The organism is Psychrobacter sp. JCM 18902 (genome assembly GCF_904846615.1).
Lineage (GTDB): Bacteria > Pseudomonadota > Gammaproteobacteria > Pseudomonadales > Moraxellaceae > Psychrobacter.
Genome location: NZ_CAJHBK010000001.1, coordinates 922,743 through 980,413 on the forward strand (window position 1 = coordinate 922,743; position 57,671 = coordinate 980,413).

51 protein-coding genes and 2 pseudogenes (2 of these 53 cut by a window edge) are annotated in these 57,671 nt (G+C 42.8%); 26 read left to right on the forward strand and 27 right to left on the reverse strand.

The window, feature by feature from the left end:
- The 9 genes from mutL to radA form a co-directional block, all read left to right on the forward strand.
- A protein-coding gene (mutL, locus tag JMY05_RS03805; protein ID WP_227678096.1) for a DNA mismatch repair endonuclease MutL crosses the window boundary here: on the forward strand, positions 1-1,297 show its 3' portion. The gene continues 548 nt to the left of window position 1, outside the view; the window shows 1,297 of its 1,845 coding nt (coding positions 549-1,845); its start codon lies beyond the left edge, outside the window; the stop codon is at positions 1,295-1,297.
- Positions 1,298-1,389: 92 nt separating this feature from the next.
- Complete coding sequence (miaA, locus tag JMY05_RS03810; RefSeq protein ID WP_201614201.1) at positions 1,390-2,538, forward strand: tRNA (adenosine(37)-N6)-dimethylallyltransferase MiaA; 1,149 nt, start codon at positions 1,390-1,392, stop codon at positions 2,536-2,538.
- A gap of 607 nt (positions 2,539-3,145) precedes the next feature.
- Positions 3,146-3,676, forward strand: coding sequence for an RNA chaperone Hfq (hfq, locus tag JMY05_RS03815; protein WP_045446400.1), 531 nt, complete (start codon positions 3,146-3,148; stop codon positions 3,674-3,676).
- 215 nt (positions 3,677-3,891) lie between these two features.
- On the forward strand, positions 3,892-4,884 hold the full coding sequence (locus tag JMY05_RS03820; protein ID WP_201614202.1) for a KpsF/GutQ family sugar-phosphate isomerase: 993 nt from the start codon (positions 3,892-3,894) through the stop codon (positions 4,882-4,884).
- A 99-nt stretch (positions 4,885-4,983) separates the two neighbouring features.
- On the forward strand, positions 4,984-5,550 hold the full coding sequence (locus JMY05_RS03825) for a KdsC family phosphatase (RefSeq protein WP_045446402.1): 567 nt from the start codon (positions 4,984-4,986) through the stop codon (positions 5,548-5,550).
- Entirely contained in the window at positions 5,547-6,131 is a 585-nt protein-coding gene (gene lptC, locus JMY05_RS03830) for an LPS export ABC transporter periplasmic protein LptC (RefSeq protein WP_045446404.1), read from the forward strand. The genes JMY05_RS03825 and lptC overlap by 4 nt, the downstream gene beginning before the upstream one ends.
- A gap of 90 nt (positions 6,132-6,221) precedes the next feature.
- Positions 6,222-6,800 carry a lipopolysaccharide transport periplasmic protein LptA gene (gene lptA / locus JMY05_RS03835; protein WP_045446406.1) on the forward strand — a complete coding sequence of 193 codons (579 nt, stop codon included), beginning with the start codon at positions 6,222-6,224 and terminating at the stop codon, positions 6,798-6,800.
- An 86-nt stretch (positions 6,801-6,886) separates the two neighbouring features.
- Positions 6,887-7,666, forward strand: a complete 780-nt coding sequence (gene lptB / locus JMY05_RS03840; RefSeq protein ID WP_045446408.1) for an LPS export ABC transporter ATP-binding protein — start codon at positions 6,887-6,889, stop codon at positions 7,664-7,666.
- A 356-nt stretch (positions 7,667-8,022) separates the two neighbouring features.
- Positions 8,023-9,462, forward strand: coding sequence for a DNA repair protein RadA (gene radA / locus JMY05_RS03845; RefSeq protein ID WP_045446411.1), 1,440 nt, complete (start codon positions 8,023-8,025; stop codon positions 9,460-9,462).
- 171 nt (positions 9,463-9,633) lie between these two features.
- Here the strand turns inward: radA and JMY05_RS14050 are convergent.
- Positions 9,634-9,975: pseudogene (locus JMY05_RS14050) on the reverse strand (septal ring lytic transglycosylase RlpA family protein); the annotation flags it as partial.
- A 1,193-nt stretch (positions 9,976-11,168) separates the two neighbouring features.
- Positions 11,169-12,311, reverse strand: a complete 1,143-nt coding sequence (gene rodA / locus JMY05_RS03855; protein ID WP_201614203.1) for a rod shape-determining protein RodA — start codon at positions 12,309-12,311, stop codon at positions 11,169-11,171.
- Positions 12,312-12,574: 263 nt separating this feature from the next.
- On the opposite strand from rodA, the gene JMY05_RS03860 reads away from it, so the two are divergent.
- A complete protein-coding gene (locus tag JMY05_RS03860) occupies positions 12,575-13,516 on the forward strand; it encodes a D-Ala-D-Ala carboxypeptidase family metallohydrolase (protein WP_201614204.1) in 942 nt (313 codons plus the stop codon).
- Positions 13,517-13,699: 183 nt separating this feature from the next.
- Positions 13,700-14,275, forward strand: a complete 576-nt coding sequence (locus JMY05_RS03865) for a hypothetical protein (RefSeq protein ID WP_201614205.1) — start codon at positions 13,700-13,702, stop codon at positions 14,273-14,275.
- Between the two features lie 154 nt (positions 14,276-14,429).
- On the opposite strand, the gene JMY05_RS03870 is transcribed toward JMY05_RS03865, so the two are convergent.
- The 3 genes from JMY05_RS03870 to JMY05_RS03880 all read right to left on the reverse strand — a co-directional run bounded on the left by JMY05_RS03870 (position 14,430) and on the right by JMY05_RS03880 (position 17,807).
- Entirely contained in the window at positions 14,430-15,977 is a 1,548-nt protein-coding gene (locus tag JMY05_RS03870; RefSeq protein WP_201614207.1) for a M16 family metallopeptidase, read from the reverse strand.
- Between the two features lie 69 nt (positions 15,978-16,046).
- Positions 16,047-17,558 (reverse strand): M16 family metallopeptidase, encoded by a 1,512-nt coding sequence (locus JMY05_RS03875; RefSeq protein WP_201614209.1) that lies wholly within the window; start codon positions 17,556-17,558, stop codon positions 16,047-16,049.
- Between the two features lie 84 nt (positions 17,559-17,642).
- Entirely contained in the window at positions 17,643-17,807 is a 165-nt protein-coding gene (locus tag JMY05_RS03880; RefSeq protein WP_201614211.1) for a hypothetical protein, read from the reverse strand.
- Positions 17,808-18,680: 873 nt separating this feature from the next.
- On the opposite strand from JMY05_RS03880, the gene ftsY reads away from it, so the two are divergent.
- Both ftsY and JMY05_RS03890 read left to right on the forward strand, forming a co-directional pair.
- The gene (gene ftsY, locus JMY05_RS13950) at positions 18,681-19,592 is read left to right on the forward strand and encodes a signal recognition particle-docking protein FtsY (RefSeq protein ID WP_226914676.1); all 912 of its coding nucleotides are present in this window, start codon (positions 18,681-18,683) and stop codon (positions 19,590-19,592) included.
- Between the two features lie 78 nt (positions 19,593-19,670).
- On the forward strand, positions 19,671-20,243 hold the full coding sequence (locus JMY05_RS03890) for a methylated-DNA--[protein]-cysteine S-methyltransferase (protein ID WP_201614213.1): 573 nt from the start codon (positions 19,671-19,673) through the stop codon (positions 20,241-20,243).
- A 101-nt stretch (positions 20,244-20,344) separates the two neighbouring features.
- On the opposite strand, the gene JMY05_RS03895 is transcribed toward JMY05_RS03890, so the two are convergent.
- Positions 20,345-21,094 (reverse strand): YebC/PmpR family DNA-binding transcriptional regulator, encoded by a 750-nt coding sequence (locus JMY05_RS03895; RefSeq protein WP_045446423.1) that lies wholly within the window; start codon positions 21,092-21,094, stop codon positions 20,345-20,347.
- Positions 21,095-21,494: 400 nt separating this feature from the next.
- Here JMY05_RS03895 and JMY05_RS03900 point away from each other — a divergent pair, with 400 nt between their 5' ends.
- A complete protein-coding gene (locus JMY05_RS03900) occupies positions 21,495-22,325 on the forward strand; it encodes an ion transporter (protein WP_045446426.1) in 831 nt (276 codons plus the stop codon).
- Positions 22,326-22,373: 48 nt separating this feature from the next.
- On the opposite strand, the gene JMY05_RS03905 is transcribed toward JMY05_RS03900, so the two are convergent.
- Positions 22,374-23,675: an ABC1 kinase family protein gene (locus tag JMY05_RS03905; RefSeq protein ID WP_045446429.1), complete on the reverse strand. Its 1,302-nt coding sequence runs from the start codon at positions 23,673-23,675 to the stop codon at positions 22,374-22,376.
- A gap of 134 nt (positions 23,676-23,809) precedes the next feature.
- Complete coding sequence (gene aroQ, locus JMY05_RS03910; protein ID WP_045446432.1) at positions 23,810-24,346, reverse strand: type II 3-dehydroquinate dehydratase; 537 nt, start codon at positions 24,344-24,346, stop codon at positions 23,810-23,812.
- 477 nt (positions 24,347-24,823) lie between these two features.
- On the opposite strand from aroQ, the gene JMY05_RS03915 reads away from it, so the two are divergent.
- Entirely contained in the window at positions 24,824-25,039 is a 216-nt protein-coding gene (locus JMY05_RS03915; RefSeq protein ID WP_011513806.1) for a cold-shock protein, read from the forward strand.
- Between the two features lie 290 nt (positions 25,040-25,329).
- On the forward strand, positions 25,330-26,484 hold the full coding sequence (locus tag JMY05_RS03920) for a DEAD/DEAH box helicase (protein WP_045446437.1): 1,155 nt from the start codon (positions 25,330-25,332) through the stop codon (positions 26,482-26,484).
- 149 nt (positions 26,485-26,633) lie between these two features.
- On the opposite strand, the gene JMY05_RS03925 is transcribed toward JMY05_RS03920, so the two are convergent.
- From JMY05_RS03925 to ilvA, 9 genes and pseudogenes are all read right to left on the reverse strand, one after another.
- A complete protein-coding gene (locus JMY05_RS03925) occupies positions 26,634-27,536 on the reverse strand; it encodes a sulfite exporter TauE/SafE family protein (RefSeq protein ID WP_201614214.1) in 903 nt (300 codons plus the stop codon).
- A gap of 208 nt (positions 27,537-27,744) precedes the next feature.
- Positions 27,745-28,041 carry a cbb3-type cytochrome oxidase assembly protein CcoS gene (gene ccoS / locus JMY05_RS03930; RefSeq protein ID WP_201614215.1) on the reverse strand — a complete coding sequence of 99 codons (297 nt, stop codon included), beginning with the start codon at positions 28,039-28,041 and terminating at the stop codon, positions 27,745-27,747.
- Between the two features lie 125 nt (positions 28,042-28,166).
- Positions 28,167-28,940: a YdcF family protein gene (locus JMY05_RS03935; RefSeq protein WP_045446443.1), complete on the reverse strand. Its 774-nt coding sequence runs from the start codon at positions 28,938-28,940 to the stop codon at positions 28,167-28,169.
- The gene (gene murB, locus JMY05_RS03940) at positions 28,930-30,036 is read right to left on the reverse strand and encodes a UDP-N-acetylmuramate dehydrogenase (RefSeq protein ID WP_045446500.1); all 1,107 of its coding nucleotides are present in this window, start codon (positions 30,034-30,036) and stop codon (positions 28,930-28,932) included. The genes JMY05_RS03935 and murB overlap by 11 nt, the downstream gene beginning before the upstream one ends.
- 134 nt (positions 30,037-30,170) lie before the next feature.
- Positions 30,171-30,668: a low molecular weight protein-tyrosine-phosphatase gene (locus JMY05_RS03945; RefSeq protein ID WP_201614216.1), complete on the reverse strand. Its 498-nt coding sequence runs from the start codon at positions 30,666-30,668 to the stop codon at positions 30,171-30,173.
- Positions 30,669-30,874: 206 nt separating this feature from the next.
- Positions 30,875-31,315, reverse strand: coding sequence for an RNA-binding S4 domain-containing protein (locus tag JMY05_RS03950; protein WP_045446503.1), 441 nt, complete (start codon positions 31,313-31,315; stop codon positions 30,875-30,877).
- Between the two features lie 125 nt (positions 31,316-31,440).
- The gene (locus JMY05_RS03955) at positions 31,441-32,139 is read right to left on the reverse strand and encodes an FMN-binding negative transcriptional regulator (RefSeq protein WP_045446446.1); all 699 of its coding nucleotides are present in this window, start codon (positions 32,137-32,139) and stop codon (positions 31,441-31,443) included.
- 29 nt (positions 32,140-32,168) lie between these two features.
- Positions 32,169-32,309, reverse strand: a pseudogene (locus JMY05_RS13820) (excalibur calcium-binding domain-containing protein); the annotation flags it as partial.
- A gap of 374 nt (positions 32,310-32,683) precedes the next feature.
- On the reverse strand, positions 32,684-34,237 hold the full coding sequence (gene ilvA, locus JMY05_RS03965; RefSeq protein ID WP_045446449.1) for a threonine ammonia-lyase, biosynthetic: 1,554 nt from the start codon (positions 34,235-34,237) through the stop codon (positions 32,684-32,686).
- Between the two features lie 193 nt (positions 34,238-34,430).
- On the opposite strand from ilvA, the gene JMY05_RS03970 reads away from it, so the two are divergent.
- The 5 genes from JMY05_RS03970 to rpiA all read left to right on the forward strand — a co-directional run bounded on the left by JMY05_RS03970 (position 34,431) and on the right by rpiA (position 38,262).
- A complete protein-coding gene (locus JMY05_RS03970; protein ID WP_045446452.1) occupies positions 34,431-34,805 on the forward strand; it encodes an ArsR/SmtB family transcription factor in 375 nt (124 codons plus the stop codon).
- A gap of 125 nt (positions 34,806-34,930) precedes the next feature.
- Positions 34,931-35,335: an arsenate reductase (glutaredoxin) gene (gene arsC, locus JMY05_RS03975; protein ID WP_045446455.1), complete on the forward strand. Its 405-nt coding sequence runs from the start codon at positions 34,931-34,933 to the stop codon at positions 35,333-35,335.
- Complete coding sequence (gene arsH / locus JMY05_RS03980) at positions 35,325-36,071, forward strand: arsenical resistance protein ArsH (RefSeq protein WP_045446458.1); 747 nt, start codon at positions 35,325-35,327, stop codon at positions 36,069-36,071. The genes arsC and arsH overlap by 11 nt, the downstream gene beginning before the upstream one ends.
- A gap of 81 nt (positions 36,072-36,152) precedes the next feature.
- Positions 36,153-37,463, forward strand: a complete 1,311-nt coding sequence (locus tag JMY05_RS03985; RefSeq protein WP_201614217.1) for an arsenic transporter — start codon at positions 36,153-36,155, stop codon at positions 37,461-37,463.
- 139 nt (positions 37,464-37,602) lie between these two features.
- Positions 37,603-38,262, forward strand: coding sequence for a ribose-5-phosphate isomerase RpiA (rpiA, locus tag JMY05_RS03990; protein ID WP_198329851.1), 660 nt, complete (start codon positions 37,603-37,605; stop codon positions 38,260-38,262).
- Between the two features lie 132 nt (positions 38,263-38,394).
- On the opposite strand, the gene argF is transcribed toward rpiA, so the two are convergent.
- The 3 genes from argF to dnaB form a co-directional block, all read right to left on the reverse strand.
- On the reverse strand, positions 38,395-39,312 hold the full coding sequence (gene argF, locus JMY05_RS03995; protein WP_055124903.1) for an ornithine carbamoyltransferase: 918 nt from the start codon (positions 39,310-39,312) through the stop codon (positions 38,395-38,397).
- 189 nt (positions 39,313-39,501) lie between these two features.
- Positions 39,502-40,608 (reverse strand): alanine racemase, encoded by a 1,107-nt coding sequence (gene alr, locus JMY05_RS04000; protein WP_045446461.1) that lies wholly within the window; start codon positions 40,606-40,608, stop codon positions 39,502-39,504.
- 164 nt (positions 40,609-40,772) lie between these two features.
- A complete protein-coding gene (dnaB, locus tag JMY05_RS04005; RefSeq protein ID WP_201614218.1) occupies positions 40,773-42,176 on the reverse strand; it encodes a replicative DNA helicase in 1,404 nt (467 codons plus the stop codon).
- 347 nt (positions 42,177-42,523) lie between these two features.
- Between dnaB and pdxA the strand changes: the two genes are divergently transcribed.
- Complete coding sequence (gene pdxA, locus JMY05_RS04010; RefSeq protein ID WP_201615337.1) at positions 42,524-43,615, forward strand: 4-hydroxythreonine-4-phosphate dehydrogenase PdxA; 1,092 nt, start codon at positions 42,524-42,526, stop codon at positions 43,613-43,615.
- 72 nt (positions 43,616-43,687) lie between these two features.
- Here pdxA and JMY05_RS04015 read toward each other — a convergent pair whose 3' ends face one another.
- Complete coding sequence (locus tag JMY05_RS04015) at positions 43,688-44,071, reverse strand: transposase family protein (protein ID WP_095849362.1); 384 nt, start codon at positions 44,069-44,071, stop codon at positions 43,688-43,690.
- A gap of 8 nt (positions 44,072-44,079) precedes the next feature.
- Positions 44,080-44,520 carry a transposase family protein gene (locus JMY05_RS04020; protein ID WP_045448343.1) on the reverse strand — a complete coding sequence of 147 codons (441 nt, stop codon included), beginning with the start codon at positions 44,518-44,520 and terminating at the stop codon, positions 44,080-44,082.
- Between the two features lie 473 nt (positions 44,521-44,993).
- Between JMY05_RS04020 and JMY05_RS04025 the strand changes: the two genes are divergently transcribed.
- The 4 genes from JMY05_RS04025 (at position 44,994) to JMY05_RS04040 (ending at position 47,849) form a co-directional block, all read left to right on the forward strand.
- On the forward strand, positions 44,994-45,434 hold the full coding sequence (locus JMY05_RS04025; protein WP_045448343.1) for a transposase family protein: 441 nt from the start codon (positions 44,994-44,996) through the stop codon (positions 45,432-45,434).
- A gap of 8 nt (positions 45,435-45,442) precedes the next feature.
- A complete protein-coding gene (locus JMY05_RS04030; RefSeq protein WP_095849362.1) occupies positions 45,443-45,826 on the forward strand; it encodes a transposase family protein in 384 nt (127 codons plus the stop codon).
- 220 nt (positions 45,827-46,046) lie between these two features.
- Positions 46,047-46,910: a 16S rRNA (adenine(1518)-N(6)/adenine(1519)-N(6))-dimethyltransferase RsmA gene (gene rsmA, locus JMY05_RS04035; protein WP_060491043.1), complete on the forward strand. Its 864-nt coding sequence runs from the start codon at positions 46,047-46,049 to the stop codon at positions 46,908-46,910.
- A gap of 96 nt (positions 46,911-47,006) precedes the next feature.
- On the forward strand, positions 47,007-47,849 hold the full coding sequence (locus JMY05_RS04040; RefSeq protein WP_045447354.1) for a symmetrical bis(5'-nucleosyl)-tetraphosphatase: 843 nt from the start codon (positions 47,007-47,009) through the stop codon (positions 47,847-47,849).
- A 102-nt stretch (positions 47,850-47,951) separates the two neighbouring features.
- Here JMY05_RS04040 and JMY05_RS04045 read toward each other — a convergent pair whose 3' ends face one another.
- From JMY05_RS04045 to JMY05_RS04065, 5 genes are all read right to left on the reverse strand, one after another.
- On the reverse strand, positions 47,952-50,432 hold the full coding sequence (locus tag JMY05_RS04045; RefSeq protein ID WP_201614219.1) for a site-specific recombinase: 2,481 nt from the start codon (positions 50,430-50,432) through the stop codon (positions 47,952-47,954).
- Between the two features lie 405 nt (positions 50,433-50,837).
- The gene (locus tag JMY05_RS04050) at positions 50,838-52,622 is read right to left on the reverse strand and encodes an acyl-CoA dehydrogenase C-terminal domain-containing protein (RefSeq protein ID WP_201614220.1); all 1,785 of its coding nucleotides are present in this window, start codon (positions 52,620-52,622) and stop codon (positions 50,838-50,840) included.
- Between the two features lie 297 nt (positions 52,623-52,919).
- Positions 52,920-54,713: an acyl-CoA dehydrogenase C-terminal domain-containing protein gene (locus JMY05_RS04055; RefSeq protein WP_201614221.1), complete on the reverse strand. Its 1,794-nt coding sequence runs from the start codon at positions 54,711-54,713 to the stop codon at positions 52,920-52,922.
- A 393-nt stretch (positions 54,714-55,106) separates the two neighbouring features.
- The gene (locus JMY05_RS04060) at positions 55,107-56,819 is read right to left on the reverse strand and encodes a putative bifunctional diguanylate cyclase/phosphodiesterase (protein WP_201614223.1); all 1,713 of its coding nucleotides are present in this window, start codon (positions 56,817-56,819) and stop codon (positions 55,107-55,109) included.
- A 54-nt stretch (positions 56,820-56,873) separates the two neighbouring features.
- Positions 56,874-57,671: the 3' portion of a 16S rRNA (uracil(1498)-N(3))-methyltransferase gene (locus JMY05_RS04065; protein WP_201614225.1), read on the reverse strand. 96 nt of this gene lie beyond the right edge of the window; the window shows 798 of its 894 coding nt (coding positions 97-894); its start codon lies off the right edge, out of view; it ends in the stop codon at positions 56,874-56,876.

Consider the following 57,671-nt stretch of genomic DNA (forward strand, 5'->3'; position numbering starts at 1 on the left):
AACGATTGTACGCGAAGTGGCTTTGGCGCGAGCAGATGTGGCACTGGCGCTCTTTCATGACCATAAAAAACGGTTGTCACTTTCTTCAAATGCGATGTCTTTAAGTACGATGTCTTCAACTACAAGGCTTTCGAATTCAAAGTCTTTAAGTGCCGTTTCTACAAATGCTAATGGCAATAATAATGTCAATCCTTTGCCATTGGCACGTCTTGAGCAAGCGACTGGGTTGTCGTTAACCAAAAAGGCGTTAGAGATAGCGATAGACCTCACCAGTTTAATGCAGCCATCTAGAGAGTATGTTAATAATAGCTTTGGCGATCAAGCAAGCGTTAATGGTTGGTTATGGCCTATCATTGATTCGCAGGATACCTTACCAAAGTTAATCTATGTGAATGGCAGACTGGTCAAAGAAGCATTGATAAGCAATCAGCTACGCCAACTTGCCCAAACTGCTCAGTTGGTAGGAATTGGCTATGCGCTTTATTTTGATTTGCCCACTCAGTGGCTCAATATCAATGTGCATCCATCTAAACAGCGTATTAAAATAAGTCCGCTGAATAATATTATGGCGCATGTAAGCCATGCGATTCGGGCAAAACTTAAGACAGTAGTGACTACAGAGACGATCAGATCTACCAATGCTAATGATACTATTCAAATACTAGGTAATAGTCAGATAGTAGATAGTAATTTGTCTATCGATAATGCATTCGCGACTGTAATGCCAAACACATCAACGACCATTCATTCAAGCAAAAGCCATCAGGTAAAATCGCCCAAACAACCCTATCAGTTGTCAGACAATAGGTATTCGCCTCAAACCTTAAACGTACCAAGTGTTTCTGAGAAAATAAGTCAAAACACCAGAGGTATCGCTAACGATGTCGCAATACATTCGGTATCTTTGCCTTATTGCCTAGATGTTGTTACTCATTTAAATGAGGCATTAACCAAATCTGTTGGCACGACATATATTGAGAATAAAGCACTGCCTTGGTTATTGTTTTATCATCAAAGCCAATGTGTACTGATCGATGCAGAGAATTGGCAATCAAAGATGTGCTCGTTATTTGAGTCAAGTTTACTTAGCAATAGGGCAGGTAAAAAAGATCAATGGTTCCACAGTGCAAATGACATTAATCAGCAACTTGCCGCCGTGAGCATGCAAATGTCAAAGCAAGATTTGATGGTGTTCTTGGCGGATATCGACGCGTTACTGACTCAACATGCGATTAAAGCGATAGATGGTAATCAACTAGCAACATTGATGCTATTATCTGCGCCTGAGTCAAGATAGCTATAACGACAAAAAATATAATAAGCAAATTTTAGCAATGACACCGCTCAAAGTTATTTATTGCTACTAATATCATTAATAAAGGCAAGCCTATGCAACTTTCATCTGACAGCTCATCTTATCGCCTAAACGCCAATTTAGCAGATAATAGCGTGGTGTGTTTGATGGCGCCGACAGCAAGTGGCAAGACTGCACTGGCTTATGAGTTATATGATACAGGGCGTTATGAGCTAATTTCAGTAGATTCAGCGCTGATTTATCGTGATATGAATATCGGTACGGCAAAACCAACCGCTATTGAGTTGGCGCGTTATCCACATCATTTGGTTGATATTATCGATCCTATGCAGAGCTATAGCGTCGCCGAATTTGTGAACGACGTTGCCGGTTTGATTGATAGCTGTCACGAGAATGGCAAAATACCGTTGTTGGTTGGCGGTACTATGATGTATTACATGGCGCTGCTAGACGGGCTATCTCCAGTACCTGACAGTGATGATAGTGTTCGCGCACGTGTGGAGCAGTGGCGGCAAGATAAAGGCATTAATGCGCTTTACGACTATTTAGGTGAGATAGATCCGATCAGCCATGAGCGCCTTAATGCGACTGATACTCAGCGTATTACCCGAGCAGTTGAAGTTTATCTGCAAACTGATATTCCTATAAGTGACTGGCAGCGAAAGCCCAAGCAGGCATTGGCAAATAATCCCAATCAGCAATGGCATGCATTGACAGTCATGCCTGATCGTCCATGGTTGCATATACGTATCGAGCAACGTTTAGATATCATGTGGAATGATGGGTTGGTGACTGAGGTCATTGGTCTGCTGGAGCGCTATCCTTTAACACCAAATCTACCATCCATGCGCTGCGTTGGTTATCGACAAGTACTAGAATACCTAGTACATATCGATCACCCAGTATTTGAACAGCCTCATCTAGACAAAGCGCAATTTTACAGTACTTTTGAAGTGCTCCAGTCTTCAGCTCAATCAAGCTTATCTGAGGGTGCGACCGAGGCACTTGCTTGTCAGCAAATGCAAAATAAGGCATTATATGCGACAAGACAATTGGCAAAACGTCAGTACACATGGTTACGCAAAGTCATGCAATTGCCTAGTAATTCCATGGATGGGGCGATAGCAGCCGATACCTCTAGCGAGAAAGGCTATTCTATAGACCGCAATATGGTGGTAAAAGCATTCACCACCATGGCGCAGGCAAGAGACTATTTATATTAAATCTATCAATGATACTAGGGCGTGTCCTCATTTTAAAAATGAGATAAACTGCCGTCAACCAAGGAAAGTAGCGCAAATAATATTGATAAGCTATTTGACGATATTTAGCCCATTTAGAGGTTAATCGATTGAATTGAGGACATACCACGCCTTAGAGCTATTAGTGATAGAAAACTACTATCGTCTCAAAATATGGTATGAATTAATACCTTATAAATACAATATTGTGTACTAAAAATATAGTATTGCAAAAAGCTCTATGCAACTATTGGAAAGTAATGACAATTAGTATCAAATTATATCGTAGATAGCTGTTATAATTTAAATTCATCAAAATAGTAGGTGTAATATTAGCCTAACTGTGTTTTTAATCAGTATTAATTGACGTTTGTTGATAAAAATAACTAATGAAACAACTAGTTACTTAATTATTTACAATAATAATGTATTCGCGATAAAGTGGAATCACTTAAGAACAAGTAGCGTTTATTTAGATACGTTTTATAAAGAAAATTTATTATTGTATCTGCCGTTAGCCATTATAATTAAATTAACACTTAAAATAATTGGCACTAAAACATAATTAATAATATTTAGGAGAGCTCTCATGTCAAAAGGACAAACTTTACAAGATCCGTTTTTGAACTCGCTGCGCAAAGATCGCATTCCTGTCTCTATTTTTTTGGTCAATGGTATCAAGCTGCAAGGTCAGATTGAATCATTTGATCAGTACGTGGTATTGCTCAAAAACACTGTCAGTCAAATGGTATACAAACACGCTATCTCAACCGTCGTGCCGGCACGTAATCCACGTAGCAGTACGACGACAGGTACGAGTACCCAACCGCAAAGCGCTGCTCCAGCAGGTTATCAAGGCGGCGGGTTTGAACGCGGTAGTAATCCTGCTAGCACAGGTGGCTTTGAAGAGCGCGGTTTTGCGTCTAATCGCAGTGGTTTTAATCGTGGCGGCTTTAGCCAAGGCCAAGATCGTGGTTTTGAGCGTGGTAGCTTCGGTCAGAGTCAGGAGCGTGGCTTTGAGCGTGGCGGTTTTGGTCAAGACCGTGGCTTCGAAAATCCAGCAGATAATACGGGTTTTGAGGAAAAACTAAATGATGGATCTAATGATAACAATGGTTAGAGAGCAAGATTCATTATCGAAGGCGCATTACTAATACGTGATTTATCCGATCAAAACCTGCTTTTTATAGTGGGTTTTTTTTGTATAAATAAACGTATAATAATGGTCTAAAATGACGTGCCGAATTGTTAGCGATTGGTTTCGTAGATTATTATTAATATTGGGCATAGTATAGTAAAATACAGTATTGATTCATTATAAAATAGAGCGAATCCATGAGTAATACCCAAATCAATCTAACCCATGAGCAGTTTATTAGTAAGGCTATCGAAGCGATTAACACTGAGATATCGGCATTGGCTTTGCTAACAGAGCAGATAGACGATAGGTTTGCACAAGCATGCGATATTATTTTAGCTTGTAAGGGTCGAGTCGTGGTCACTGGTATGGGTAAGTCAGGATTGATTGGGCGTAAAATAGCGGCGACGTTTGCCTCTACTGGCACGCCAGCCTTTTTTATGCATCCTGGTGAAGCTGGGCATGGCGATTTAGGCATGTTGGTAAAAGGTGATGTACTGCTTGCTATCTCTAACTCTGGTGAGTCCGATGAGATTAAGATGCTGCTGCCAGTGGTCAAACACCTAAATATTCCACTGATTAGTATTAGCCGTGATAAGCGCGGTATGTTGCCTCGTGCCGCGAACATTGTATTGACGCTCGGTAAATCGCAAGAGGCTTGTCCACTTAATCTTGCTCCTACTTCTAGTACCACGGCGACCTTAGCGCTTGGCGATGCATTGGCCGTTGCCTTAGTCCATGCGCGCAACTTTACCTCAGAAGATTTCGCATTATCGCATCCAGCAGGCGCATTAGGTCGTCAGCTGCTAACGCGAGTTGAAGATTTAATGCATACTAAATCAGAAGATTTACCGCTCATTCATCAGCAAGCGCCACTGCAAGAAGCACTTTTTACTATGTCTGCTGGGCGCTTAGGAATGACGGTGGTGACCGATGATAATGATAAGGTGGTTGGGGTATTCACAGATGGTGACCTACGCCGTGGTCTAGAAAAAGGCATCGATTTGCAAACGCCGATGGCTGAAGTAATGGTTAGTAATCCACGGCGCATTAGCAAGACCATGCGCGCATCAGACGCGCTCAGTGTGATGAATGAAAATGGTATTAGCCAGTTGCTAATTATTGACGACCGAGATCGTCTAGAAGCAATTATTACGGTACATGATTTGCTACAAGCCGGTGTAAAATAAATAGCATTAATAAAGATATCGGTTTGTACAGTATAGATTCACACAGTATCTATTTATAACAATAAAATGTAAAAAATAGCCTTAAGAAAGAGGGACATGATGCAAGACTTAATCAAAAAAGCCGGACAAGTAAAGCTGTTGATAATGGATGTCGATGGTATTTTATCAAACGGTCAAATTATCTATGATGCCAATGGTATCGAGACCAAGGCCTTTTCTGTCCATGATGGCGTAGGCGTTAAGTCGTTAGCACGTTATGGTATTTTGACGGCTATTATTACAGGTCGTAGCAGTGCCATGGTAGATAAGCGCGCCGCGGAAATGGGCGTTAATTATGTGGTGCAAGGTCGTGATGATAAGCTGGTTGCTTTAAATGAGCTGCTAACCATACTTGATCCAGCGCTCAATATCACGGCTGCTGATTGCGCTTATATGGGCGATGATTTACCAGACATTAAAGCGATGCAGACCGTTGGATTTGCTGCAACAGTACCCAATGCGCATGCTGAAGTGATCAATCGTAGTGACATGGTCACCACCCGAGCAGGTGGCACTGGCGCTGTACGTGAAGTATGTGACCTCATTTTGAAAGGTCATGGACACTATCAAGACTTCATCGCGTATTATACGCTTGATGCAGCAAAAACTCAGGATAATTTGTCGTGAATACTCGTGTTTTAATAGTTCTTGCCTTGATTATCGCTGGTATTGCAGGTTGGTTTTTTCAACAGCAAGGAGAGATAGCGCCGCCAGTTAGCATGGAAGCGACCGATGTTGATTATGAAGCAACAGATATCAAAGCGGTACAGACTAATGAGAAAGGCGAAACTGAGTATGAGCTGACTGCCAAAACATTGACGCACAATCCAGAGACCAATTTAGACGAGATGTCAGGCATCACTATGAATTGGGAGCCATCGGCAGAGCAGCGTTATCGTATTGAAGCGGGTAGTGCTGCTATCAGTCAGCAAACGGGTGAACTCAGCTTGTCAGGGGGCTTTTCACTGGTCAGTGAAGGCAATAAAGACGCGCCAGATATTGAACCGATAAAGGTGACAGGTAGTATCCTTAAAGGCAATACCAAATCAGGGCAAGTATATAGTGACGCGCCTGTTAAGATTGAACAAGGCATGAATCGGTTTGAAGCTTCTAGCATGACCGCCAACCTTGAGACCGGTGAATATGAGTTTGGTCAAGTTGCCGTCGCTTTTACTCCAGCTGAACGCCAAGATAAAGCATTGTTTTGATCGCAGTAACTCTTATTGACTATGTAATAAAAATAGCAGCTAGCATAAAGTTTGCAAATCCTACTACCCATTATAAAACGAGTGATTTTTATGACATCTAAATTTTTGCCTACTTTGCGCTCATCATTAGCACGCTTCAATCTAACATCGTGCCGCTTGCGTCAATTACATGTGCTGCCTACGGTTATACTGCTGGCACTGCCACTTTACAGTCATGCGCTGCCATCAGATGCCAATCAAGAAATCAAACTATTGGCTGATAAAGCGACCTATAGTGAGCGTACAGGCGTTACCAGCTACTCGGGTAGTGTCATTATCACTCAAGGTACGTTTAAAATGACCGCTGATAACATTACGGTCAACCTATCACAGGGTCGCAGTATCAACTCGGCAGTAGCGACCGGACGCCCTGCAACCATGCAACAGGTAGTCACACAAGAAAAAGGGCTGGCGAAAGGTCAAGCCAATAAGATTGATTATAATGCGGTCACTGGTATTGTTACTTTGACGGGTAATGCTAAGTTGGTTCAAAATGGCGCCAGTTTTGCGGGTAATGTCATTCGTTATAGCCTAAAAGCTGGTGATGTTGAAGCAACTGCTGGCGGTAATCAGCGCGTAGAGTTGGTGTTTCCGCCCAGTAATAATGGTAGCCAAAGTAGCATCCGCTAAAAAGCTGAATGGTGAATGGTGAATGTAACTGTATCAACACCCCTTAGTGTATTAGTGCTTGAATTCTGCAACCGTATGAGTAAGTTATGAGTGATAATAAAAATACAAACCCTTTGGCAACCAACGATAACGCAGCACCTGCGACGCGACTATCAATGCAAAATCTAGGCAAACGCTATGGTAAGCGCTGGGTTGTGAAAGATGTCTCTTTCTCCGTAGAACAAGGGCAGGTCGTTGGTTTATTAGGTCCAAATGGTGCAGGGAAGACAACCAGCTTTTATATGGTGGTAGGGTTGGTCAATATGGACAAAGGCCGCGTCACTTTAGGAAAAATGGATCTGTCTAAATATGCCATGCATGAGCGTGCGCGTGCAGGAATTGGTTACTTACCACAAGAGGCGTCTATTTTTCGCAAATTGTCTATCGAAGACAACATCTTGGCTATTTTAGAAACTCGCAAAGAATTGAGTAAAAGCGAGCAAAGGCAAGAGTTGGAAAAACTAATCGGTGAATTCCATCTAGAGCATGTACGAAAATCATTAGGCATGAGCGTATCAGGTGGTGAGCGTCGTCGCTGTGAAATTGCCCGTGCATTGGCGGCTGACCCAAAGTTCATTTTATTAGATGAGCCATTTGCAGGCGTGGATCCTATCTCTGTTGGTGATATCAAAGACGTTATTTTGACCCTCAAAAATCGTGGTATTGGTGTTTTGATTACCGATCATAACGTTCGCGATACCTTGGCTATTTGTGAGAAAGCTTATATCGTCTCAGAAGGTGCTATTATTGCTGAGGGTACTTCTAGTGAAGTGTTAGAAAATGAATTGGTGAAAGCTGTTTATTTGGGTAAAGACTTTCACGTATAAATGAGGATGTGTTGAATATTCGGCTTGTCTCGAATACATTTTTGCTAAATGCGCATCGATTAGCTCTGCGTATTTTTAAATGTTCAATACACCCCTAATATCTCAACGTGTTTTTCGCGCTACTATTTACGCTGTCTGTTAAACTTATAATTTCCATTAAGTTCTCAAGACAGCGCTTGCTACTTTTCCTATATCTAGCTATTCATCACATTTAGCATCACCTCTTCTATAAGATCTAGTCCATCATACTGATGGCTAATTTATCTCAAAGATCATTCTCAAATTAACGCTTATCAGAGCGTCACGATATTTTATCAATTAATCTTGATTGGACACTTGAATAAGGTTCATACGTTATGGCAAAAAATAAGAGCAGTTATGTCTGTCAGCATTGCGGCGCGCATTTTGGCAAGTGGGCAGGGCAATGTACCGATTGCGGTGAATGGAATAGCTTGGTCGAAGCACCAAATGTGAGCATGCCGCATCATAATAAAAACGTTTCTAAGCCAGTAGCAAATAGATCAGCCTCTCGTGAATCAGGTGGTGCACCATCAGGAAATTATTCGGGTACGCATAGTGCGGTCATGCCGCTTAATGCTGTGAGCGTAACGCTAGACACACGCTTACCAACTGGTATTAGTGAGTTTGATCGTGTACTTGGTGGAGGATTGGTTGCTGGTTCAGTCGTTTTAATCGGCGGTGATCCTGGTATCGGTAAATCGACGATTTTGCTGCAAACTGCGACTAATATGGCACGTGCCGACTCGTTGGCAGGTAGCGCCTTGTATGTGACTGGTGAAGAATCATTGGCACAGGTTGCTATGCGCGCTAGGCGCTTAGATTTACCGGCTGATAGATTACGCGTACTGGCCGAAACCAATGTAGAAACTATTTGTGCCGCCTTGACTCAAGAGCAGCCCGCCATCGCTATTATTGACTCTATTCAAACCATTTATACGGATGCAATCAATTCTGCACCTGGCGGCGTCAGTCAAATTCGAGAGTCTGCGGCCATCTTGACTCGCTACGCCAAACAGACTGGCACCGCGCTATTTTTAGTGGGTCATGTAACCAAGGAAGGCACGCTCGCAGGGCCGCGCGTTCTTGAACACATGGTTGATACGGTCTTATATTTTGAAGGTCAATCAGACTCACGCTTTCGGATGATTCGTGCCGTCAAAAACCGCTTCGGTGCCGTTAACGAATTAGGTATTTTCGGTATGACAGATATGGGACTGAAAGAGGTTGCCAATCCATCAGCGATATTTTTGAGTCGCTATGACAAACCCGTTGCTGGATCTGTCGTCATGGTCAGCCGCGAAGGCACACGACCCTTGTTGGTGGAAGTACAAGCGTTAGTCGATGATTCGCAAGGATCACCTAGACGAATGGCATTAGGATTGGATTTTCAGCGTCTGTCCATGCTGCTGGCCGTCATGCATCGTCATGGCGGTATTCATACCAGCGGACAAGATGTGTACGTCAACGTCGTCGGTGGTGTCAAGGTTATAGAGACGGGATCTGACTTGGCAGTATTGTTGGCTTGTGCCTCAAGTATTAAAGAAAAAGCCTTGCCATCGTCATTGGCCGTATTTGGTGAAGTGGGATTGTCGGGTGAAATCCGTCCTGTACCGAACGGTCAAGAACGTTTAAAAGAAGCGATGAAACATGGATTTAAGCATGCCATTATCCCAAAAGCCAATGCGCCTGCTAAGGATGCTCCTCAATTTAAAGGCATCAATGTGATTGCCGTTGAACGTCTCGATGATGCCATTGAAAGTGCATTTGAACTGTAAGGTGTAAGGGTTAATCATTTTGATTATGGTTGTTTCATAAATTATTGCTAAGCGCTACAGCTTCATTTGTAGCCTAATGGATACAATAAACTGGATCCACAAAAAAGCGCCTAATCACTGATATGTTAGGCGCTTTTTATGTTCTAATTCAGAGAGACTGTTTTCTCAGAATTATGGTCCTGAAACGCGCTCAATAGCAACATTACCCACACCTTTACCTGTAATACCGAGTTTTTTGGCAGCACCATAAGACAAATCTAGCACACGGTTGCCATGGAATGGGCCACGATCATTAACTTTTACCACAACGCTTTTACCATTAGTCTTATTTGTGACTTTAACATAACAGTTTAACGGTAGCGAGCGATGTGCTGCTGTTAAGCCATTCATGTCGAAGGTTTCGCCACTGGCTGTTTTACGACCATGGAATTTACGACCATACCAAGAGGCTAGACCTGTTTGTTTGAACTTACTGACCGAGTTAGAGGCTACGGCTGTCAGGCGCTCTAATACATCTTCATCATTGGTCAGTTGAGAGGTGTCACTGGCTAACAGCGAGCTGCTAAGTGCCAATGAAGTTGGTTGGCGTGCTGACTTCACCAAACTTGATGCACCATCATGTTGACGGCTAAGCTCACCAAGTACACGATCGATATGGGAGGCGTTATCTTGTGAAATCATCGCAAGAGAGGTTTTTGCTTCTACAGCATTTGCATTAGTAGCAACTGCGGAGCCCGCAAACAATACTGCTGACATGGTAAGTAAACCAGATAAACGCTTATTCATAGATACCTCTATAACTTATACTTTAAAATCTAACTCTAATAGTTCTAGACTGAGCGTGGCAATGTTAGACCAATCTAACAGCGTCACAAACTCTAAAGCCGCATCATCAATATTTTTTTCATATAATTATTGATACTAAACGTGGCTTTTATAGATTTTAAGGTATGGTAATTTTTCATTTTATTATCATAAGCGGGTCAGGATAATACGACCAAAGATACTTATGAAACGCTCAAATGACAGCTAACGATATTAGTAGAACACCCAATCCGAATACAAAGGTTGAGTACCGAGTCCGCTATATGTGCTATTTACAAGCTTTCTAACATTGCTAAATTAATAAAGGTTTTAGAAGGTATTGCGTGTGTCTTTGTTATTAAACCGTTAATTAAGTAGTGTATTTGAAAGCTTGGAATCTACAATTCGCTAACTATACGTACGAGCTACAACCAAAATATAATTAAATGCAAAGTTTATTAGTAGCTATGTACGGGTTATGTATCAAAGTACAGTAAAACGAGGTTAACGCAATTATTTGTAAAAAACAAGGATTAAAATCTATCAGTACCAATTGGCAACGAAGTATTTTGATGAGAGGAAATATGAGGGTATTTCTAATTATTTCAATTAAATCAATGGCTTGTATTTATTATTGAAAGTAGGTAGGAGGATTTTTATGGCAAGTTATAGGACTTGCCATAAAATGATAAAACAATAAAATTTGTTAGAAACCCTTAATTTGTTGTTGATTTACATTTATTTTCAACCATTTTTCATGTAACAATGATTTAGATTAAGGCTTTAATTGGCTGGTTTATCCGCCTTACAATTTTTATATAGCCTGTGTTCTTTGATTTTTAACATGAATAGCATTAAGGTAAAGTTTGAATGTTCATTAGAGAGTCACTGGTAACTGTGCATCAACTGGGCTTGTGAGTGTGAATGGACATAAGTAGTCCAAATCCTGCCATCAAAGTGACGATCGCAGTACCGCCATAGCTAATGAAGGGCAGAGGAACGCCAACGACGGGTAAAATACCACCAACCATACCCACATTAACGAATACATAAACAAAGAAAGACATGGCAATTGCACCCGCTAGTAATCTACTGTATGCATCAGGATGGGTAAAAGCGATGTATAAGGCGCGCAGGAGTAAACAGGAATAAATGAACATTAATAAAATCACGCCCAACAAGCCAAACTCTTCTGAAAAAGCCGCGATAATAAAATCAGTATGACCTTCTGGTAAAAAATGTAAATGCGACTGCGTGCCTTCTAAATAGCCCTTACCAGTGAGTCCACCCGCACCAATTGCTGTTTTTGACTGAATGATATTCCACCCAGCCCCTTGTACATCGGCTTCAGGATTGAGCAGTGTTAAGACACGGGTACGCTGATAATCATGTAATAGAAAATTCCAAGCAATCGCAATAAGCGGTATCGCTAATATGGCGGCAGCTGAAATCAATCGCCAAGACAACCCTGCCAAAAAAAGCACAAAAATACCACTGGCTGCCACCAATAGCGACGTCCCAAGATCAGGTTCTTTTGCAATTAATAATACAGGGACGATGATTAAGGCTAAGGTAATGACGATGCTTGATAGAGAGGGCGGTAGATCACGCTTGGATAAAAACCAAGCACACATCATTGGCATCCCAAGTTTCATAAATTCTGAGGGTTGCACACTGCCAAACCCTGGTAAATTAATCCAGCGCTGAGCACCCATACGTACTTCACCGATGATATCGACCAATACCAATAAAATTAATCCCATTACATAAAAGATGGGTGTAAACGTGCGATAAAGGCTAGGCGGTATCTGTGCCATGATAAACATAACCGTAAAGGCCACACCATAGCTGACCATTTGACGTAATACCATACCGACATCTTGACCGGCAGCACTATATAAAATTGTCAAACCAATGCAGCAAACCGTCAATAAGAGAAGGGTCAACCATGGATCGATATGTATACGCTGCCATAACGATGGTGCATGGCCTTGGCCTAAATGATGGCTCTGACGTGAAAAACGGTATTGCGGATTAGAAGACATAGGCAAAGTGTGTCTGGCAATTGAGGTAAGAGGGAAGTTTCAAATCAAATCAACATTTAAAGGTAATCGCACCGTATCTATATCTATGCAAGTAAAATATCGTAGATAAAGTAACACATAAGAAATAAAGTCACATAATTATAAAAATTATAAGGATAAGTGTTAATTACCAATAACACGCCTCTGATTAGAGGCGATAGTTTAGCTTGCTTGCTGAAAATTTGATAGTATCGATAAAACGTTTTTAGCGGTAGCTTGTTGCAATGACCAATACAAAAAAATATCCTTATAGGCAGATTCACAAGCCTATGCTTGCACTACTCATCTGTGCCAGTAGCATCTCTGTTCATGCCGCTATTATCAGCGACAATAGTGAGCGCCGTATCCAAGTACGTCAGGGTAGTAGTAACGCTCACATCAGACCTTCGACGAATACTACAAGCTATAATTCTGGCGTTACCATGCTGAGTGGCGATAGCATGCAAGGATTGATTGCTCAAAAGCAGCGTGATTTTGATTTCGATGACAGTCTGTCTATTGAAGAAAATAAGCGCATGAATGTCAATCGGCGCGCGCCTGCTTATAATACAACTTACAGTAATAACAGCTACAGCACTGCGAACAATACTTACAATAGTACTTATACTGATTCTATTAGTATGGATTTTAACGCGTGGTTGAATAGCAATAGCTACCGTGCTAGGCAAGTAGCAGATTTTCAACGCTACCTAAATTCGCGGGTAGGGGTACACAATGTACCGCCTATGTCGCAGTTGCTCACAACAGCGCGAAGCTGGAGCAAATGTGGTTATGAGCCTTATCAGTTGCCGCCGCAAGAGTTATGGGCAAATATCGTCCCAACATTACGTTTGTATGGCGAATTAAAGCATCAAGGGATTTTACCCATCAGTAGTGAAATACGCTCGGTATATCGCAGTCCTGGCCTTAATGACTGTGCAGGTGGAGCCGACAGTAGCAAGCATATGAATGCCAGTGCTATCGACATCTGGGTGCCAGAGTATGAAGATAACTTATGGCGGCTCAGTACGATGCAAGATGGCTTATGCCAGTTTTGGCAATATCAGGGTCAATCTCATAATTTCGGTTTAGGGCTATATGCTACGGGTGCGATACATCTAGACACGGATGGTTATCGTAAATGGGGCTTTAATCATGCCAGTAGCTCATCTTCGTGCCGTTATTAAGTCATCTATGATCTATCGAAGAATCAAATAAATATGAGCCAGAGGTAATTAAGTTAGAGTAAAAGCGCTATAATAATACTGATGAAAGGCAGCGCTAAATGATAAATAGTTTAGCATTAAAAAACTATGGCTAATGATCATTTAGTTTATGAAATCACATAGCGTCTATTGTAAGTAGGATTTATGAAGAAGCGGTATTCAACGATGGTGAAAACACATAAGTCTGATAAGCCAAAAAAAGCGTTTTTACAATCAAATAACACGTATATGGCTTTGTTTGGTTCAGTCTTGCTATCTTTTTTATTGATCAGTGCTTGTAGCCCAGAAACGTTTTCTGAACAAGGCTCTCTAACGGCAGAAGATTCCGCTACTGATCCTGACAGAAACTTACAGGACGTTGAAGATATTGAAGATAATATTAAGAACTCTTATGCTCGGCTGGCTTCAAAGCGCTCAGATATCTGTCCAAAACTCATACAAGAAGAAATAGGCAGTCAGGTCGTTGAGCGTACTGCAGAAGTGATGGTGAATAATCATTGTGATTATTTTTTATACCCACGCAGTGGTCAGCAGATCTCGGTTAGCATTAACGACAGTCAAATTGAAGCGCTACTGATAGTGCCAGCGCTGCATGACTTCGCCAATGGTGATTATAAAGTAGACTCTTATGACAAGCACGTGATTCGATTGACCTATAATGGTGCAACTTATAAGCCTGAAAATTTCATGTATGACGTGGCAGTGACTATTTCTGGTTAAGAGCATTATTTTTTGTATGGATAACCCACTATAGACTTTTATTACCACTCATAAACAGTGCTACTCATAATTTATTACCACTCATAAAGAGTGCCAATCTATAAAGAAATGCTGGGCAATACTAAATAGTGTTGCCCAGCATTTCTTTGTACGGCTATTTATTGGTCTTTTTATCTTTCCAAGGATCCTCTTGTCCAACGGTCACAATCAGGAAATCATCAGGCTTAAGGGTATCTTGCATTGTTTGATTGACTTCTGATAGCTGTACTTGATCCACACGTTTGACATAATCAGTCAGATAGCTGTTTGGTAGTTGATAAAAATTCATCATCCCAAGTAAGCCATTAATTCCCGCATTGCTCGCAAAACCCATCGGAAAGCTATTCTTAAGATTGTCCGTCGTTAAGCGCATCTCAGTGCTGGTGATACCTTTTTCTAAAGTGTCATTGATAACGTCTAAGCTAGCATCAATGGCCGCGCGCGCCTTGTCATTACGCGTTGAAAAACCGATTTGGTATGGTCCTCGTGCCAGCATGGGATTCATAGAGCCTGATATGCCATAAGTGTAGCCCAAGTTTTGTCTAATCTCAGTCATGAGTCGCGCATTAAAATCACCGCCCGCAAGTACCTCATTACCAACTGCAAAATTGGTTTGCTTCTGCTGAGACTGGGGATCGGTGGCACGCTTATCTCCCAATTGTCCCATGAGTACGGTGGTTTGAGTACTTGGAAAGGGGATATGAATGTGCTTAGCTTGGCTCAGTGGTTTGGGTTCAGGAAGCTCAGTTGCAGGCTGACCTTTCGGTAATTTGCTAGTGATATCTTCCGCAAGTTTTTTTGCTTGCTCTAAGGTTAGATTACCAGTGATGGCAACAGAGGCATTTGCTGCGACTAAGTAGCGGTTTTTGAAGTCTATTAGCTGTTGCTTTTCGATAGTAGGAACGCTTTCAAGTGTACCCGCTGATGGATGGGCGTAAGGATGCTCGCCATACAATGCTTCACTAAAGGCGATGCTAGCAAGGCTGTTGGGATCTTGTTTTTGCTGCTGCAAACCAACCAATAATCGTGCTTTATTACGTGCTAGGATGCTGTCGTCAAAAGCGGGTTCGCTGAGCATCTGAGTCATTAAATCAACGGCTGGAAGTAGATGCTTATCATCAGATAAGCTACGTAGCGAGACAATAAACATGTCTTTATAAGCACTACTGTTTAGATTGATGCCCAAGGTTTCGACAGCGCGAGTAAATTCATTTTCGTCTAAGCGTTTAGAGCCTTGCGTCAACATAGTGGCAGTCATATTAGCAATACCAAAGCCTGTGCTACTAATACTGCCATCACGGGCGCTACCAGCGTTAAAACGCAAGTCGATATCGACAATCGGTAAGGCTGTTGTTTGTACAAAACGTACGGGAACGCCTGCCTTGGTTTTGAACTGCTGAATCGTTGGGATGGTAACGGTTAACGGTTTATCATCGTCAAGGCTGGTTAGCTTTGATAATGCGGCAATCGGTGCGCTCGTATCCACTGCCGCAGAGCCACGATATTCTTCAGCACCTGTTGTGTTTGCTTGTGCTGTCAACGTTGTTAGACCTAGCAAGATGCCAACACTAAGATGCGACAGTTTTTGCATGGTGGCGATTGCTGATGGTATTGAGCTGCATGCTTTTTTTCTATTTTGCAACAAATCACTATTTTGAGTCATGGTTTTCTTCTTATAAATAAGGTCTTTATGATTGGCGCTTGTATCGAATAAAGAGATAACACGACACGATTATTTCTCTGTCGCTGCTTGGCTTTTAGGTGGTATGACATGCATCACTGTTAAATTGTCCTTTACCAAATACTTTTTGCTAGCAGCTTGTATGTCAGCAATCGTCACGCTATCGAGTTTGGTGGGCAATTCAGCAAGCAGCGTATCGTCAAGACCGATAGACTGTAATGAGCCAATCATCTGCGCCTGACCTTCCATACTGTCTTGCGCATAGACGAGCCCTGTGACCGTATTGGTTTTGGCACGCTCGATTTCATCGGCGGCGATGGGATCGGTTTTGAGCTTTTCTATTTCAGCCATAATGGCTTGTTGTGCTTGCTCTAAGCTGACACCTTCACGTGGAGTCGCTTGTATCAAAAACAGTCCATCGCCACGATCTAGCAAGTCATATGAAGTGCCCACTGTGGTAAGTAGACCTTGCTCGCGTATCAATCGACTCTCAAGGCGGGCAGAGAGACCACCGTCTAATACATCTTGAGCCAGTGAGAGCGCATAAGCTTGTTTTTCATTGCCTGTCCCTGCTGTCACAAGGCTCGGGACGTTATAACCCATTAATAACACTGGCACTTGTACAGCTTGCTCGGAGTCGACTTGTTGATAGCCATGGAAGCCTTTTTGACTGACGGCAGGACGTTTAGGTAGATCGCTTGGTGTTAGCTCACCAAAGTAACGTTTGACTTGAGCCAACACTTCTTGCGGTTTAACGTCGCCAACGATGACTAACGTTGCATTGTTTGGTGCGTACCATGTTTTATACCAGTCTTTTAAATCTGTAAGGGTAATGGATTCAAGCTCATCCATCGGACCAATAACGGATTCGCCTTTTGGACTATTCGGGAGCGCCAATAAGCGAAATGACTCATAAGCCTTGGCAAGTGGATTATCATCAGTGCGTTGGCGGCGCTCCTCCATGACCACTTGGTGCTCTTTGGTAAATTCCTGCTCATTAAACAGTAGGTTTTTCATACGATCCGCTTCTAGCTCTAATGCCAAAGGAAAACGGTTGGCAGGGAATAGCTCGTAATAGCCCGTATAGTCGTAGCTGGTAAACGCATTATTGACGCCGCCAAATTTTGCAATCAAGCGCTCATAGTCGTCGCTCGAAACGTTAGTAGTGCCTTTAAACATCATATGCTCAAGCAAATGTGAGATGCCCCCTTTATCCAGTGGCTCATCTGCTGACCCAACTCGATACCAGATTTGAGTCATTACCACAGGTGCGCGATGGTCTTCTTTTACCACTACCTTTAGACCGTTTTCTAATTGATATTCGTGTCGACCTGACATATCCATGGTCAATGCTGATGAGGGCTGAATGTCCTGACCTGATTTAGCGGTATTTAGCTCATCTTTACCCAAGGTATTTTGAATGACTGGCTTCTGAGCAGCCGACAATGTGTTGGCGTTGATAGTGCTGGTTTGGCAAGCAGCAAGAGTCGTTGCTATTGCTAAGGCACAGGCAAGACGTAGAGAGGCGGCAGGTAAGTGCGACGGTGATAAAGGCAGTGGCATGGTATATTCTACTTATATAAAATGGCAACTTGTAAATTGATCAGTGGTTAGATCACTCTCAATACTAGCGATAGATAGCAGGTTTTATAAAGATTTATGTGCCCCAACAATCACACTGGCTGTTGGCTTAAATTCTTGGGTGGTATTGCATCCTGTCGCGGATAGTACCAGTGTTGCTACTAATAAAGCTGCGCTGATGCTGATTGCTTTGTTACCGTACGTTTTGTCAGTATTAGATAGTGATGGCATAGATAATTCCTAAAAATGAGGGTTGAGTGAGCGATAGTGAAGTAATTGGTAAGCTTTGGAATAAGGCTTGTTCTACAATAAACTCTGGTAGAGTAGGCGAAGTTTAGCATGTGTAAGGTCAGATTTTTGTTGCCAAATCTTAAGCGAAACTTTCTAAAGGGATGGTATGACTTGCCAGATTTGCAAAAATTGACGATAGGCTATGATGGTAAGGTCTGAGCACAACTCGAATTATGATAAACTAGGCTAAAAATTGACTGTCGTGGGTCGTGGGTCATGATCCATGACAAAAACATGACGATATACCAACCCATTTAAAATAATCAAATAATTGACCGTGATAACTTTTAGGGCAAGCTTATGAATAACTCCAATAATAGCAGTCGTGTAATCATTAATCTCGATGGCAATCTTGATGACTTAGATGACGATGATATTACCTTACCCAGTCTGCCTTCGCAATCTGTGCCCATTATCGATGAGAAAGAAGATGCAGGCTCTATCAAAGCGCCCAATGATAAAAGCATCGAATATCAGCAACAAGACAGCACGATAAACAAAGATGTCTCAAGTGCTGATGCGGCACAAAACATTGCTTTGGGTGCGCCAATTGTGAGGACAGAAGAGCAAAGCACGTCTAAAAACGCCTCTGAAAGCTTTATAAGCGCTTCCTCAACTGATAACGATAATAATAAAAATATTGATACTAAGCTTAGCACTATTTCTACTGCCCCAACCATGCCATTACAAGAGCAACTTGGCGATAGCCCAAATGTCAGTCCTGCGAGTAGTGCGGTACAAGCGACCACTCAAGCAGAAATCGAATCTACAGAGCTGCAAGAAAACAAGAAAAAAGGCAGCTGGTTTAACCGCATGAAAACGGGGCTAAGTAAGTCACGTAAAAATCTTGCCGAAGGTATGGTCAGTATTCTGATCGGTGGCAAAGAGATTGATGATGAGCTATTGGAAGAAGTCGAAGATCAACTGCTGGTCGCCGATATCGGTGTCAACGCGACCAATCGTATTATCAAAAGTCTGACCGAACAGACAGACCGTGGTGATTTGATTTATGCGCATTCATTATATAAAGCGTTGCAAACTGAATTGGTTGATATTTTAACGCCAAAAGTCGCACCACTCATTATTGATACCAGCAAAAAACCTTTTGTGATTTTAGTCGTGGGTGTCAACGGTGTGGGTAAAACCACGACGATTGGTAAGCTTGCCAAGCGCTTACAAGGTGAAGGCAAATCCGTCATGTTGGCGGCTGGCGATACGTTCCGTGCTGCTGCTACTGAACAGCTACAAATTTGGGGTGAGCGTAATAACATTCCAGTCGTCGCTCAAGGTCATGGCTCTGATAGTGCCTCTGTTATATTTGATGCCATGCAGTCTGCCAAAGCAAAAAATATCGATGTATTAATCGCTGATACTGCTGGACGCTTGCAGAATAAAACCCACCTGATGGCAGAGCTTGAAAAAGTGGTACGCGTCATGCGTAAAGCTGATCCAAGCGCACCGCACGAAGGCATGATTGTCCTCGATGCTGGCACGGGTCAAAATGCGATTAATCAAGTAGAACTCTTTAACAAGGTCGTACCATTAACGGGTATCACCATTACCAAACTAGATGGCACTGCAAAAGGTGGCGTGGTCTTTAATATTGCTGAAACGACGGATGTGCCGATTCGCTATATTGGTGTTGGTGAGTCGATTGATGATTTACGTGCCTTTAGTCCAAAACAATTTGTCGCCGCCTTATTCGAGACCGATGATAAAGAGTAGCGCTCGATAGGTCATTTTAATAGATCATTTTAGTCGATGAACGATTTTTGAAAATATCATCATTTGAAAGGAAGTATCATGATAGTCACCACAGCCGCTTTTGGGGTACACCAGCTAACGTTAATTGCGAGTGTCAATGAGCATAGTAGCCCTAAGCTGGTAGAAGTCAATTGGCTGCTAGCAGGTGACTCTTGGGATAGCTCAAAATCCATTCCCAAACTTAAGAAACACTATGGGCTTGTCGATCAGAGCTTTACGTTTATCAATGAGGATAGCCTAAGCGAAAATGAGCCTGCCCAAGCGCTACTCATAGAGACTATAGCGCAATTAAAATCGTATTTTAAAGGTGATCGTCAGGCATTCGATTTGCCATTAGATATCAGCTTAGGAACCAAGTTTCAGCAACGAGTTTGGCAAGCGTTACAAGATATTGGCTATGGCGAAACAATAAGCTATGCGACACTGGCACAAAATGTCGCTAGTCCCAAAGGGTTTCGCGCGGTTGCTAATGCTAATAGTAAAAACCCTTTTAGCATTATCGTTCCGTGTCATCGGGTCATTGCTAGCGATGGCAAGCTTGGTGGCTATACAGGCGGACTAGATAAGAAAACATACTTGCTAGCGCTTGAAGGTGTCACTTGCAAAACCTAGTAGGAGCGAAGCGTTCGTCACATAATGCTAAACAAAAAAAGCCAAACATTTAAAACGTTTGGCTTTTTGATGAGTGAGACATAAAGGGTTGCTGGATAAAACTATTGCTCAAGCTGGGTCATTACGTCAGCAGAAAAGTTCACATTACTATAAACCTCTTGCACATCATCGATATCTTCTAACATATCAATCATTTTCATGACTTTTAGTGCGTCATCGACATTGTCTATTTCAGCACTGGTAGACGGTGCCATGGTCACTTCAGCATTGTCAGAGACCAAACCTGCAGCATTAAGCGCATCTTTGACATGACCGAAATTTTCCCATTCTGTGATGACGAGCAAGCTTTCACCATCATTCTCGATATCAAGCGCACCTGCATCTAATGCCACTAGCATGACTTCATCTTCTAGGCTTGTATCATTAAAGATGATTTCACCGCGCTTATTAAATAGATAAGCGACCGAGCCAGTAGTACCCAGATTGCCTTCATTTTTGGTAAAGGCGTGGCGTACTTCACTGACTGTTCGGTTAAGATTGTCAGTCAAGGTTTCGACAAGTACTGCAACGCCGCCGATACCATAGCCTTCATAGCTTACTTCGTCCATATTGTCATTGTCATCACCGCCTGTACCACGAGCTACTGCACGGTTGATGGTGTCTCGTGTCATATTGACAGATAGGGCTTTTTCAATGACAGCACGTAGGCGCGGATTCTTGTTAGGGTCAGGATCACCTTGCTTGGCAGCAGAAACAATTTCACGAATAATTTTAGTGAATACTTTACCTTTTACCGCATCCTGACGGGCTTTACGGTGTTTAATATTTGCCCATTTTGAATGGCCTGCCATATAACATCCTTAAGTTTTGCGTATTATTTATTGTGCTTAAAACAAGTTTTAATAACAATCTTTTACTATGAGTGTGTCATGAATGAGCGTATTTATACATTTTAAGATTTTTCAATCTGCATGATGACACACCTCAGATCACCTGTTTCTATGATATAGCTTGCACTATCTCTTTGAAGTAACAGAGCTACCGACACGTTAACGATTTGTATTTTGTTGAGAGTGCTTTTTTGCTACACTGTGGCAACTTAGTGATTGTATTCACATGTGACCTGTGAGCAATATTATAAACCAATTTTATCTATTTTGACTAACTTGGCCTTATCCAGCGTATTTTAAATCATTGGTTGCCATCAAGCCATTGATTTTATATCGCTACTGACTCGATACTACTGACTATATGAAGCAACCGACGGCTGAAGCCATTACCCACCTGCGCAACCGCATTCATATTATTATTGAAGGCACAGATACCCGTTTGGGTAAACTTTTTGATATTGTATTATTGATTGCGATTTTGACCAGTGTGGCTGTGGTCATGCTTGACAGTGTGCTATACATGCGCCTGCAATATGGCACTATATTCTTTTATGCTGAATGGTTTTTTACTATTTTATTCACGATAGAGTATGCGCTCAGGTTGTTTTCAGCACCCAACCGCGTGCGTTACGTCTTTAGTTTTTTTGGGGTAGTTGATTTATTGTCTGTGCTGCCAAGTTACCTAAGCCTCATGTTTGTGGGAGTACAGTATCTATTAGTGATACGGGTTTTGCGTATTTTACGTGTGTTTCGCGTTCTCAAGCTCAAAGCCTATATGCAACAAGCGGGATTTTTGGCCTCGGCGCTTAAAACCAGTCAGCAAAAAATCACGGTATTCTTTTTGTCGCTGGTATTATTGGTCACGATTTTCGGCTCGATTATTTACGTGGTAGAAGGCCCTGAAAATGGCTTTACCAGTATTCCGCTGTCTATCTACTGGGCAGTCGTCACCATGACCACGGTCGGTTACGGTGATATGTCACCCAAAACGCCGTTAGGTCAAGCGATTGCGAGCATGGTCATGATTACGGGTTATTCGATCATTGCAGTGCCAACGGGGATTTTTACTTCTGAGCTGGCACGTAATATGCGTCCGCAACTCAATCCCGTTACCTGTCCTAATTGTGGCAAGTTCGGTCATGCCATTGCAGCAGAATTCTGTGATCGTTGTGGACACGCTTTACATATTTAGCCGTGTTTGTGCGTTGTCTGCTTTCTTAACACTCTATATTTTATATCGTTATACATCAATGTATTCACTAACGAGCGGTGATAAGTCAATTTCAACACCGAGGTTGACCAAGTTCCAGTATTGTCCTGACACTGTGCGATCTAGCATCATGGTGGTTGCAGAAGGTTGGAATTGACCAAAGTACTTCAACGACGTCCGCATTTGAGCAATGACTTCGTGATGAACCTGACTTTGAGCAAAATCAAAAGCGCCTTGTTGATAAGGTTGAATAGACAGAGGCTTTAGCCCAATGGATAGCCATTTCTCATAAAACTCTCCGGGGATATTTTTATCGTCATCACGGCGAATATCAAGAGCGATGAGATCCTGCTCAAGGGCAGTCACATCTCCTTTAATGGCATGCTTGGCAAAACGGCGGAACAATTGAACTTCGCTGTCACTATAGCTACGAATGCCGCCAAAATCATAAGCCACCACACTGCCATCTTTGCGAAAGGCGAAGTTGCCGGGATGTGGGTCACAGTGCATACGGTATAAGCCAAATAGTTGTCCTGCGGTAAAGTGGAACAGGCGCTTGGCTATGTGTTGTTTGATGTCATTGTCCCAAGTCGCCGCGACGGTTAGGGTTTCTCCCATCTCTTCTGTTAAGGTTAAAATCCGTTTAGAAGAGTGGCTGCTAATGACTTTAGGAATAATAAGACCTTTGTCTTCTGCATGAAATGCGCCAAACACTCGTAAGTTATGCGCTTCTTTAATATAGTCCAATTCATCATGTAAACTTTGGCGAATCTCGTTGAATAGTTGCTCTTGCAACTGTTTGCTCATATTGAGCACACCCGCAATTTTTAGTGCCATGCGTACTTGTTTGAGGTCACTATCACAGTTTTCATCGACATCAGGATATTGGACTTTAACCACCACTTTTTGACCAGATGGCAAAACGGCTTTATGCACTTGACCGATGGAAGCCGCCGCAAACGGTGTTTCATCAAATTCGCTAAATAATTCTGCGACAGGCGCTTTAAGCTCGCGCTCAATTTGTGCGCGTATCTGTGCATAGGGCATGGGCGGCGCATCTTTTTGCAGCTTTTCTAATGCTGTCGCCACTTCTGGTGGGAACACATCTTTATATTGCGAGGCAATTTGCCCGACTTTCATCACCGCGCCTTTCATTTCACCCAACGTTTCGGCTATCTGAATGCCCACATCTTGCATCAGCTCTGAGCGTGCTTGCAAACGTTTTTCTTCGTCACTTGAGAGGTGCTTAAATGAGTTTTTAGCTGCTTTGCCGGCAATGCTTGCTGTCATGCCAGCCAATTTCATAAAGCGCTTTCCAGACGATTTTGCCATTCATATCACCATATAGTGGGTTGTTTGCTCAGCCATAATTTTAGTATTTTAGTCAAACAATTGCTGTTTAACTCGTGTGCTATTGATAAAGTATAGTTATACAATTCATGATTTTCGGTTATCAGAATTAAGCATTAATCGCTGATTGTGACAGAGTAGAGGCTATCAAGCCAGTAGGACAATGCCATTTGATAACCCAGATGCCCCAAACCACAAATAACACCAACAGCGACGTCGCTTAGATAAGAATGATGGCGAAAAGGTTCGCGTGCATGCACATTGGATAAGTGTACCTCTATAAACGGTTTTTGTGTGGCTAAGAGCGCATCACGTAACGCAACCGAGGTATGAGTAAAGGCGGCGGGGTTAATGATAATGGCATCTACTTGCAGCGCGGTATCCGCTAAAAGTCCATGATATTGAATGTCATCTATCAGTTTACCTTCATGATTGGATTGTATACATATCAATTCAATACCGTGCTGAGCTGCGCGGGCGATCAGACGCTCCTCGATATCTGCTAGTGTCGTATGACCATAAATCTCAGGTTCGCGCTTACCCAATAAATTCAAATTGACCCCATTAACGAGCAATAACTTATGAGTGAGTGTTTTATCGGCATTTTGCTTCGAAGGCGTGACGGTTGGTATAGACTGAGAAGGAGAGGTCATAATGGTCTCTATAACGATGAAACGAGGTTGAGGATTTATTATTTGTTATAAGGTTTAGATACTATATAAGCATAAAATGGCATAAGCGTAAAATTGCACAGTTTAATCAAATCTTTCTCTTTATGATAACAGCTTGATGGCGAGGTTATAAAAAAATTACATGAAAAATAAAGCTAAAGGTAAAAAATCATGTTAAAAGTCTTTATGTTGCTAAAAACCCGTGCTATGATATTTTTTATGCAATAATTATTGCAAGTTTGTTGCTACTATCGAAGTAGAGCAATCAGTAAGACGGTCGTTATTTTTGTAAATACTCACTGTGTTGCTACATACCATTATTTGCTATAGATGCGGTATGTAGGTGATAGTAGTGAGGATAGTACTCTTAAGTTTTTGATTTCATCATCTTAGATCCCGTTTATATGCAATGTTGCAAAGGAATTTGGGGCTAAGCGGACTTTTTTAGGAAGCAATATTATGTCAGCTCGTGAGCAAGGTATCGTTAAGTGGTTTAATGACTCAAAAGGCTTTGGCTTCATTCAACGTGACAGCGGAGAAGATATTTTTGTCCATTTCCGCGCGATTCAAGGTGATGGCTATCGTTCTCTAAAAGATGGCGAAAAGGTCGAATTCAGTGTGGTAGAAGGTGATAAAGGTCTTCAAGCTGAAGAAGTCAGAAAAGTAGAAGAGTAATCTATCCAGTCATTAGAGCGGTTTAGCTATAATGTCTGTAGACACTACTGATATACTACTGAGTCAAGCCCGTTTTATCTTACCCATGTTGAGTCAAAATCAGCATGTTTGGTGGGATTAGGCGTTAGGCTTGGCTTTTTTTATGCCCGTATCTCAGTCAGCTATATATAGATTTCATATTGTTGCTGCTTAATTTAGATAGCAATATAACGGGTTATCATGAGCCTATTTATCATGAGTCTACTTATTATTAGTAATGAACAAGTGATTAATTTAAAAGGATATTTTTTTTGAGTAATTTTACCACGTTTACTGATTTACCACTTTCAGCACCGACCTTACGTGCCGTAAGCGATCTAGGTTTTACGGCATTAACGCCCATACAAGCACAAATATTACCGCATACGTTGGCAAATCAAGATGCTATTGGACAGGCGCAGACGGGTACTGGTAAGACGGCAACCTTTCTATTGACTATTATGGAAGCCTTGCTTAAACGTCCTTTTACTAATGATGAAGAGCGTTATTTGGGTGAGCCACGTGCCGTTGTTATGGCGCCCACTCGCGAGCTTGCTCAGCAAATATTTGATGATTGTATCGCTTTGACCAAATATACTTCGCTACACAGCGTTTGTATTATGGGTGGCACCAATTATGAGACTCAGCAGCATGAGCTTGAGCGTCAATATGTCGATATTTTAGTAGCGACACCTGGTCGTTTGATTGATCTTGCCAATAAGGGCATGGTTTATTTAGATCGAGTGGAAGTACTGGTGTTAGATGAAGCAGATCGCATGCTAGATATGGGTTTTATCCCTGACATCAAGCGTTTGGTCGGTCGGATGCCAGCCAATACAGACCGTCAAAGCTTATTGTTTTCTGCAACTTTTAACCAAGATGTGATGAATCTAGCCTATCGTTGGTTACATGAGCCACAATTTGTTGAAATCGAGCCAGAACATAAAACTAGTGAGTTGGTCGATCAGCACTTTTACTTACTGACAGAAGATCAAAAATTAGAAGCGTTGCAGCGTATCATCAGTGATACGGCAGTGGATAAAGTGATTGTCTTTGCCAATCGTAAAGACCAAGTCAAGCGTCTCTATCATAAGCTGCGTCAAGCACATAAAATTGTGATGTTGTCAGGCGATGTCATTCAACAAAAACGCGAAAAGTATTTACAGCGTTTTAAAGATGGTCATGCTTCTGTCTTGGTGGCAACTGATGTCGCAGGACGCGGTATCCATGTCGATGATGTTAGCCACGTGGTTAATTATACTTTGCCTGATCAGCCAGATGATTACGTGCATCGTATTGGTCGTACGGGTCGTGCTGGACAAACAGGTATCAGCATTAGTTTTGTGAGTGAAGATGATGCTTTTAATATACCCGCGCTAGAGAAGCATTTAGATACTAAGTTTACCCTTGAGCAGTGGCAAGAGTAGTGATTTATAAGCCGTCAGTTCTACTATAGTGTACAGCTGTCGGAATCATAAAAGCCCTCAACGTCATGATTGATGTTAAGGGCTTTTTTATATGGCAGATTTTGATGTTAAATGATTTTATATTTTAACAATATCTATTGTCGATGATTCTATTGAGCTTGTTCCATCATTTCAGAATGTTCATCGTGGTTCATGTTGATCGCGCCATCACTCATATCATGCATACTATGATCCATACCTTGGGGAGTTGTGCTGTTATCAGTTGGCATCATATGATGGCTGCTGTGATCCATATTTGTATCCATCGGCATATCCATCATTTGTGAATCGCTCATTTGCATATGATCGCCTTGCATATTGGACATATCATGCCCACCATGCATGCTAGACATTGCTATAGGGACAAACACAACGGCTAAGCCAGATAATACCATGACAGCGCCATTAAGCTGTCTCAAGCGAAAACGTCCAATCTTGTCACGTAACCAGCCAACGGTTTCGTGCGTGGCGACTAGCATCGGTACGGTTCCTAAGCCAAACACAAACATGAGTGCTGCACCGCTTAGTGGATTGTGAGCGACTACTGCAATCAACAATGCACCGTAAACCAATCCGCAAGGCAAAAATCCCCAAAGCAGTCCAGCCGTTAAGGCTCGAGGAAAGGTATTGAGTGGAAATACTTTTTGACGAAGTGGGCTGAGATATTGCCAAAATCGCATACCAAAACGCTCAAGATTTTTTAAAAATGGTGCGCCAAGCATGGTCACGCCGACGAATACTAACACCAAGCCTAGCAAGATACGTGGCGTACTGTTACCTTTCATTAAGGGTTCTAGCACAGTGGTGCCAATCAGTCCTGCCATCAAACCCAAAAATGCGTAACTGGTCAAACGACCTAAATGGTAAGTTGCCACAAGAGCACGGCGTTTGGTAGGGCTGACGTCTTTCATCGATAGCCCAAATGCTGTCACCAGACCGCCACACATGCCTAAGCAATGCGGTGAACCAAAAAATCCCATCAGTAGTGCCGCAATAAGTAAAGCGGTGGTCATGGGGCGATTCTCCTAAAAAATGAAAAGCAAACCTACGCATGCAATCGGCATTTAACCAACACTTAACAGTAGGTTGCGCAGATAGTACAAGCCTTGATAAATGGTTATGGCATTCACCTCGTTCAATGTACTAAGTCGTACTATTTGCGCTCGGTTGCCATATATTCACACTTTCAATAGCTTCTACTATAGATAAGGTAGCTCAATGCTAGATTTTTGGCTGTTTATCAAGGTCAACATGATCAATTGAGTCTATATCAATATGGCTCACCTTATCATCAGCGACTATATCAGTCACTGTGGTATCGTCATTCTGCGAAATAGGCGCTGAGTAATCATGAGCCTGTATGGTTTGCCGTCGCTCTTGGCGATCATCCAATATGATGCGCTGTGATGCATTGTCCAAATCTTCAAACTGGTTTGATTTGACCGCATAGCGTACCGCCCAAATGGCAACCACAAACAGCATGAGACTTAATGGAATTAATAAAAATATACTGAGCATGGTAACTCTCTTAAATAGCATTTTCTTTTATTATTATACACTCATCACAAGTATAGTGGATGACCGGTAGAGATTAGCGTAAGTTCTTAAAAGATATTGAACTGGCTACCTGCTTGTATTTAGCTTTATTCATCAGGTTTTTTTGCTGCGTTACCTCTAGGGGTTAACAGCTGCTGTGAAGTCACGTCGTTGGCATGACGACAGTTCATTTGAGGACGTATCACATCGCGTAAATAAGCGGCAACTTCATAAACAGCGCGTCGAGAATGACTTAAGTTTTGCGCAGGTTTCATCCAGTCACGGCTCACTGGTAAAGGGGCGCTAAGTGGTGTGCTATTGATACCGTTTAAGGCAAACTGTCTACGAGCACGAGCCATATGGTAGCTGTCAGTAATGAGATACACATGACGCAGTGGAATACGTTTGGCGGTAAAACGCGCATTTTCGCAGGTATTCATACTGGCATTTTCGCTTATCAGCCCATCAATACCATGCTCAATGAGCCATTGACCGAGCCACGGCGCTTCAGCACCGCTTAGTACAATAGGTAGGGGTAAGTCGTGATAAGCGCTGGCAGCGGTACGAGCACGGTTGAGGCTGTAGCTATTAAGAATAATTTGATTGTCATGATCATTGGTTAGTCCGCCGCCTAAAACCACATAAGCGGTAGGCGGTGAACTCAAGGCAGCAGCGGGTAGGCTGGGCAATGGCAAAAGCGTAAATAGATAAACAATCGCTTGGGAGAACAGCGGCGTGAATAGGCTGATGAGTACTAAAATAACAGTCGTTGAACCAAGTAAAAAGGTAATATTAATAATACGAAATAGCTTTATCATACGCTCAGCTGAACGCAAGTAATAACGCCATAGTCGCTTAGATAATAGCCGCTTAGACCACATGCTCATCATACCCAATAGAGCCGTCAGTATTTACCCAAACTGGCTCACGCGCTAACTGAATCGCAAATTTTTCATAGACCGTATCGACGATATATCGTTGGGCATCTGCTACATCATCTTGAGTGGCGTGATAAGGGGCATGATTGGTCAGCACCAAGGCTTGCTGCTGATGGGTGAAAATCGGTGCAATACCACCACCTTTCAAGCCTGTCTGTTCAATCAACCAGCCTGCCGCAACCTTTACCATGGCATCAGGCATAGCGTAGCCGACGATAGTAGGGTAGGTCGATTGTAAAGCAGTAAAGTGCGATTGAGAAATAATGGGGTTTTGAAAAAAGCTACCACAATTTGGCAGCTGCTTGGGATTAGGGAGTTTTTGTTGACGAATATCGATAATCGCTTGCATGATATCCGCAGGCACTGGCTGCGTACGATCGTCTTGCTCGGCATAGCGTTGTGCAACGGTTTGCACATCACCATAGCTGGCTAGGATTTTGGTTACATCGGTATGTAATCTGAATCCAACACAGCTGATTAACCAGGTATTAGGCGCACGTTTAAAAATGCTGTCACGATAGCCAAACTCGCAGTCGGCGGCTGTGAGATGATGCCAAGTTTGAGTGGGTAAGTGATAGGCTCGTACATACTGTAAGCAGTCTTCTAATTGGACACCATAAGCACCGATATTTTGTACGGGTGCCGCACCAGTTAGCCCTGGGATTAGTGCCAGATTTTCTAGCCCATACCAACCTTGACTGACCGTATATACCACCAAGTCATGCCAGTTTTCGCCTGCCATCACTGCGATATCGACGTGGCTATCTGTTTGAGCGGTTAGGCTGATACCGCGCATTTGGGGCTGCAATACGATAGCATTCAAATGCGCTGGTAATAACACGTTACTACCGCCAGACAACACAAATAATGGCTTATGTTGCGCTATGTCTTTTTTATAATTTGCCATAAAATCGTCAAGCTGTGCTTCAGACGTCAGTGTCACGACAGTATCCGCGACACAGGCTAAGGCCATGGTATTACCATGTGACAAATCGACTAGTTTACGGGTCAATAAGCTCGCTGGCAAATCAGTGGTCATGGCAAATTGAGTACTAGAATCCAAGTGTGAAACTGAGGTCATAACATAGCCCATGTGGCAGATAGATAATGGATTACACAGTGTTTATTATAAAGGATGAAAGACACAAAGGTGGCAGAAAGTTAGCTTTATCGTTAGCAAGCTTTCCAGCTTTCAATCCACGCTTGTGCGCTTGACTCAATACGCTCAATCACCTCTTCAAAGTCATCACCATCGCCTTTATAAGGATCTGGCACATCGTCGCCGCCATAAGTAGGATCTTCTTCACTAAATAAAGCCAACTTGGGTAAATTGTCTTCTGTCTCTATCAAGCTGTCTTTGATGGCTTGTAAATCAGCTAAATTCTGTGTATCCATCGCTAGAATTAAATCAAAATTACGAAAGTCATCGGCACTGACTTGGCGGGCGACCAGTTTATTGATTTTATAACCATGCGCTTTTGCATGGCGTTGCGAGCGAGTGTCGGGCGCATGACCAATATGCGAGTCACTCGTTCCCGCTGAATCTACTTTGATTGACAATCCAGCAATCGCTGCTTGCTGACGAAAGACTTCTTCAGCCGTTGGCGATCGGCAAATATTTCCCAAACAAACCAATAATACAGAAGACGGAGTACAGGTTTTCATCAGCATAATATGACCTTGTATAACAAAAAAACATGCTATAAGAAACCGGCATGTTAGTGCGGCTTTTATTAGCATGCAATTAATTAAGTAAATCGGCTGTCAGCGTAACGGTTAATGCCTTGAATGGCAAGAGTAGAAGCTAAACAATACGGTCATATGTTCACGAATTTTCGATGATATTATTTATAATCTAAGGTCGTGCTTTGACCAGCTTATTCTTGTTTGTGCTTAAAGCGTTGAAGGTCACGGCGCTCTTTTTTGTTGGGTTTATTATCGGGCCGTGCAAGATTGGCAAGTTTGCGCTGCTCAGCATGATAAGCGCGGCGCTCTTCGCTTTCTTCAGTTTCTGAATACAAAATTTCAGCAGCGAGCGCATTACCACGTTGCGCCGTTAGTGCTTCAACGACCACGGTCTTTTCAGTCATAGCAGTGGCTGAGCCTTGACGAATCTGTAGTTCATCACCAACCATAATCTCTTTACTGGTCTTTACGCGGCTACCCGCATAATGTACCCGTCCGCTTTCGATGGCTTCTTTGGCGAGATTACGTGTCCGATAAAATCGTGCTGCCCACAACCACTTATCGAGGCGCATACGCACGACATCAGGTTTGCTATGGCTAGGCTGATTGTGGTTTTTGTTGTGTTTACTCATCAAAACCTCATCGATATCCATAAAGTAAGATAATATTAATGGAGCTTTTTTTGCAAATTGAAAGAGCACTGCGCTATCAAAATGTTCAAAAATAGATTTTTATGGTGAAGAGCGAAAGTCTCGTCTTAGCCATTATTCTGATTGGCAACTTTCATCGCCATTTCTGCCGCATCATTTGTCTTTAACTGCGCTAAACCATTAATCACACCCGTGATATTTTCTACGGTTTTATTTTGGCTTAATTTAAATTGGGCTTGTATAGAATCGATGGGCAGCTTAAAGCCAATAATCCCTCGGCACATAGCATCGATATAAGTAGCAGGTGCCTCATCTAATGACCAAGGATTGTCGGATAGCACCTCTTGCTGTGCAGTCATGGTTGCTAATATCCATTTCAGCGTCTCGGCGTCTTCAAGCAGTTCAATTTTGGATTGAATATGGACGCTTTGATAGTTCCAAGTGGGCACTTCTTTATGGGTTTTCGCTTTGCTAGGATACCAGTTGGGGCTGATATAGTGTCCAGAATCTTGAAAAATAATTAACCACGCAGTATCTGGTAAGGTGTTCTGATAAATAGGGTTTTTACGACCGAAATGACCGTAAAGATAGCCGTGTTGAGCATTAGAGTTAATATCAGAACCAACACCAACACCAACACCAACACTAGCATCAGGCATAAAGTTATCGTTATGCCAGAAAAGCGGTATATGGCAGGCTTCGATGCCATCTTTGGTTTGAGCAATCAAAGTCGCTAAGGGGTTGGCTGCGATCAATCCAATGATGTTTTCTAGGTTTTCTTCGGCAAAAATAGCAGGAGTATGCATGCTGTTCTCAGTTTATATTTGATATAAAATCAGCGACACCACTGCTGCTCACATGGGATACCATCATTGTTACCATCCATTTTGGTATTCGGGCAGTGTTGTACGAAGTAAGTGGCTTCTGCGCATGACGTCATCTGAGAGCAATGCTTTCTGCCATCACAGGTAAAGCTTGATGCTGATGCTGATGCTGACGACGTGAGTACTGGTTTTACTGCCGAGACTGATGTTGACGTTGCATCTGAGTCGACGTACGTTGGAGGTATATCATCCAGATCAGTTGAGGTAAAAGCAGCGTCAACTGGAGTATCAGTCGCAACGTCAGCAATAGGGTTATTGGTCGTGTTTTTAGGTTGCAGCATCTTATAACCCAAAAGTGCTAAAACCAGTAATAATACAAAGATCAATATCTTTTGAGTCACGGTTTACCACCTAATCATGGTCGCTATGAATTAAGGAAAGCTACCAATGCATAACCACTATTCATTCATCAATGGCGGATTTTTGATGATTAACAAACAGCCATTGATGGATTGATAGTCTATTTTTATTTCAAAAATAATTGATAACCAATATTGTCATTGAGCATGGTGCAATCATAGCCGATATCGAGTAACGCGTCTTGTAATTGACGAGAGTTACCCTCAGACGCTTGCAAACCGACCAATACGCGACCTTCGGCGGCACCATGATTGCGATAATGAAACAAAGTGATATTAAAGTCATCACCCAGTTTTTCTAAAAACTTCAGCAATGCCCCTGGACGTTCAGGGAAAACCACACTTAGTAATTGCTCGTTTGCGACATGCGCATGACCACCAATCAAATGGCGGATATGTGATTTGGCAATATCATCATCGGTCAAATCATGAGCTGTATAGCCATCAGCTGCCAATTGAGTACGAATGGTTTTACGCTCTTTGTCGCCTTCTTTTAGCGCTATACCGACAAATATTGATGCAGGTTCCATAGAGTCAGGTGATTTTTTACTATCGGCGCGATAATTAAACTCAGTAATATTGCGTCCATGTAAGCTACGACAGAAATTTAAGAAAGCGCCTGTCTGCTCAGGAATCGTCACACCAAAGATGGCTTCTTTTTTCTCACCAATCTCAGTACGCTCAGCGATATAACGTAGGCGGTCAAAGTTCATATTGGCACCGCAAATGATGCCAACGCAGTTTTTACCTTGCAGATTATGGGCTTCGATATATTTTTTCATACCAGCAACGGGTAACGCGCCCGCAGGCTCAACGATACTGCGATTTTCTTCAAAGATATCTTTAACCGCCGCGCATACTTCGTCATTGGTACAAGTCACCACTTCAGGCTCGACTAAAGGACCTGATTTATCACTCTTTTGCATGCGGACAATTTCAAATGGCAATTCGCCGATTTGAGCAACTGCCACGCCATCGACGAACAGTCCAACTTGCTCAAGCTTAACGCGCTCATTGGCTTCAAGCGCCGCTTTAAGAGAAGCTGATTGCTCTGCTTCCACCGCAATCACTTTGACATGCGGCGCAACTTCACCTAAGAATGCCGCGACACCTGAGATGAGACCACCACCACCAACCGCAACAAACACATAATCCATGTTGCGCCATTGCTGAGTTAGCTCAAGACCAATGGTACCTTGTCCGGCAATGACCAACTCATCATCGTAAGGGGGGATAAAGGTCAGACCTTCTGTTTCAGCGCGATTGATTGCGTAACGGTTGGCTTCATCGAAGCTATCACCATACAAATCGACATTACCGCCCAGTGCTTTAACGGCATCGACTTTAATGTCAGGTGTGGTGGTCGGCATCACGATGATATTGTTTAGGGCAAGTTTACGCGCAGAATAAGCAACGCCTTGGGCATGATTACCTGCTGAGGCGCAAATGACGCCGCGTACTTTTTGCTCATCACTTAATTGACTAATTCGATTATAGGCACCACGCAATTTAAAGGATTTGACCGGTTGCAAGTCTTCGCGTTTAAAACGAATGTCATTAGCAAAACGTTGGGTCAGCTTGGGCGCCGCTTCAAGTGGTGTTTGAATTGCCACGTCATAGACGGTGGCTTGCAAGATGGCTCGTACCCAATGTGACAGCATAATGATCCCTAATAAAAAGTGTGGATGAATAGAAAATTAAATAGATTAGCCTATGCTGATTTTAACGGTCTTGCAAGACCCTATTGCAGTTTTTGCAGCGATTTCAATTTTTGATGAAATATAGGGTGGTTTTATCTCAATATTTTTTAAATAAAATATTGAATTGTTTCCATATGTCTGTATTATTGGACATATGGAAATAATAAATGCTATCGCAAGCTTTGCTGCGCTCTCTCAAGATACTCGTCTAAAAGCTTTTAGGTTGCTTGTCAGCCAAGAGCCCGTTGGTCTGCCAGCAGGTGAAATTGCTCGCAAACTGTCTGTGCCGCACAATACCATGTCAGCTCATCTATCCGTGTTGGCACGGGCAGGGTGGGTGGTGTCTCAACGGCACAGTCGGCAGATAATTTATCGCGCCTCACTATCACATATGGAGGAGGTTATTCAGTTTCTATTGCAAGATTGTTGTGCGGGACATCCAGAATTGTGTGCGTCTCTTATGGACAGTTTAAGCGGATGTGAGCGTGCTAAACCTGCTGATGCAGACAGTCTTTCAAACCATCAGTAAGCCCATAACTTATTTAACAAACCTCTTTATTACTAGGGCGTATCCTCATTTTTAGCTCATTTAGTCAATTTTTTTAAGATTGAGGACATATCCTAAGCATATTCATAAATATAGGTAAAATTACTATGACATCACTAATTTTTCACAATCCAAAATGTGGTACGTCTCGCAATACATTGGCCATCATGAAAGCATCAGGCGAAAATCCAGAAGTAATTGAATATCTTAAAACCCCACTAAGCCGTGATTATTTAGTTGAGCTATTGGCAAAAATGCAAATTTCACCAAGAGAGCTGTTACGAAGCAAAGAGCCTGTCAATGATGAGCTAGAATTAGACAATCCTGAATTGTCTGACGATCAAATCATTGATGCGATGATTGCCCATCCTATTTTAATCAATCGTCCTATCGTGGTCACCACTAAAGGCGCGGCATTATGCCGCCCATCAGAACGCGTGTTTGCATTACTAGAGAATCCTGTCAGTAGCTTCACTAAAGAAGATGGGGAAGTGATTTATCATGGCAAATAAAACAGCAGATTTAGATGTGATCGATTTGTGTGATTTGCCCAATATTGATGCAGACAGTATACAGCCTATCGATATTGAGTCTTTAATTGGAACAAATGACCCGCGCCATGCGCCTAAAATATTGGTGCTATACGGCTCTCTACGCCAGCGCTCATTCTCTAAACTGGCCAGTGAAGAAGCGAGCCGTCTATTGCGTTGGTATGGTTGTGAGGTTCGAACATTTGATCCGACGGGCTTACCATTGCCTGATGCTGCTGATGCAGATCATCCAAAAGTACAAGAGCTACGAGAGTTGGCGCAGTGGTCAGAAGGTATGCTGTGGGTGAGCCCAGAGCGTCATGGCAGTATGACCAGTATTATGAAAGCACAAATTGACTGGATTCCATTATCATTAGGTGGTGTACGTCCAACCCAAGGCAAAACTTTGGCAGTGATGCAAGTCAGCGGTGGCAGCCAAAGCTTCAATACGGTCAACCAATTGCGCATTCTAGGGCGTTGGATGCGGATGATTACCATACCCAATCAGTCCTCTATTCCTAAAGCTTTTTTAGAATTTAACGACGATGATCGTATGGATAAGTCTCCTTTATATTTGCGTCTCGTGGATGTTTGTGAGGAGTTGGTGAAATTCACTTGGCTGACTCGTGGACGCTCAGCCTATCTGACTGATCGTTACTCTGAACGAGTAGAAAGCGCAGAGGAGCTGTCGCAGCGCGTCAATCAAAAATCACTCTAATGTATCCTCTCATCATTCATTTTCTAATACTTGCTCTTACATAATTGTTCTTATAATAATTAAGCCTAAAAAGGTTACTCAATGATCGCATTGATTATATTTATCGTGACTTTGGTTTTGGTGGTATGGCAGCCCAAAGGGCTGGGTATTGGCTGGAGTGCAATGGGCGGTGCATTGGTCGCCTTGGCTTTTGGCATGGTAAAGCTCTCCGATATTGGTATTGTGTGGGACATCGTTTGGGATGCAACTTTTACCTTTGTGGCGCTTATCATTATCTCGCTTATCTTAGATAAAGCAGGATTTTTTGGGTGGGCAGCACTGCATGTGGCTAGGCTTGGCAATGGGCAAGGACGTTTGCTATTTCCTATGATTGTGATTTTAGGCGCGTTTATCTCGGCATTGTTTGCCAATGATGGAGCAGCATTGCTACTGACACCGATTGTCATCGCTATCTTACTACGTCTTAAATTCTCACCACCATCCGCTTTGGCATTTATCATTGCGACTGGCTTCATTGCTGATACGGCAAGCCTGCCGTTAGTCACTTCTAATCTGGTCAATATTGTTAGTGCCAATTATTTTGACATTGGATTTGGTCGTTATGCTGCGGTTATGGTACCGGTCAATATTGTTTCTGTATTGGCGACGCTCGCCGTATTATGGGTGGTCTATGCGCGGCACATTCCAAAACACTACTCCATTGCTGATTTGAGTGCACCAAAGTCTGCGATTGAAGATCCGCTGGTCTTTAAAGCAGCCTTTCCGCTGCTCGCGTTGCTACTTATTGCCTACTTTACGACTGAGTCATTGGGCATTGCCATCTCCTTGGTGACAGGAGTGACGGCATTAATATTAATGGCAATTGCAGGACGTTGGTGGCAAGGGGGGCGTGATGCCGTTGTTTCTGTATCTGATATCCTGCGTCAAGCACCTTGGCAAATCGTATTATTTTCCATCGGTATGTACTTGGTTGTTTATGGCTTGGGCAATGCAGGATTGACTGCCTATGGTGCTCAAGTTTTGAATTGGCTAGGGCAGCAGGGTACGGTCATCGCAACAGTAGGAACGGGATTCCTCTCTGCTATTGTAGCCTCTGTCATGAATAATATGCCGTCTACTTTAGTAGGTGCACTGGCGATTGATAGTGCGCAAGTACCTGATGCCACTCGAGAGCTCATGATTTATGCCAATGTGATTGGTAATGATTTGGGGCCGAAATTCACACCTATCGGTAGCCTTGCAACTTTATTGTGGCTCCATGTATTGGCAGAAAAAGACTATAAAATCAGTTGGGGGCAGTATATGAAGATTGGACTGCTCATTACCCCGCCCGTACTATTGGTCACGCTACTGGCTTTGGTTGTTTGGTTGCCTTATCTGTCTTCATTTTAAAATTTGAGTGAATGTCTTGCGATTAGCGTGGCTATTACGCTGACATCCATTAAGCTCATCGGGTATAATGGCGGCGCATTTTACCTTTTTACCCTTTACTTTTTTTAAAGCGATACGTTTATTTTGCCAAGGATTTATGATGAGTGATCAGCAAGCACAAAAGCAAGCCGCAGCCAAAGCGGCTCTAAGTTATATCGAAGATGACATGATACTTGGAGTAGGCACAGGCAGTACGGTCAACTGTTTGATTGAATTATTGCCAACTGTAAAGCTTGCTGGCGCGGTGGCTAGCTCACAGGTCACTGAAGACAAACTTCGTGCCCTTGGTATTGAAATAGTTGATTTGAACTTTGCTGGTACGCTTGATATTTATATCGATGGGGCAGATGAGGTCAATGAGCATTTGCAATTGATAAAGGGTGGCGGCGGCGCGCTCACTCGTGAAAAAATCGTGGCAGCGGCTTCTAATAAATTTATATGCATGGTTGATGAGAGCAAAAGCGTTGAGGTGCTAGGTCGCGAGTTTCCTGTTCCTATTGAGGTACTGCCGCAAGCACGTTCTTATGTCGCACGGCAATTAGCCCGTATGGGCGGTGAGCCAGTTTACCGCGAAGATTTTGTGACTGATTATGGTAATGTTATCTTAGATACTTATGATTTGGATGTGAGTAATCCAATAGAGCTTGAAAAAGAGCTGAATAATATTGTGGGTGTGGTGTGTAATGGTATTTTTGCGGCCAATCAAGCTGATGTATTGCTGAAAGCAGGTAGTAATGGTGTGACGACACTTATTCGTTAAAAAATGCTTACTCGTTAAAAATCGGTTAAGCAGTGGCTTATTATTAATCAGAAACGAAAAAGGCAGACCACATTTAGTGTGACCTGCCTTTTTCGTACTTACTCTTCCATAAATAGATTATGGCTACATTTTTTAAAGTTTGATTTTGTCTTTTAGCAAAAATTCCATCAAGGCTTTTTGCGCATGTAAGCGGTTCTCTGCTTCATCCCATACCACTGAGCGTGGGTCGTCAAGCATATCATGAGAGATCTCCTCACCACGATGCGCGGGCAGACAGTGCATAAATACCACTTCAGGATCGGCTTTGTCCAATAGCGATGGCGTTACTTGATAAGCGGCAAAACGGCGCGCACGAGTGTTTTGTTCAGACTCTTGTCCCATGCTTGCCCATACATCGGTGACAATTAAATTTGAATCTTTCGCGGCTTCTTGTACATTTTCGACAATACTGACGCAATGCGAGAAGCGTTTCATCAGCTCAGGGTCAGGCTCAAACCCATAAGGTGCAGCGACGCGTAGCTCAAAACCAAACTGATGGGCTGCTTGCATATAGGAGGCGCACATATTATTACCATCACCGACCCAAGTGACGATTTTATTTTCGATACTACCGCGGTGCTCATAATAGGTTTGCATATCAGCCAGTAGCTGGCAAGGATGAAATTCGTCAGTTAAAGCATTGATAATAGGCACGCTTGAGTATTCAGCAAAGGTCTCAACTTTTTCGTGACCAAAGGTACGAATCATGATGATATCGACCATGCTCGATATGACACGGGCAGAGTCTTCTAGCGGCTCACCACGCCCAAGTTGGGTATCATTTGGCGACAAAAAGATAGCACTACCACCAAACTGACCCATACCCGTCTCAAACGAGATGCGCGTACGGGTTGAGGATTTTTCAAATATCATGCCAAGCGTACGACCAACAAACGGCTGATATATCTCGCCTGCGTGTTGCATTTTGCGCAATTCGCTGGCACGCTTTATAAGGTTTTCTAGTTCTTGTTTGGTTAAATCAGATAAGGTCAAAAAATGGCGCAAACTCATAGTAATCCTAGCAGTCGATCGCAGTCAGTGAAACGTTATCAGTCTTTAATAGCATCGCGTCAGTGCGTATGCTGGGGTGACAACAAACTTTTAGTATAGCGCAATTAGGCTTAATGTAAATGTCCAATTTGCCGTGATTTATAAGTCTGGCAAACAGACATTACCTGAATAGTGATGAGGTCAGCATAATTATACTTGTATGCGATTTGGGCGAATGCTTAGGCGGCATAGTAGCTCGTAGCTAATCGTACCAGCATGTGCGGCGACTTCATCGACGTGCGGGGCATCACCCCACAGTATTACTTTGCTGTCTAATGCAATGTCTTCTGGTGCGGTACTGACATCAATGACAATCATATCCATTGCCACGCGTCCAATGACTGCGCATCGGTAGCTTTTATCGTTGGTAGTATCTATAACAGTGACATAGGCTTCATCGCTGATGACACGAGGGTAACCATCACCGTAGCCGACACTTACCAGCGCTGTTCTAGTGTCTTTCTGCGCTGTCCAACGACTGCCATAGCCAATAGCATTGTCTGCCTGAACTGTTTGCAGAGCGATAATTTGTGCGCTGAAATCCATCGCTGGCTGTAAGTCTAACTCATGCGCGCTTTTATCAATGACAGGGGCGCTACCATATAAAATAATGCCGGGACGTACCCAATCATAATGATGCTCTGGAAAATTAACGATACCAGCTGAATTGCATAATGAGCCTTTGATATCGTTGCTAACAGTCTCTTGCAAAGTGCTTAATACATCTGAAAAACGCTGAATTTGCATTGAGTTTAATGGATGAGTGCTGTCATCGGCATTAGCAAAATGCGTGGCTAGTATCAGCTGATATCCCACTTCATGCAGGCGCTTAGCCGCTGTCATAATACCTTCAGCGTTGAAGCCTAGACGGTTCATACCAGTATTATATTTAAGCCAAACCACTCTGGTCGCACTATTGGCTGGTGGGATATTGTCGAGTGCCCACTGCAATTGCGGCGCATGGTGAATCACGCAGCTAATATCATGCTCAATGGTTTGCTGCCACTCATCAGCGCTAAATGCCCCTTCAATCAAACCAATGGTTTTGTCCCAGCCTAACTGCCGAGCTTCTAGCGCCTCAGTCAAGGTTGCAACACCAACACCGTCTGCTTGTTGCAATGCAGGCAATACCGCTGCCACGCCATGTCCGTAAGCGTTAGACTTGACCATGGCGAGAACTTTAGAGTTTGCTGCTATTTTCTTAACTTGGTTTAAGTTGTGAGTAATGGCTTGTGGTTTGATTATGATAGTACGCATAATTGGCTTCTTTATAAGTAGAATTATGAAGTTATAAAGCCAGTACTGCATCAATTGGGCTAATGCAGCACTGGCTATTTTATTAAAAACTATTTGTTCGCTTATGATTAAGCTTCAGTCTTTATCAGGCTTAGCTTTATTAGGCTAAAATTTTATAAGATTGATTACTCGTCGTTCTCGAAACTGACATTTTGATAGTATTCTGGCGTTAGGTTAATAAAGCGGGTAAATTGCCCTTCAAAGCCCAAACGTATGGTGCCGATAGGGCCGTTACGCTGCTTACCAATAATGATTTCAGCCACGCCTTTGTGGTCTGTATTCTCATTATAAACCTCATCACGATAGATGAACATAATCAAATCGGCATCCTGCTCAATCGCACCCGATTCACGCAAATCCGACATAATAGGGCGCTTGTTAGGGCGGTTTTCTAGACTGCGGTTAAGCTGCGACAAAGCGATAACAGGGCATTCAAGTTCACGTGCTAGCGCTTTCAAACTACGTGAAATCTCAGAGATTTCCCCAACACGGTTGCCATCTAGGTTTGGCACTTTCATCAACTGCAGATAATCGACGACGATGGCGCCAAGCTTGCCATCATGGTTTTTGGCGATACGGCGGCAGCGTGAACGCATCTCAGAGGGTGGCAAAGCAGTACTATCATCAATATAGAGATGTTTAGATTGCAAGTGCTGAATGGCGTTCATCATTTTTGCCCATTCATCTTCATTCATTTGCCCAGAACGCAGATGCGTCTGATTAATCGCGCCCCATGAGGACAGCAAACGCATGACGATAGACTCAGCAGGCATCTCCATCGAAAACACCACAACAGGCAGATCTTCGTTAAATAAAATACCTTCTGCCAAGTTCATGGCAAAAGTGGTTTTACCCATAGAAGGGCGCGCAGCTACAATGATTAAGTCACCTGCCTGCAAGCCTTGGGTTTTATTATTCAACTCAGCAAACGGCGTCTGTAAACCAATCATGCCATCGGGATTGGATTTTAGCTCTTGAATCTTATCAATAACGTTGGTCAAAACAGCCGTGATACCCACAGGTCCACGCTGTTCGGCGCGTTTATTATGCTGCTCATTGATACTAAATATCTTACCCTCAACACTGTCTAAAATATCACTGACGGTCTGGTCTTTAGGATTATAGGCGAGCGTAAGCATCTCATTGCCAGTCGTAATCAGTTGGCGTAGAGTAGATAGTTCACGAACGCGCTGAGCATAGGCGGTCAGGTTAAACAAGGTCGCAGGGCTTTGGCTCAAAATATCTGCCAAGTAGCTATCGCCGCCTGCACTTTTAAGGAGTTTTTGTGCTTCTAGCCAGTCGTGTACCATGACCGTATCATAGGGTTCGTTGACTGCCGCTAAATGAGCAATAGCATCAAAAATATACTGATGTCGCCCTGCATAAAAATCATCTTTGGTAACGATATCAGTAATCTTGTCGTACGCCTCTTCGATACTCATTAAGGACGCGAGCAATGCCTTTTCAATATCGATATTGTGCGGCGGTGTCTGATTGAGTAAGTCGTCGGTTTTTTCGTTGTCTGCCATGATTGCCTAATGTGTCAAAAGTCGATATAAAAGAGGGTATAAATGAGTGTGTGACATCAGGGTTTTATTGGGTGCTGATACAGCAAATAAAACGCCAAATGTCACTATAATTGAAGTACCAAAACCTGAGCTCGGTGTTGACTGGTAAATGCTATAATGAAAAGCGAAAGTTTAACACATAATAGGCTTTTTTCGGCACCCATAGACAACTATCTATTCTAGATGACGGTTGTAATAAGTAAAAAATTATCTATACAATATAAGTGTCAGTACTTATTTTTCCCATAAAAAATACAATAAAATTCACGACTCAATATAAATATAAAGGCGTAGTTACGATGCAAGATATACAAAAAAAATTGCCATTATTAATCACAACTGGTGAGCCTGCTGGTATTGGAATGGATATCGTGCTGCTATTAGCGGCTGAGGGTAAATTGCAAGATTTTGAACGCCCAATTTGGGTCACCGCCGATAGCACCGCTATGACAAAGCGTGCAGATGAGTTGGTTACAGCTGATGTATTGAAAAACCTTCCCATCTGGCAAACTATTGATATCGATACCGATGACTTTAATTTTAACGTTGTAGAGCAGATGTCGCAGCCAGATACTGACGTGGATAGTTCTTTTATTCTGCTTAATATATCTTGTGCTGAGCCAGTAGTCTGCGGACAAATTAACACGCGCAATTCGGCAATGGTTGCTAAGCAGTTAGACGTTGCCCATCAGTTGGCAACCAACAAAATAGTGGCCGCTATCGTCACTGGACCATTGCAAAAGTCCGCACTGATAGAAGCTGATATTAAGCTATTAGATGGCACAATGTTTAGCGGTCATACAGAGTTTTTTATGCAGCAAAGTGGCTGTGATAAAGTGGTTATGATGCTCGCCAATCAAGCCATGAAAGTCGCGCTTGTCACCACTCATTTACCACTAAAAGATATCCCTGCTGCAATCACGTCTGACAATGTACGCCAAACGGTACAAACTGTCGTCGATGAGATGAAAGCAAAATTTGGCTTAACGCAGCCACGTATTTTAGTCTGTGGTCTTAATCCACATGCAGGCGAGGGTGGGCATCTAGGTATAGAAGAGATTGAAATCATCAATCCCGTATTACATGAGTTTATCAAAGCAGACGTCGATATATCAGAGGCAATGCCAGCGGATACGTTATTTACACCCAGACATCTAGCCAACTGTGATGCGGTGATTGCGATGTATCATGACCAAGGGTTGCCAGTGCTGAAATCACATGGTTTTGGTGATACGGTTAATCTGACTTTAGGTTTGCCTTATATTCGCACCTCAGTTGATCACGGTACGGCGCTTGATTTAGCGGGACGCGGCGGCGCAAGTGCGACTAGCTTATACCAAGCACTATCAATGGCAAACGAGATGGCGGATAAATCGCTTATTAATAGACCTCTTGCATAAGTCGGTGCCTTAGCGACATTTATCACGCAGTATTGGGTAACTTTAGTTTGAATAATAGACCTCTTGCAAAAGTCACAAACCAAGCTCTAAATTAACAACACTGGCGAATAGCTTCATTCTAAGATCATAACGCTGACGACGGTTGCGATACTTATGAGCCACGATTTTGAACAACTTGATTAAGCCTATTTTGTGCTCAACCATAATACGAAACTTAGCCAGATAGTGATTGGCTTGTTTGCAGAGCGCTAACAGCTGACCACCACGTGGCTTTTTAAAGGGGGTGAAGCTTTGTTCATGTAACTTTGCAATACCCTGATAGCCACTATCGGCTAATAGTTTAGTGTCACAAGGAAGCCAGTCAGGACAAGTATCTTTATACAGCTTAAAATCGTGCACTGACCCTTTGGACGTTTGAATATCTAATATTAAGCCTGTTTTCCAGTGGACGATCACTTGCGCTTTTAAGGTGTGTTGTTTCTTCTTGCCGCTGTAGTACTCTCTTTGGTTTTTTTTGGACGCTCAATTGGGGTTTCAGTGGCATCGACGATGACGACTGTCCAATTAATATCGTCATCGACTCTACTAGGCAGCTTTTTAGGCAGTTCAAACTTGCCTGAATCAATAAGAACATCTTCTACTTTACGAATGATACGACTGGCAGACGATTCATGAATGCCAAAGTCCATACTGATGTGGTACAGCGTTCGATACTCACGCCAATAAGTAAGTGCTAGTAGTATTTGTTCTTCAAGACTAAGCACGCTTGGTCTACCTGATTTAGTCTTTTGTGCTTCACATTGCTGCATAGCATCCAGCATTTCATGGAAGGTCGCTTTATGAATGCCTGTATAGCGTTTAAAGCCTGCATTATTTTTTTTGAGTAGTTTATCTATGTTTGGCATGGTTCCTAGCCAGTTGTGGATGTGTTTCTTATATTAAATCTCTTTGCTACTTTTGCAAGAGGTCTATTTACTATAACGTTTCTTTATGGAAATAGGCATGGTTCCTTAAGAAGGGCTTGAACATCCAACTCTATGGTTCAAGTAATAGGTTATCAATTTTAATCATCAATAGTTTTCTTCAACCCAATCATAATTTGGATCGAATCCACCATCATTTATAACTTTTATAATAAAACTATGTTCTTGAAAATCATTATTACTAACCAATAACCAACTAAATAAACGGACAATTGCATCTATAGAAGGGCGATTTTCACCCTTTACTGATAATAAGTGCTCTAAGATTAGTTTCAAACCTAAGGAGATATTAACATCGTTTAGGTTTCTTTTACATTCTATAGGGATATTAGACCTCTTGCAAAAGTAGCAAAGAGATTTAATATAAGAAACACATCCACAACTGGCTAGGAACCATGCCAAACATAGATAAACTACTCAAAAAAAATAATGCAGGCTTTAAACGCTATACAGGCATTCATAAAGCGACCTTCCATGAAATGCTGGATGCTATGCAGCAATGTGAAGCACAAAAGACTAAATCAGGTAGACCAAGCGTGCTTAGTCTTGAAGAACAAATACTACTAGCACTTACTTATTGGCGTGAGTATCGAACGCTGTACCACATCAGTATGGACTTTGGCATTCATGAATCGTCTGCCAGTCGTATCATTCGTAAAGTAGAAGATGTTCTTATTGATTCAGGCAAGTTTGAACTGCCTAAAAAGCTGCCTAGTAGAGTCGATGACGATATTAATTGGACAGTCGTCATCGTCGATGCCACTGAAACCCCAATTGAGCGTCCAAAAAAAACCAAAGAGAGTACTACAGCGGCAAGAAGAAACAACACACCTTAAAAGCGCAAGTGATCGTCCACTGGAAAACAGGCTTAATATTAGATATTCAAACGTCCAAAGGGTCAGTGCACGATTTTAAGCTGTATAAAGATACTTGTCCTGACTGGCTTCCTTGTGACACTAAACTATTAGCCGATAGTGGCTATCAGGGTATTGCAAAGTTACATGAACAAAGCTTCACCCCCTTTAAAAAGCCACGTGGTGGTCAGCTGTTAGCGCTCTGCAAACAAGCCAATCACTATCTGGCTAAGTTTCGTATTATGGTTGAGCACAAAATAGGCTTAATCAAGTTGTTCAAAATCGTGGCTCATAAGTATCGCAACCGTCGTCAGCGTTATGATCTTAGAATGAAGCTATTCGCCAGTGTTGTTAATTTAGAGCTTGGTTTGTGACTTTTGCAAGAGGTCTATTAGTTTTGGGCAAAAAATTCACTATGTCGATTGCGCTAAGGTATGAGCTGTTTATCGATAAAATGTCTCAAAAATACAGCAAATTTACGAGCTGTGGTATAATTTCGTATTACAAAACGAGCCAATAAAAGCGCCTATAAAACCAGCACATTGCTGCCATAGCGCTATAGCCCATTTATCTTTTACCCATTAAGACTTTTTTATGTCCAAAATTTCGTTTGATGCTCAGTCTATTACCAACAGCCTACGCGCTGCCAAACACCAACCGCGTAAGCGCTTTGGTCAAAACTTCTTACATGATCGCAGTGTCATCCGTGAGATTGTTGAGAGCATTCGCTTAGAGCGCGATGACAATTTGATTGAGATTGGGCCAGGGATGGGCGCATTGACTGAGCCATTATTGGCAGAAGTAGATGCGATGACTGTGGTCGAGTTGGATCGTGATTTGGCAGATAGCCTGCGTATTCGTATCGGTGCCAACAGCCATCCAAACTTTACGATCATCAAAGACAATGCCATGCATGTCGACTATCGCGAGCTGTATAGCGATGAGCGTGGCAAGCTCCGTGTGGTTGGTAATCTGCCGTATAATATTTCTACGCCTATCTTATTTCATTTGCTCAGTTACGCCGATGTGATTCAAGACATGCACTTTATGCTGCAAAAAGAAGTGGTCGAGCGTATTACGGCAGATGTCGGTAGCAAAACTTATGGTCGCCTATCTGTCATTATGCAGTATCACTGCCATACCGATTATCTACTGACCGTACCACGTGGTGCTTTTAATCCGCCACCAAAAGTAACCAGTGCGGTTTTTCGTTTGACGCCGCATATTATTAAGCCAGTCGTCGCAGAGGACGAAGAGTATTTCGCGCTAGTGGTACGTGAAACCTTTAACCATCGTCGTAAGACGCTACGTGCCATCTTTAAAAAATCAACATTGCTACCGACATTGAGCGAAGAAGATTTTGCAGCGTGTAGCATCGACCCACAAGCACGTCCTGAAGTCTTAAGTGTGAAGGATTTTGTGAATTTGAGTAATCAAGCGCGTAAAGTAGAGGTTTAAATCGAGTTACTGCCGATTCGTCGTCAAAGACATTTATATGGAAATGACGATATAAAATTTTCACATAAAAATATCACGTAAAAACACTGAGGATTTATGAGATTTCGCCATCAGTATGTCATCGGTGACCTGCAAGGTTGCTATGCGGCGTACCTTCATTTACTTGAAATATTGGATTTTGATCCTGCACAAGACAAGCTATGGTTTGCAGGGGACTTGGTGGCACGTGGTGAAGACTCGTTAAGTACCTTGCGTCATGTCAAAGCACTTTGCGAGCAAGGGGCAGCCGCGACAGTACTCGGCAATCATGATATCAATTTGATCGCTGTCTGGCGCGGTGCGGCAAAGATTAAAAAAAAGGATCAGACAGCGCCTATTTTTGCTGCCGATGATTGCGATGAACTGCTTGAATGGTTACGTCATCAGCCAGTATTGGCTTTTCCTGATGAGCAGACGGTATTAGTTCATGCTGGCATTCCACCGCATTGGACGGTTGAGGCGGCAGCAAATTACGCGCAGCAGTTAGAGTCACAATTGCAAAGTAGTTTAAAACAGCTGGATCGTCTATTGCCGAATTTATATAGCAAGACTGCTGATGACTGGCATCCAGATATTAGCGGCTTTACCAAAATGCGTGCAATTGCCAATTATTTCACTCGTATGCGGCTGTGCAAACAAGACGGCACGTTAGAATTTAGCTTTGCAGCAGGGTTAGAAGCGTCTATGCCAGAGGGGTTTTTGCCTTGGTTTGAATGGCGAGTACCGCGGACTCGCAAGGTATTATTTGGGCACTGGGCAGCGCTGAAAGGTGAGGTAGACTTACCGTATGCGCGTGCACTTGACGGCGGCTGCGTTTGGGGTAATGATCTATTGGCTTATCGCTTGAGTGATGGAAAAATCATCAGGTCAAGTGCGCACTGCTTACAGCCAGAAACATAATATTAGGGTATGGACTCATTTCTATCTCCGTTTTTAAAATGAGGTCACGCCCCAACTATTTTACTTATCCAAACGATTTATTGAACCACCAAAACCTTCCCATTAGCTGGGTAGGTTTGGTGGTTTTTTGGGTTTAGGTAGTGAGGTTTTAGCATCGCCCGCAGCCTTGTTTTCAGGGTTGCTGTTATCGCTTTCAGGATGGGCAGTCGTCTCATTACCCTCAGTAAAGGCGTTATGCGATTTATCATATTGAATATCACTACTATAAGGAACGCTATTGAGCTCCTCATCTATCAGCCCATCATCGAGTTCAATGGTTTTTTTGGTACTGATATGATTGGTGGTGCTGTGTGTTTCCCGACTTTTTAGCGCAGCGTCAGTGTCAGCATTTGAGATGTTATTATCGTAATCTATGTCTGTGATAGCCTGTTCATTTTGCATGCTTTTTTGCTTGGATTTAGGTAGGATTTTTACATCAGACAAACGCCGCACTACATAATTGTTGGGAATAGTTTGTCCCCCTTTATGAGCGCTGGTATCGTCAAAGATCATATGTCCTTGACTGTCGATACGAGCATATTTCATTGGCTTATCACGTGGCCAGAAAAAGTCTGAAGGATGGGTAAGCATATGGCTGAAAAGCTGTTTGGTTAAACGACTCCACTCCATAAATTTGACTTCTTTAGAGCGCAGTGCCACAAATAAGGCGAGCGAAAAGCTGACCATGAGGTTCACCATGCCGATAAGGGCAACGCCTAAAATAGAAATAAACACAATCTGCCAATCCCACTGGTTGGCAGATATATTAAACAGTCCATGCGCCAAATTCGCCGAGGCAAACGCAATGTGGCGAATATCAATCGGTAAGCCAAATAAATAGCCAATTGTTGCAGTACTACCTAAGAACACCCCGAACAAGAAATTGCCCATAATGGCGCCAAGGTTGGCTTCTATAAAACCGCCTAAACGCTGTAACCAAGTTTTTGGTAGTAGGTATTGAAGTAGTTTGTGGCGCTGAATACGGGCACCGATTTGGTTGTAGACCGCCAAGTTATCGTAGTAACCAGCAATAAGACCCGATAAAAATAAATACACACCAGCAATGGCCGCGTGGGGCAATGCCAGTGAGTGAAAGGGGTCAAGATCATGCAGTAAGTGTGCAGCCTTATCGGTATTGATCATCGGCGCACCAGTATATTGTAGCCATGCAAAAGAGATAATCAAAGCGACTGGTATCGCTAGCATAATATTACCCATAATTGCCACAAACTGGGTACGTAAAATATCGACCACCAATTCTGATAGTTTATTTAACTGATGTGACTTTTTGCCAGAACTGTCCGAGATAGTAGAGGCAATTGCCGCCGCCGTCATAGCAGGCTGTTTGGTAGCAACCGTACCATGAACGATATGGATAAAGACAAAACCCAATCCATAAATCATACTATTTACAAAGGCGCGTCCCATCGGTGCAAGGGCTAGGTTATAGGCTAATATCTTAAGCGTTGCCATAAAAGCAATAATAAAACCACCGATAGAGGCTTTCTTGAACATTTTTTGATAGCCCGATTTATCGGTACTAATATAATGTTCACCCACACGGCTGGCATTTTCAGTGACTTTGCGTGACAGCAGCTTGGTATTATTATCAATTAAGTATCCAATACTATAACGGCGGCTCGCAGTGGTAATCAGCGCTTGAATCAACTCAATGAGCGCCTGATCACGCTTATCATAATTATCTGCTACCAGTTCAGTTAAGATGCGCATACGCTGCAAGCTTTGGTCTAAACGCAGCATCATGTTGGTCAGGCGAATAGAGATTCCCGTTTTATAAATGCGCTTGCGTATGGTGGCAACGATATCTTCGCATTGTTCAATCATGACCAATAACGGCGCAGGATCTACCGCTTTTTCGGGCGTGATATCCGTTAAAGTATCAAGCTCATGCGCTTCTCGGTACTGATTGACGTATAAGACCGCCTCTTGATTTTGTGCCACAAATGACGCTGAATAATTCAGCATTTGCGGATAAAATTCCATCAAATCTGGATGCAAGCCAATACCGCTGATACGGTATGACAAAATGATGATCGCGTTCAAAATACTGTTTTTTGCTGTCGCAACTAAGTTTAAATGCTGTTCATCGACTTTGAGTAGCTCAACCAGCTCGTCCCATTTATCTTTTTTAATATTGGCAAGCCAGCGTTCATCAGAGCGTTTATCAAATAAATAACCGACCAATTCTACGACAGAATCTTCTTGTGGCAATAGCGGTAAAAAACGGTGCCCGATAAGGCGACGTAGACTATTAAAAAAGCCCTGATCCGACATGATGCCGGTATCGGTATATAAAGCAATTTGGCGATACTCAATAATCAGTTTTAAGACGAAACTTGACAGTCCATCTGCATATTCTGGATGTTGACGTAAAATATCAATCAGCTCTTGAATGTTTTGATTGGCTAACGTGGGCTCTTTATCACTCACTCGTAGCTCATCGATTAGGCGCTTGAGTACCGCAGGATCTGGCACATCACTTAAGGCTGTAATCTGTTGTAAAATGTGTTTTATTTCTGACACATTGCATCCCTTGTGGTGGTTATTTCAGTCATTGTTATTATTGAGTATGAGCAAAGATATAGGTGTTTTGAATGACTATATTGGTTATCAATGTCGCGATATCTACCACTATTGATGGTTAGGTTTCTAATTTACAGCTCACTAATTTGGAAATTATTAGCTTTAAGCTTATTGATTTAGGCATTAAAGATATTTGTAGCAATCTTAATGTTGTGACTTTGCGTTATTTTAATCGTAACAATGCCTGAGCGGTTAATTATTTTGTTAGCAGTTATTTTGTGGCGCTCATTATATCGATTGTGGAAACCATCACTGTGATGATATTTTTGGCAAAAAAAGGGACAGTAGCGTGACTGTCCCCTTATCGTAGTGCGGTATGGCTTACTTTATTATAAAAGTAAGAAATTAGCTAGCAGGTACATCAAAGTAGCTAAGATCAAAGTTCATCATTGGATCACTACCAGCTTGAACCATTTGTGCATGAGCATCAATGCGTGGCAAAATACGCCCGACGAAATAATCGGCAAGCTTGGCTTTATTGGTATAAAACTCACCTTCTTTACCGTTAGCGGCTTCTACCATCAACGCAAACATATACGAATAAGCGAGGTAACCAAAGGCATGCATGTAGTCAACGGCACAGCCATTGACTTCGTTTTTACGCTCGCTAATGTTACTAAGCACAGTGTTGGTCAATGCTTCAATCGTGTCGGCAGCATCTAGCGTTGCTTGCTTGATACCATGATCTGCTTGCATGTTATTGACGAAATCACGAATTTCACCTAAGAAGTGGGTGACGTATTTGCCGTTATTTTTTGCCACTTTACGACCTAGTAAGTCAAGTGCTTGAATACCGTTGGTGCCTTCATAAATCTGTGCAATACGGGTATCACGGACGATTTGCTCCATACCCCATTCGCGGATATAGCCGTGACCGCCAAATACTTGCTGGCAATCAATGGTCGCTTCTAATGCTTTGTCGGTCAAGAAAGCTTTGGCAACTGGCGTTAGTAGCGCAACGCGTGCTGCTGCTGCTTGAGCGGCTTCAGGGTCGGTGCTAAATTTCTCTTCATCAAGATTTTTAGCCACGTACATCGCAAAGCAACGTGAGGCTTCGGTATTGGCTTTGGCATTTAATAGCATACGGCGCACATCGGCATGATGAATGATGGCATCCGCTGGTTTTTCTGGACTTTGCAGTTGGGTATCGCTACGACCTTGACCACGGTCATTGGCATATAGCGCTGCGTTTTGGTAAGCAAGCTCAGAACCACCAAGGCCTTGCAGACCCATGGTGACACGCTCATAGTTCATCATAATAAACATTGATGATAAACCCGTGTTTTCGGCACCAACCATCCAGCCTTTAGCGCTGTCAAAGTTCATGACACAAGTGGCTGAGGCTTTGATACCCATTTTATGCTCGATAGAGCCGACTGCTAGTGTGTTACGCTCGCCTAAGCTGCCATCTGCATTGACCAAAAATTTTGGCACAACAAATAACGAAATACCTTTTGAGCCTTCTGGCGCGTTAGGGGTTTTTGCCAATACCAAATGAATGATATTTTCGGTTAAGTCATGCTCGCCGCCAGTGATAAAGATTTTGGTACCTGAGATATCATAGCTACCGTCATCATTAGGGATAGCTTTGGTTTTGATGATACCTAAGTCAGTACCAGCATGTGGCTCTGTCAAGCACATGGTGCCCGCCCACTCGCCGTTGTACATTTTTTCTAGGTAGGTTTGCTTTTGTTCTTCAGAAGCCGCTGCGTTTAGGCACAGTGTTGCGCCAACGGTTAGGTTAGGGTAGAGGGCAAACGATTGGTTGGCAGTGAATACCATCTCTTCAGTCAGCATGGTCACCATTTTTGGGAAACCTTGACCACCGTATTCAGCGTTACCGCTTAAGCCAACCCAGCCTGATTCAGCATACTGTTTATACGCTTCTTTAAATCCAGTAGGAGTCGTGACGACGCCATTACCTTCAAAGGTTGCGCCTTCTTCATCGCCGCTGCGGTTGATTGGCAAAAGAATGTTCTTTGACAGTTTTGCCATTTCTTCCAAAATCATATCGACTGTTTCCATATCGACATGAGCTAAGTTTTCGTTGTTTTGCCAAAATTTAGGCGCGTTAAATACATCATTTAAGATAAAGCGCATGTCATTCAGAGGGGCATTATAAACAGCCATAAACATTCCTTTGGTTCAAATAAATAAAATTAAAGTTGTTAAAGATATCAATTGTTCTTTTGGTCTAACCTTAGCGGTTAATAATCAAAGTTTAGCAAATAAGCTTGCGCACGGGTGTGTTTCTTCGTGAATTGTGCGTACACCAAAAGTATTGATAAAGGATAGCCTTTATAAAAGGTTAGATTTTTGAAAGTGTTGACTCTACTCGTTATTAATTTTAATAGCGCTAAGAAAATCGGCAACACACCTGAGTATGTTGCCGATAAAAATACAGTATTAGCAGTATTTAACGTCTAATTAAAAAGCGAACTGATCAACGTCCATGCTCATGTATGGTTCAACACCAGTGCTGATACGCTGTACGTGAGTGGTGGTACGTGGCAATAGCTTAGCAAAGTAGAACTGCGCGGTTTTTACTTTCGCGTCGTAGAAGGCTTGTTCGCTAGTACCGTTAGCAAGTTCAGTTTGTGCCACTAATGCCATGCGTGCCCATAAGTAGGCTAGCGTCACATAACCGCTGAAATACATATAATCAACCGCAGCGCCGCCAACCGCATCTGGGTTTTCAGTGGCTTGCATGCCGATGCGTGCAGTCAAATCACCCCATTCTTTAAGATGCTTGGCAAGTGGGCGAATAAACTGACCCATCTCATCGTTTTCTTTATTTTCTTCACAGAATGTTTGGATGATTTTAACGAAGTTTGCAAGCAGTTTGCCTTGTGAGCCCAATACTTTACGACCTAATAAATCAAGCGCTTGGATTTCAGTGGTACCTTCGTAAAGACACGCAATGCGCGTATCACGCACGTTTTGCTCCATGCCCCATTCGCTGATAAAGCCATGACCACCATAAACCTGTACGCCATGGTTAGCCGCTTCTAGACCAGTTTCAGTCAAGAACGCTTTAGCGATCGGTGTCAATAGTGACAGCATTTGATCAGCAAATTTAAGCGCATCGCCTTCGCCTTTTGCAACAGTATCGGCAAAATGTGAGAGGTAATAGACTAAAGCACGACCACCTTCAGCAAAGGCTTTTTCAGTCAACAGCATGTTACGAACCGCTGGATGAACGATGATAGGATCAGCTGCTTTTTCAGGGGCTTTAACACCAGATAATGAACGCATTGCTAGACGATCTTTGGCATAAGTCAATGAGCCTTGGAACGCATATTCTGCTGCTGTTAAACCTTGAACGGCAGTACCAATACGCGCCACGTTCATAAAGGTAAACATGCACTGTAGACCACGGTTTTCTGGGCCAATCAGATAACCCGTTGCGCCATCAAAGTTCATCACGCAAGTGGCTGAGGCTTTGATACCCATTTTGTGTTCGATAGAGCCACAAACGACGTTATTGTTTTCACCTAGGCTACCATCTTCGTTGACCGTTACCTTAGGAACGATAAACAGTGAGATGCCTTTTGTGCCAGCAGGCGCGCCTGGTAGACGAGCCAATACAATGTGAATGATATTGTCCGTTAAGTCATGCTCACCCGCTGAAATGAAGATTTTTTGACCAGTGATGCTATAGCTGCCATCTTCTTTAGGCTCGGCTTTGGTGCGGATAATACCCAGATCAGAACCTGCATGTGCTTCAGTCAAGCACATGGTACCTGACCATTCACCGCTGATCATTTTTTCTAAATATATGTCTTTTTGCTCATCCGTACCGTGATGCTCGATGGTTTGAATGGCACCATGCGATAAACCAGGGTACATAGAGAATGACCAGTTAGCCGTACCAACCATTTCATTAATGACGGTCGATAATGAAAACGGCATGTTTTGACCACCGAAGTCTTCTTCAGCAGATAAGGCTGGAAAACCAAGCTCACAATACGCTTTGTATGCTTCTTTAAAGCCTTTTGGCGTGGTGACTTGACCATTGTTAAACTGGCAGCCTTCAGCGTCACCACTTTGATTCAATGGTGATAGCTCATTTTCAGCAAAGCTTGCCGCCATTTCAAACAGGCTGTCCATTAGCTCGCGATCCGCTTCTTGGAATGCTGGCAGGGTTTTATAATGGCTTTCGCTGTCGAGTAACTCATGCATCACGAATTGAATGTCACGTAAGGGCGCTTTGTATTGCATAACTTCCTGTCCTTTTGAGAATATAACCAATCATCATCAAGGGTAGGCACATGACTGCACTGTTATTTAGTGCACAAGTCCAGCCCATATTAATCTAACGAGCCCAAATAAATGCTAGGCAATAATGCAGATTGACGATGTTGTCGGCTATATAAAATAGTATTGAAAAGAATGGCGATGGTCAGAGTAAGCTTGAAACTTAATAAGCTCTAACAAATTCACTATAAAAGATAGGCTTTCAGAGGGGATTATACAAGTTTGGTGACAGCACTGATAAGTCATGAACCTATCTTGCATCGGTTATACAATCGACGTTAGGCGTTAAGAGGAAATGCGAATAACCATATGAAAATACTAATGATACTGGATAAATAAACATTCGTTAAATGGGGTTTATTTGGCAGCGTACTGCTGAATCAACATCTCAGTCGCAGCCTCTGCTGGCACTGGTTTGCCAAACCAATAGCCTTGACCCTGTTGACAGCCCATTTTTAGCAACACTTCGCGCTGTTGTTCGGTTTCGATACCTTCGGCGACTACCTGCATATCAAGTGCCATTGCCAAGTCTAAAATAGCTTTTACAATGGCATGTTGGGTACGATCGGTGTCGATGTTGGATATAAAACTTTTGTCAATTTTAATGAAATCAAACGGATATTCTTGTAAGTAACTCAAAGAGGCATAACCGGTGCCAAAGTCATCCAACGCCAGACAAATCCCCAGCTCTTTGAGCAAATTAAGCTGTTTTTTGACATTTGCATGACGCTGAATTAAGGATGACTCGGTGACTTCAATATGTAGCTGATGCGCAGAAATACGGTGTTGCACCAGTAAACTGCTCACCATCTCAGAAAACTCAGGGTGGCTAAATTCGGCGGCATCTGCATTGATACAGATATGTTGACAAAATCCTTGCTGTTGCCAAGTCGATAACTGCTTAGCAATTTGAACCGCCATGTGCGAGAACAACTCAAACGACAGTTTATGAGTGATAATGGCATTGATAAAATGTATCGGCTTTAGCAGTCCGCGAGTCGGGTGTTGCCAACGTACCAGCGCTTCAAAACCAATAATGATGCCCGTAGCCAGCTCAAACTTTGGTTGATAATAAGGAACAAACTGATTTTCAGTGGTAGCGGCTCTAAGTTCCGCCTCTAACTGCAAGCTACCTGCAGTGGCTTCGTCAATGGCCGTATCATACCAGCAAATGTCATCACCGCCTTGCTGCTTGACATAATGCAGCGCTTTTTCAGCCTTGGTCAATAATCCTGTCACTTCGTCGTCGTTAGTGGGGAAGTAACTGACCCCGACGGAAATATGACAATAAATCTTGGCATCTGTCGCAGTGTTTTCATCTAAGGAGAAGGGGCGTTCACACATTTGCATTAAGCTGTCTAGCTGATGACGTACCATATTAGCGTCATTAAATTCGAATAATAACGCAAAATCATCGCCGCCAAAATGAGAAAAACAATGTAAATTATCGAGCTTGAGGTTCTTCAGGCGTGTGACAAAGTTTTTTACCAAAGTGTTGATGCCGTCAGGGCCAAGCAAGCTTGCTAGATTGCGATAACGGTCAATATTAAAGCGCACAATCACGACTTCTTGATAGCTGTCCAACAATAGGTCGCTTGTTTGACTCAAGAAAACCTTACGGTTTGGTAATCCAGTCAATTGATCATAATTGAGCAAATGCGCCACTTGCTTTTGATCCTTGACGACCGAGGACATATCACGCACCATACCGATATAGTAAGTCTTATGATTGACACAGATTTTGCGATAAGTCATGTGACAGTCAAGTGTTTGTCCATAACGGTTCAGCATCGAAAAGTCGTTTTCATAAAAACCATTGCAGTCTAAATGGTCAGTGATATCTGCTAAAACGGCCCTTTCCTCATCTGATAAAAATTCTGCTGCATAAACACCAAGTGGTCTGCCAAGCAAAAATGACTCACTGTAGCCAATGATAATCTCATAACTGGCATTGACCGATAGATAGCGTAAATGGGCATCCAAGATGAATATTGCATCATCAAGCTGCTCACATAACTCGGCCAGCAGTTGCTGCTTGTCTGCGATGGAAATAGGGGCGAAAGCTGTCATAGTTGGACTCATCATATCGAAATAGAGCAGCAGTTAGGATTACGCATATGGTATTTACTCATAATAGCTCAAAGCATGCAGAGTCGCCAACGCCACCACGGGTGCGGTCTCGGTGCGTAAGACTCTTGAGCCAATTTGCCAAGGTTCAAAACCAGCTTTGGCTGCTTGCTGGCATTCATCAACACTCAGACCACCTTCAGGGCCTATTAGCAGCTCAATATAAGGAGACTGTTGCGTTAAGACTGCTGATAGCGACTTAGGCATTGCTGGTTGTCCTGCAGCTGGTACGCTCAGTTGCAGACGCAAATCTGCTGGTTGTTGTAATATTTGATAATAAGGGTCTTGGCTAAGGGTTGTGACAATAGTACTGGTAGTAGGAGGGCGAACGTCTATTTGCGAATCGGCAGAGTGAGTCACTGATTGTTGTAACCAGTCATTTATGGACACAGGCGCAATAATAAGCGGTGGACGGTTAAGACCGCATTGTTCACACGCGGCAATGGCAACTTGCTGCCAATGTGCCAGTTTTTTTTCTACTTGGGCAGGCTTTAGATTGACCTCGCCATGATGGCTACTTAGCAATTGAATAGCAGTGACACCAAGCTCGGTGGATTTTTGAATCGCATAGTCCATGCGTTCACCGCGGCTCATCACTAAACCGATTTTAGTGAAGACAGCGGCACTTCGGTCAGTATCTACATGTGCTAATAATGTCACAGTGGCGTGTTTTTTACTGATGACCTGTAGCTGCACTTGATACTCGCCGCCAAAGCCATCAAATAATATGCCTTGATCGCCAATATTGGCACGTAATACACGGCACCAATGATGTACGATACTCTCTGTTAATTC

Excerpts from the sequence above, each read along its gene's own strand:
- miaA (WP_201614201.1), top strand. The coding sequence starts at position 1,390 with ATGCAACTTTCATCTGACAGCTCATCTTATCGCCTAAACGCCAATTTA.
- hfq (WP_045446400.1), top strand. The coding sequence starts at position 3,146 with ATGTCAAAAGGACAAACTTTACAAGATCCGTTTTTGAACTCGCTGCGC.
- JMY05_RS03820 (WP_201614202.1), top strand. The coding sequence starts at position 3,892 with ATGAGTAATACCCAAATCAATCTAACCCATGAGCAGTTTATTAGTAAG.
- JMY05_RS03825 (WP_045446402.1), top strand. The coding sequence starts at position 4,984 with ATGCAAGACTTAATCAAAAAAGCCGGACAAGTAAAGCTGTTGATAATG.
- lptA (WP_045446406.1), top strand. The coding sequence starts at position 6,222 with ATGACATCTAAATTTTTGCCTACTTTGCGCTCATCATTAGCACGCTTC.
- lptB (WP_045446408.1), top strand. The coding sequence starts at position 6,887 with ATGAGTGATAATAAAAATACAAACCCTTTGGCAACCAACGATAACGCA.
- radA (WP_045446411.1), top strand. The coding sequence starts at position 8,023 with ATGGCAAAAAATAAGAGCAGTTATGTCTGTCAGCATTGCGGCGCGCAT.
- rodA (WP_201614203.1), bottom strand. The coding sequence starts at position 12,311 with ATGTCTTCTAATCCGCAATACCGTTTTTCACGTCAGAGCCATCATTTA.
- JMY05_RS03860 (WP_201614204.1), top strand. The coding sequence starts at position 12,575 with ATGACCAATACAAAAAAATATCCTTATAGGCAGATTCACAAGCCTATG.
- JMY05_RS03865 (WP_201614205.1), top strand. The coding sequence starts at position 13,700 with ATGAAGAAGCGGTATTCAACGATGGTGAAAACACATAAGTCTGATAAG.
- JMY05_RS03870 (WP_201614207.1), bottom strand. The coding sequence starts at position 15,977 with ATGACTCAAAATAGTGATTTGTTGCAAAATAGAAAAAAAGCATGCAGC.
- JMY05_RS03875 (WP_201614209.1), bottom strand. The coding sequence starts at position 17,558 with ATGCCACTGCCTTTATCACCGTCGCACTTACCTGCCGCCTCTCTACGT.
- JMY05_RS03880 (WP_201614211.1), bottom strand. The coding sequence starts at position 17,807 with ATGCCATCACTATCTAATACTGACAAAACGTACGGTAACAAAGCAATC.
- ftsY (WP_226914676.1), top strand. The coding sequence starts at position 18,681 with ATGAAAACGGGGCTAAGTAAGTCACGTAAAAATCTTGCCGAAGGTATG.
- JMY05_RS03890 (WP_201614213.1), top strand. The coding sequence starts at position 19,671 with ATGATAGTCACCACAGCCGCTTTTGGGGTACACCAGCTAACGTTAATT.
- JMY05_RS03895 (WP_045446423.1), bottom strand. The coding sequence starts at position 21,094 with ATGGCAGGCCATTCAAAATGGGCAAATATTAAACACCGTAAAGCCCGT.
- JMY05_RS03900 (WP_045446426.1), top strand. The coding sequence starts at position 21,495 with ATGAAGCAACCGACGGCTGAAGCCATTACCCACCTGCGCAACCGCATT.
- JMY05_RS03905 (WP_045446429.1), bottom strand. The coding sequence starts at position 23,675 with ATGGCAAAATCGTCTGGAAAGCGCTTTATGAAATTGGCTGGCATGACA.
- aroQ (WP_045446432.1), bottom strand. The coding sequence starts at position 24,346 with ATGACCTCTCCTTCTCAGTCTATACCAACCGTCACGCCTTCGAAGCAA.
- JMY05_RS03915 (WP_011513806.1), top strand. The coding sequence starts at position 24,824 with ATGTCAGCTCGTGAGCAAGGTATCGTTAAGTGGTTTAATGACTCAAAA.
- JMY05_RS03925 (WP_201614214.1), bottom strand. The coding sequence starts at position 27,536 with ATGACCACCGCTTTACTTATTGCGGCACTACTGATGGGATTTTTTGGT.
- ccoS (WP_201614215.1), bottom strand. The coding sequence starts at position 28,041 with ATGCTCAGTATATTTTTATTAATTCCATTAAGTCTCATGCTGTTTGTG.
- JMY05_RS03935 (WP_045446443.1), bottom strand. The coding sequence starts at position 28,940 with ATGTGGTCTAAGCGGCTATTATCTAAGCGACTATGGCGTTATTACTTG.
- murB (WP_045446500.1), bottom strand. The coding sequence starts at position 30,036 with ATGACCACTGATTTGCCAGCGAGCTTATTGACCCGTAAACTAGTCGAT.
- JMY05_RS03945 (WP_201614216.1), bottom strand. The coding sequence starts at position 30,668 with ATGCTGATGAAAACCTGTACTCCGTCTTCTGTATTATTGGTTTGTTTG.
- JMY05_RS03950 (WP_045446503.1), bottom strand. The coding sequence starts at position 31,315 with ATGAGTAAACACAACAAAAACCACAATCAGCCTAGCCATAGCAAACCT.
- JMY05_RS03955 (WP_045446446.1), bottom strand. The coding sequence starts at position 32,139 with ATGCATACTCCTGCTATTTTTGCCGAAGAAAACCTAGAAAACATCATT.
- ilvA (WP_045446449.1), bottom strand. The coding sequence starts at position 34,237 with ATGCTGTCACATTGGGTACGAGCCATCTTGCAAGCCACCGTCTATGAC.
- JMY05_RS03970 (WP_045446452.1), top strand. The coding sequence starts at position 34,431 with ATGGAAATAATAAATGCTATCGCAAGCTTTGCTGCGCTCTCTCAAGAT.
- arsC (WP_045446455.1), top strand. The coding sequence starts at position 34,931 with ATGACATCACTAATTTTTCACAATCCAAAATGTGGTACGTCTCGCAAT.
- arsH (WP_045446458.1), top strand. The coding sequence starts at position 35,325 with ATGGCAAATAAAACAGCAGATTTAGATGTGATCGATTTGTGTGATTTG.
- JMY05_RS03985 (WP_201614217.1), top strand. The coding sequence starts at position 36,153 with ATGATCGCATTGATTATATTTATCGTGACTTTGGTTTTGGTGGTATGG.
- rpiA (WP_198329851.1), top strand. The coding sequence starts at position 37,603 with ATGAGTGATCAGCAAGCACAAAAGCAAGCCGCAGCCAAAGCGGCTCTA.
- argF (WP_055124903.1), bottom strand. The coding sequence starts at position 39,312 with ATGAGTTTGCGCCATTTTTTGACCTTATCTGATTTAACCAAACAAGAA.
- alr (WP_045446461.1), bottom strand. The coding sequence starts at position 40,608 with ATGCGTACTATCATAATCAAACCACAAGCCATTACTCACAACTTAAAC.
- dnaB (WP_201614218.1), bottom strand. The coding sequence starts at position 42,176 with ATGGCAGACAACGAAAAAACCGACGACTTACTCAATCAGACACCGCCG.
- JMY05_RS04020 (WP_045448343.1), bottom strand. The coding sequence starts at position 44,520 with ATGCCAAACATAGATAAACTACTCAAAAAAAATAATGCAGGCTTTAAA.
- JMY05_RS04025 (WP_045448343.1), top strand. The coding sequence starts at position 44,994 with ATGCCAAACATAGATAAACTACTCAAAAAAAATAATGCAGGCTTTAAA.
- rsmA (WP_060491043.1), top strand. The coding sequence starts at position 46,047 with ATGTCCAAAATTTCGTTTGATGCTCAGTCTATTACCAACAGCCTACGC.
- JMY05_RS04040 (WP_045447354.1), top strand. The coding sequence starts at position 47,007 with ATGAGATTTCGCCATCAGTATGTCATCGGTGACCTGCAAGGTTGCTAT.
- JMY05_RS04050 (WP_201614220.1), bottom strand. The coding sequence starts at position 52,622 with ATGGCTGTTTATAATGCCCCTCTGAATGACATGCGCTTTATCTTAAAT.
- JMY05_RS04055 (WP_201614221.1), bottom strand. The coding sequence starts at position 54,713 with ATGCAATACAAAGCGCCCTTACGTGACATTCAATTCGTGATGCATGAG.
- JMY05_RS04060 (WP_201614223.1), bottom strand. The coding sequence starts at position 56,819 with ATGACAGCTTTCGCCCCTATTTCCATCGCAGACAAGCAGCAACTGCTG.